Genomic DNA, 56131 nt, shown 5'->3' with positions numbered 1-56131 from the left:
AGAATACGGGGCAGGAGCCCAGGGACAAATTGCTCAATTTTCCGAGGAAACCTTAAAGACCATCCGGACAAAAGACCTGGGAGAGGTGGGCGACCTAATCTCCTCTGTAGTCCTGGAGCTAAAAAACTTTGACCAAGAGGAAAAAAAGGGCCTGGCAGGTCTATTCCAAAAGTCCAAAAACAAGGTAGATGGTTTAAAGACCAAGTATAACAAGGCCCAGGCCAATGTAGACCAGATTGCCAAGAGCCTGGAAGGCCACCAAATTCAACTTTTAAAAGATATCTCTACCCTGGACCAAATGTATGACCTCAACCTCTCCTACTACAAGGAATTGACCATGTATATCCAGGCTGGAGAAAAACGTCTGGAAAAGGCCAAGAGCCAAGAGCTTCCGGCCCTGGAAGCCAAGGCCCTGGAAAGTAAACTCCCTATTGATGCCCAAAAAGCCCAAGATTTTCGGTCTTCTATTGACCGTTTTGAAAAAAAGCTCCACGACCTGGACCTGACCCGGATGGTAAGCCTGCAAATGGCCCCCCAAATTCGCCTGGTCCAATCCGGAGATACTGTCATGGTGGAAAAGCTCCAATCCACTATTATCAATACCATCCCTCTTTGGAAGAGCCAAATGGTCCTGGCCCTGGGAGCCCTCCATACCGGCCGGGCAGCCCAAGCCCAAAAGGAAGTTACAGACCTGACCAATGACCTCCTAAAGAAAAATGCGGAGACCTTAAAAATGTCCTCTATTGAAACAGCCAAGGCCTCCCAAAGAGCTATTATTGATATAGACACCATTAAGTACACCAACGACCAACTCATTACAGCCATCCAGGAAATTCGTCAAATTAGTCGGGATGGAGCAGCCCAAAGAGCCCAAGCCAGTGTCCAATTGCAAGAATTGGAAAAAGAACTGAAACGGGGTCTTTTGGATGTAGCCCAAGATAAGTAAGAAAAGCCTCTCGGAGGCTTTTTTTCATGGGGTCAAGTATGATACAATCAAGAGGAGACAAGAAAGGAGGAAGCATGGATTTAGAACGCCAAGCAAAATATTTTGCTCATTTAATTGAAAGTAAGGACCTACAAACCTTAAAACAAGAAGTCGAATCGATGAATGGGGCTGATTTGGCAGAACTTTTGGAATCTTTTGACGAAAGAGATACCCTGCTCATATTCCGTATGATGCCCAAGGACCTGTCCATTGATGTCTTTGCCTATATGACCCCCTACCAACGTCGGCTCTTGATTACGTCCATGACTGATGAAGAATTGGAGTCCATTTTAAACGACCTCTACTTTGATGATATGATTGACCTTTTAGAGGAAATGCCTGCATCCTTTGTCAATAAAGTTCTGGCACAAACCCCCTTAAAAGAAAGAAAGATTATTAATGAATTTTTAATGTATCCGGAGGACTCTGCCGGGTCCATTATGACCACCGAATATGTAGACTTGAAGCCTGAATGGTCAGTAGGCCAAGCTCTGGAATACATCAAGCAAATCGGGATGACCAAGGAAACGGTCTATACCTGTTATGTAAAAAATAAGTATCAAAAACTACTGGGTTTTGTCTCCCTACGACAATTGGTAACGGAAAATCCCCAGGCCAAGATTGAAGATATCATGATCGATGATGTTATTTCTGTAGAGACCTTGGATGACCAGGAAGATGTTGCCGATAAATTTAATAAGTACGGTTACCTGGCCTTGCCAGTAGTAGACCAAGAGCACCGGCTCATAGGGATCATTACCGTAGACGACATCATGGACGTCATGACGGAAGAAACCACAGAAGACTTCCACAGGATGGCTGCTATTGAGCCTTCCAAGAAGGACTACATGGAAGAGACAGTGTGGTCTTTGGCCAAAAACCGCCTACCCTGGCTCTTGATCTTAATGATTTCAGCCACCCTGACTTCAGGAATTATCAACCGCTATAATTGGATTATTCAAGACTTTATTATCCTGACATCCTTTATCCCCATGTTGTCTGACACTGGGGGAAATACGGGGTCTCAGTCCTCGACAATGGTTATCCGGGCCCTGGCTACGGGGGACATTAAGATCAGTGATATATGGAAGGTTGTCTTTAAAGAAGGAAAAGTTGGCCTTATTGCAGGCCTGGCCCTAGGCTTTGTCAACTTTATCCGCCTTTTCTTCCTGGTGAAGGAAAGTTTTTTAATCAGCCTCCTAGTGAGCCTAACCATTCTCTGTGTGGTGGAACTGTCCAAGATCATGGGAGCTTTTTTACCCATTGTGGTGAAAAAACTCGGCTTCGACCCTGCCCTAATGGCCAGCTCTTTTATATCGACCGTTATTGACTCCTGTGCCTTAATTATCTATTTTGGCCTGGCAAACTTGATCTTATACTAGGAGAGAGAGCATGGAAGACAATAGACAATTAGAACACTTAAAACATATGATTGAAGAAAAAGACATGGTGGCCATCAAAGAAGAAATCAGCCGGATGAATGAAGCAGACTTGGCAGAGATTATTGAAGACCTGGATACCACAGATGCCATCCTTATCTACCGAATGTTGCCAAAAGACAAGGCCATTGATGTCTTTACCTACCTCAACCACTCCCAACAACTCCAACTCATTGATGCCATAACAGACCAAGAAATACTCGATATCATGGAAGAACTCTATTTTGACGACATGATTGACCTCTTGGAAGAAGTCCCTGCTGAAATCGTCACCAAGGTTTTGGCAGCAGCCAGTCCGGAAGAAAGACGGCAAATCAACGAGTTTTTAATGTATCCAGCAGGAACAGCTGGGGCAGAAATGACCATCGAGTACCTGGCCCTGAAACCCGAATGGACAGTGGAAGAGTCCATGAAGTTTATTCGGGAAAATGGCGAGGATTCAGAAATCGTCTATACCTGTTATGTGGTAGATGAAAAAAACACCCTCCTGGGCTTTGTGTCCTTAAGAGAATTGGTGGTGGCTGATGATGATACCTTGGTGGAAGATATGATGACAACAGACGTTATCTATGTCAAAACCTTGGACCCCATTGAGGAAGTGGCCGACCGCTTCCAAAAATACGACTACCTGGCCCTGCCTGTAGTGGACAAGGAGCACCGCTTAACTGGGATCATTACCTTTGATGATATCCTGGAAATCATTGAAGACTTGGATACGGAAAACTTCCATAGGATGGTAGGGATCGGGGGAGACTCCGACATGGACTACCTGGATGAAAGTGCCTGGTCCCTGGCAAAAAACCGGATTCCCTGGCTCTTAATCCTCATGATTTCCGGAACCATTTCTGCCGGGATTATCAAGCACTATAACCCCATTATTGCCAAATACATCATCCTGACTTCCTTTATCCCTATGATTACCGGGACAGGAGGAAATACAGGGTCCCAATCCACCACTGTGGTCATCCGGGGATTGGCAACTGGAGAAATTGAACTCAAAGACGTCTTTTACATCATGTGGAAGGAGGGACGAGTGGGTCTGGTGGTAGGAGTCATCCTATCCTTGGTCAACTTTGTCCGCCTGATGATCTTAGGAACAGACCTGGGAGTGAGTGTCCTGGTGACCTTGACTATGATTGTCACCATTATCCTATCCAAACTTCTAGGGGCAGGTCTACCCATTTTGATGAAAAAACTAGGATTTGACCCGGCCCTAATGAGTGCCGCCATTATTACCACCATTATAGATGCTCTGGTTCTAGTGGTCTACTTCAACCTAGCTGGCCTAATCCTATCCCAGATTGCCTGATGATTAAAGCTTCCTAATTGAGGGTAAAAATTCAATATAGGAGGTGCTAATGAAAGTAAATTTTGATAAAATTTATAAAAACCTAGCTCCAAAGGCCCTGTTTTTACTGGGAAAAAAGGGAAGACTCCTAAAACTTGCCAACAAGTCTTTAGAAACTTTGAGTCAAGAGGGATCTTTTAAAGTCTTGGGTCACCAATCAATCCTAATGGTAAAGCTCCTATTGGATTGGACCCAGGGACGCTACAAGGGGGTTAAAAAGAAAAATCTTGTTTTGATTGTGGTGGGGATTCTCTACCTCTTAAACCCCGTAGACCTCATTCCGGACTTTCTTCTGGGAGTGGGTTTTTTAGATGATGTGGCAGTATTTTTCAAAATTCTCCACAAAATTGAAGATGAATTGGACCGATATGAAGATTGGCTCAAGATAGAAAGAGGAACAGGAAAGTAACCTGTTCCTTTCTTTTTTCTCGAAGTTTAGGTCAAGAAAGAAAAATCTCTATAGAGAGTTGACATAATAAGTAGACTATGATAATGTAAAATGTTTATTTTATTTTCCAATTATGCTATACTATACATAGGTTATTGTTGTGAAAATGGAGGTGTAGCATGTTTTCAATTGGCGATAAGGTCGTTTATCCCATTCATGGTGCAGGAGTGATTGAGGATATCGAGAAAAAGGAAGTCTTGGGGGAAGTCCAGGAGTATTACATATTGAAGATGCCGGCAAATCATATGAATGTAATGGTCCCTGTCAAGCAAATGAAAAAACTGGGAGTTCGAGAAATCCTATCTAAGGAGGAAATGGATCAAGTTTTTAAAATTTTCACCCAAGAAGACGAAAGCAAGTTGCCCAAAAATTGGAACCGCCGCTACCGTTACAATATGGACCGGATTAAAAGTGGGGATATTGAAGAGATTGCCAAGGTCGTCCTATGTTTAGAAATCTTAGACCACGAAAAGAGCCTATCCACTGGGGAAAGGAAGATGCTAAACAATGCCAAGCAAATCATCATTTCTGAAATGATTTTGGTCTATGGCAAGGATGAAGAGGAATTGTCTGATTTAATTGACCACGCCATTTTTTCCAACCAATAACCATTTTTTATTTAAGGAGGGAGTATGAACCAAAGCAAAAAATGGTTAGCGCGAATTTTTCGATTTTTATTCACGCTACTGGGAGCTGGGATTGGTATTCTAATCGCTGTAGGCTTAAAGAATTTAAATTTCATCCTTGAAATTTCTTTGCCTCATTTCATCGAAATCATGACTGTGGGATTGATTCTTTTATTTGCACTTATATTTTATTTATTATACCCCAAGGCAGTCTGGCTGTTAGAACAATTCATGGCTTTCATCGAAAAACAATTGGCCGATATGCCCTTGTCTGACCTCTTGTTAGGTTTTACAGGGATTATCCTGGGCCTTGTAGTGGCCTTTTTGGTCTCCAGGCCCATTGACCAAATTCCCTATGTCGGGGGGATTTTAAGTATTTTTATCCATGTAATTTTTGCCTATGTGGGCTATCAACTTTTGGGCCACCGCAAGGCTGAATTGTCCAAGCGGATAACCGAGCTCAGCCTGCCAAAGATTGATGGCTTCATGACGAAAAAGGATAAGTTGGAAGATGCCAAGGTCTTAGACACCAGTGTCTTAATTGATGGACGAATCTTGGATATTTCCCAAACAGGCTTTATAGAAGGTCCCCTGGTGGTGCCGGTCTTTGTCTTGGAGGAACTCCAACACATTGCCGACTCCCAGGATGCCTCCAAAAGAGCCCGGGGGCGTCGGGGTCTGGACATCTTAAAACAGATGCAGGACCATCCCCTGCCTAAGATTGTCATTTCAGACCAGGACTTTAAGGAAATCCCAGAAGTAGATTCCAAGCTCTTAAAACTGGCCAAGGTTTTAAATGCTAAGATTATGACCAACGACTACAACCTCAACAAGGTAGCCAATGTCCAAGGTCTGGATGTCTTAAATATCAATGACCTGGCCAATGCCCTAAGACCTGTTGTCTTAAGTGGCGAGGACCTTCTTGTCACCATCCTCAAGGGGGGGACTGAAGCCCACCAAGGGGTGGCCTACCTGGATGATGGAACCATGGTTGTAGTAGAAAATGGCCGGGACCTTATTGGCCAAAGACTTTCTGTAACAGTGACCAGCATCTTACAAACTTCAGCTGGGAAGATGATTTTTGCCAAGCGAAAGGATGGATAGGAATGATTGAAAAATTTAAGGGGAAACAGGTTTCTTTAAGGCCTGTCTTTGACCAAGACATGGATGACTTTGTCCGCTTTATGAACGACTTTGAAGCCTCCCTCTTTACAGGGTCTATGCCGGGGCTTTATACAGCCGATGATGAAAGGGACTATTTCAAAAAATCCGAAGACAAGAGGCAGTTTGCCGTAGACTACCAGGGTAAGCTCATTGGCCTGGTGGAATTGTTTGATATTGACCTGGTAAACCGCCGGGCAGTTTTAGGAATTATGATTGGCCAGGAAGAGGCTCGGTCTAAGGGCTTAGGCTATGATATTATCAACCTGGTTCTGGACTATGGTTTTTACCTTTTAAATTTACATTCCATTTCCCTAACTTGTTTTACCTTTAACCACCGGGCCCAGGCCCTCTATAAGAAGTGTGGCTTCCAAGAAATTGGCCGCTGGAGGCAGTCTCGTTACCTGGCAGGGGACTATTATGATACCCTCTATATGGACATTTTAAAGGAAGACCATGAACCCTATTTGATCTACCAGGAAATCCAAAAGACCATTGGAAAATACAAAAAATAAAAAAGAGGTCCCTAGCCTGAGCTGGGGACCCTTTTACTTGCGAAATTTTCTCTATTCATGTAGACTATCTATATAATTTGTTGCGAGAAAGAATCATGATTGAATAAAGGAGGTCATATGAAACTAGGAATTTTTGGAGCAACAGGTTTGGTAGGCCAAACCATGTTGAAAATATTGGAAGACAGAGAATCCTTTAAGGATGTCCAAGTGGAGGTTTTTGCTTCTAGCCGGTCTAAAGGCCAAGAAATTGACTATCGGGGACAAAAGTTAGTTATTCAAGAGTTAAGTGAAGAGTCTATCAAGGCAGGGAACTTGGACTATGTCCTATCAGCCCTGGATGGGGACCTAGCGGCAAAATTTTTGCCCTTGGCAGCCCAAGAAGGGATTGTATGCATTGACAACTCCTCCTATTTCCGTATGGACCCAGACAAACCCCTGGTAGTACCGGAAATCAACCTGGATACCATCCGACCAGAGGACAAGATTATAGCCAGTCCCAACTGTTCCACCATCCAATCCGTCATTCCCCTAAAGCCCATCTACGATGCTTTTGGTATTAAACGGATTATCTACTCCACCTACCAATCCACCTCCGGTAGTGGAGTAGGGGGACTAAGGGACTTAGAAGAGGGCCTCAAGGGCAAGGAACCTACAACCTACCCCTATCCCATTGCCTTTAACCTCTTGCCCCATATCGACAAGTTTTTGGACAATGGCTATACCAAGGAAGAAATGAAGATGATCAACGAAACCCGCAAAATCTTAGGAGATGACAGTCTGGCCATTACAGCCACTGCCGTCCGGGTTCCTGTAAAATTTGCCCATGCCGTGTCCATTAATATCGAAACCAAAAAACCCTTTAGTCTGGACCAAGTCTACAAGGTTCTGGAAGACTTCCCAGGCCTGGTAGTCCAAGATGACCCAGCCAAGAAAATCTACCCCATGAACCTCTATACAGAGGGCAAGGATGAGGTCTTTGTGGGCCGGATCCGCCGGGACGAATCCATTGAAAACGGCTTGAACCTATGGTGTACAGCAGACAATATCCGCAAGGGTGCTGCCTTAAATACCATTCAAATTTTAGAAAAAGTAGCCAAGTTGGCCTAGGAGGACCTATGAAAATTGCTATTTTAGGTTTTGGAACTGTAGGCCGGGGGACCTATGACATTCTCCAGGCAAGAAAAGAGACCTTGGAGGACCTAGGGGGAATTCAAGTAGCCAAAGTTCTGGTCTTGCCCAAGGAAGTAGACCGGTGTGGTCTGGACAAGGACCTGGTCACTACAGACTACCAAGAAATCTTAGATAATGAAGAAATTTCCTGCATTGTGGAAGTGACAGGAGCCAAGGCCCAGGGCTTTGCCTTTATGAAGGAGGCCCTGGAGAGGAAAAAGCATGTTGTAACAGCCAACAAGGCGGTAGTGAGTCTCCACCTGGAAGAACTCACAAGCCTGGCCAAGAAAAATGGGGTCCACTTCCTCTATGAAGCAGCAGTAGGCGGAGGTATTCCCGTCATTACCCCCCTGAAGGCCCAGGCCAACCTCAATAAGATTGATTCCATTGAAGGGATCTTTAACGGGACCTGTAACTATATCCTGACCAATATGTTAACAAAGGGTTGGTCCTACCAAGAGACCCTGAAAAAGGCCCAAGACCTGGGTTTTGCTGAAGCAGACCCCACAGATGATGTAGAGGGCCTAGACACCATGCGCAAGCTGGTTATTGTTTCCTCCTTGGCCCTGGGCTTTCCTGTCTTGGAAGACCAGGTGGCCTTGGAGGGGATTTCCAAAATCCAAGTTCGAGACATCAACTATTTCAAGAAAAAGGGCTTAAAGGTCAAACTCCTGGCTAGCTTTAAAAGGCAAGAGGAAGCTTACAGCCTCTTGGTGGAACCTGCCCTAATGGACTTAAACCACCCCTTGTACGGAGTAGATAGAGAAATCAATGCCCTGGGTCTTCACGGAGACTTTGTGGGTCAATTGACCTTTATTGGGCCGGGAGCCGGTAAATACCCTACAGGCAATGCCATTGTCTGTGACCTGATGGAAATTGCCAATAGCAAGGAGAGAGCTTTTGCCTTTGGTCAGGCCCAAGGGACCAGCCAAAACAATATCCGGGCCAGCTACTATGTCTCCCTGGACAAAGGCTACAACCTGCCGGAGGACTGGGTCTTAGAAAGACTGGACCTGGAAGAAGGCCAAGGCATCCTGACCAAGGAAGTCTTCCGTCAAGACCTGGTGGAAAAAATTGGAGACCTGAGAGAGGCCGGAGCCGGAGTCTTTTTTGCCCGGATCCTGTAAGAAGATCAAAGTTTATGGAAAATAAATCAAAGACCGGAGAGAATTTAAGAATCTCTTCGGTCTTTTTATGGTTATTGCAGGGGGAATTTCAATAGACATGGTTAAAGAGAAAGGACACTTGGAGGCCGGGGTCTTGGTTTTCTATGACAAAGTCCCCGCCGTGTAATTGGGCTATTTGCTTGGAAATCAAGATGCCCAAACCATGTCTTGTCACATTGGTCAAATCTTCCCTATTAATTTTATCAATGACATCTTCCGATATTCCCTTACCTTGGTCTGATATCTTGATGATTAGTTTATTCTCAGGGTCTGAAATTGTAACCCTAATTTGCTCCTCTGTATAGCTAAGAGCGTTTTTTAAAATATTTTCCAGCATCCTATAAAATAAGTTGGGGTCCATTTTAATCCTTAGATTTGGATTGTTGATCTTATTTTCAAAAATAATTTCCCTGGTGGGTTTTTCATTAAGCTTGTCCACAATGAGTTTTCGAATGACTTTTAAGGGGTTTTCTTCTGTAAAACTTTCTTTATCCAGCTTAGAAAGAGACAGGGTGAGGTTTAAGCCCTCCAGGATAGTTGAAATTTTTAAAACTTGGTCTTGAATATTTTTTGTATCAAGGTCTTCCTTATTTTCCTTGCTGACTTCCCAGGAAATTTTTGCCAGAGGAGTTCTCACATCATGACTTAAGCCACGAATCCACTTATCTTGAGCTTCTTTTAAATTATGATATTTTTCATTGGCCTTATTTATGGAAATAGCCAGGTCCTTTAATTCTCCATCTTCATTTAACCTTTCATAGTCCTCTTCATAAAGCTTATCGATTGCTCTTTGAAGAGGAAGGATATTTTTAAAGATATTTTTAATATCAACCCTATAGATGATATAGACAAAGAGTAAAAATAAAAGTATAAAGACGATAACCATCTCTAAATTAAAAATAAGGTTTTTGTAACTATAATAATTAAAGGGAAACTTATCCAAAGAATTTTTGGGGTAGGCAAAGAGGATTAGCCCATCCCCTACAATGTAGGTAAATACAGGGTAGTCAGCCAAATAAAACCGGGTGAACCGTGCAACATCTGTAAGGTCGAACTGGTCTTTCACTTCTTGGGGCTTATGAAAACTTTCCACAACCCGGCCATCCCGGTCCAGCCTTATGGACCAAATGCCCCTTTCTTGTAAAAACTTTTTGTTTTTTTCATTGAGATAGTGGGTGCTTTTATTCTTTTCCACATAAGAAAAAACATCATCAGGATTTGTATAGTCATAAGTTAACCTGTAGTTTAAATAGAGGAAGATCACCAGTAGACAGACTAGGAAAAAGAGTAAAAGTAAAATCCTAAGAACAATTTTTTTAAACCTTTTTAAAATATAATTAAACATGACTAGTCCTCTTTAACAAGCTTATAACCGAGACCCTTTATGGTAATTAGGATTTTAGGGTCCCTGGGATTGTCCTCTAGCTTTTCCCGGAGCCGATAGATGTGTGTGATAAGGGTATTCTCGTAGCCATAAGAGTCCTCCCAAACATTGTCTAGAATCCGGTCAATTGAAACGATTTGATTGATATTTTGACAGAGGTAGTCCAGGATTTTAAACTGTTTGGCCGTTAGGGCAATTTCCTGGCCATTTTTTTCCAGGACCCCCCTGGACTTATCGAAAACCACAGGACCTAAGGATATTTTTTCTTGGGTCCTTATTTTTTTGCTCCTTCTTAAAACGGCATCAATCCTCCAGAGGAGTTCATCTGGGAAGAAGGGCTTGACTAGGTAGTCATCGGCCTTGTTTTCAAAGCCTTCTTTCCGGTCATCAATCCCATCTAAGGCAGACAGGATGATGACCGCTAGATCAGAAGTTTGCCGAACCTCCCTTAAGAGGTCAAAACCACTGCCATCTGGAAGCATTAGGTCTAAAACGATAAGGTCAATTTTAAAGTTTTCCAATTTAAACCTGGATTCCTCCAAATTTTTGGCCGTATAAACCTTTTTAAAGCCCTTAGCCTTTAAAAACTGGTATAAATTGTCCAACAAGCTTTTTTCATCATCTACAATTAGGATGGAAAAATTTTTTCTAAAGTCCATTTAAACCCCCCTATTAAGCTTATTATACACCAGTCTTTTCATTTATTTGTCTTTGTGATGTAAAAGTGACCTTGGATAAAGAGTATTTTTATCTAGGCCTGGTATCCTAGCTTTAGGAGGAATGATTATGGAAAAAATATTGGAAATAAAAAATTTGAAAAAATCCTACAAGAAGAAAAAAGTCTTAGATATCGACTCTTTAGACATTCAAGAAGGGGCTATTTATGGCCTCATAGGTAAAAATGGAGCCGGCAAGTCCACCCTCATGAAGCTGGTCCTGGGCCTTGTGAAAAAAGATGAGGGGGTCATTAAGGTTTTTGGCCAGGAAGTAGGCCCTAAAAATCAAAAAGACTTGAACAAGAACCTGGGGGCCTTAATTGAAAACCCATCCTTTTACGACCACCTCACAGGTTATGAAAACTTGGAAATCATCTGCCAACTCAAGGGGATTCCCAAGGAAGAAATTTCAAAGACCTTAGACCTTGTAGGCCTCAAAAACTTGGGCAAAAAGAAGGCCCGGGAATATTCCTTAGGCATGAAGCAAAGGCTGGGCATAGCCATGGCCTTAATTGGAAATCCCAAGCTCCTAATCTTGGATGAGCCCATTAATGGCCTAGACCCTCAAGGGATTGAAGAAATGAGAAACTTGTTTAAGGATATCGTCAAAAACACCTCAACCAGCATCCTGATTTCTTCTCATATCCTGGATGAAATCGAAAAAATTTCCAGCCACATAGGTATTCTGAAGGATGGAAAATTGACCTATAATGGGAGCTTGGAAGGTTATAGGCGGCTCCATCCCCCCTTTATCTCCCTAATGACATCGGACAACAAAAGAGCCCTGGACCTTTTAGACCTTCCTGAAGACAGGACCAGGGGGGAAAAGATTATTTTGGGTAAGATGTCCAACCAAGAGATTGCAGATATGGTGAATTTTTTACATGGCAAGCTGGACATCTATAGGATAGAGGAAGAAAAGGAAAGTCTGGAAAAGCTATTTATCCAAGAGAGCAGGTCTTAGTATGGGAAAGTTAGAAAGAAAAAAATGCAAGAGACTGGGAATCAACTTCTTAATTGTCCTGGTATTTTTCGCCCAAACCTTTATGGTGGCAGGGGTCAGTTTTTCCCAATCTTTTTTACAGGGCAAGTATCCCCTGGCTTATATCCTGGACAGCTATTTATTTATCTCCTTATTGGCCAATCCCATTTTAATCTCCTCTCTTGTAAAAAAAGTCATTGAGATTGAAGAAAAAAATAAGATGTGGCAGATGCAGATCATCCTTGGAGAAAGGGTCAACTCCATTCTCCTGGATAAATTTAAAAACCTGTCTTTCAGGTTGCTTTTATTGCAAATCATTGAGGCCCTGGTCTTCTTGGTCCTGGCCAGGAGGTCAGACTATTTCCATATGACCGGTGGGCTGGCCCTAAGATTTGGGCTGGTAAACCTATCGGCCCTAATGGTCAATTTATTTTTCTTGGGCTTTTTTATGATAGTGGAAATGAAGGCAAAAAAAGTCTACACCCTGTCCTTTCTTTCCATTATAGGAGGGTTGACCGGAATTATTTCCATGCTGACCTCTAAAATTTTAACCTATATCAACCCCTTTGCTTGGATGGCCAGCCTTATGAACCTTTCCTATGTCAAAGAGGGGGACCGATTTGTCCAAGTTTTAAACCCGTTAAACTTTTATACCCTGATCATAGCCCTGGTCCTTTTAACTACTAGCTTGGCTTATTTAAGGACAATGAAGTTCTACCGGCTATGGAAAGACTAGGAGGAAACATGTTAAAGTTAGAATTAAAAAAAATAAAATTTGTAAATATTTTACTGGCAAGTCTGATTATCCCTCTACTAGCCAATGTCTTTGGCCTGGTAAACTATATGGGCAATAGGGAAAGTCTGACCCACCAGTGGCAAAGTCTCTGGACCCAGGTTAGCCTATTTTACTTTTCCTTTTTCTTTATTCCCTTGGTGGCCATTGTCATCGCCAGCCTATGGTCAGTAGAGCACAGGGCCGGGTTGAAATTTATCCGTTTAAGCCCCAAGAAAAATATGGCCTTTGTCTTGGCCAAGTTTCTTTTAGCCCTGATCATCATAAGTCTTTGCCAAGTCTATTTTTTGGTCTTGTTTTATCTAGCTGGGCGGTATATAGGAAATTTTGCCAGTATAAACTTCAATATGTATATTTACTATATCTTCATGAGCATCTTTTTGTCCCTGCCCATTATAGGAATTTTTGGAGCCCTGGCCATAAGGATTCGGTCCTTTGGAATCATCGTTCTCTTATCCAGTGCCTTTACCATGCTGGGCTTTGCCACAGCCTATAGGTCTCTAAAAGTAATTGGCCTGAGCTTTTTGGCCATTGAATCCAACAACTTCAGGTATATAAATGCCCATGATTTAGCCCTTTTAATTCTTTTTGCTTTGGGAGAGGTTGTCCTCTTTTTATACCTTTCCAAGAAGTTTTTAAGTTATGAATAGAAATCATGAAAAATTGCCAACAAAAAAGCTTGTGGAGATATCTCCACAAGCTTTTTTATAGGAACTTGGACTTGAGGTTGGTCCAATAATTGTCCTTATTTAGGGTAATCCGTTGGATCTTTCTCTTACTCATCCGGATGTTGATTTTTCGCAACTGCCGGTAGGTATATTCCACTCCATCTACCACCAGTAGGGAGCTATTGGTGTAGCGGCGTTCCGGGACAATGGTTGTGATAATGTCTCCAGGAATGACAATGGAATTGGACAGGCTCCGGTAGGCGGAGGAGGTAAGGGGGTTTAGGGGGGTGATTTCCAGGACTTCCATGGTGGGGTAAATTAGGGACCCTCCAGCAGAAAAGTTGTAGCCTGTAGATCCGGAAGGGGTGGCCACCAACATCCCATCTCCGGAAAATTTTTCCACATGGTTGCGGTTTAAAAAGAGGTTGAGATGGATGACCTTGGAGTGCTGAGCCTTGACGACAATTTCGTTCAGGGCCGTCAGGTAGAAGCTTCGGTTTTTTGTAAAGACCTCGGCCCCAATAAGGCTGAGTTCTTCAATCATATAGTTGCCCTCTACATAGGCTTTTAGGAAGTCGTCCAATTGATCCGGGATGATTTCCTGGTAAAAGCCCAGGTGCCCCGTATTGATGCCCACAACGGGGATACTGGAAAAGGCGGTTTTGTTTACTGCCTTGATAAAGGCCCCGTCTCCTCCCACGACAATAGTTAAAACGGCATCTTGGTTAAAGTCCAGGCTGGGGACAAAATTTAAATTTTTTAATTTTTCCATGAGTCTTTTGGTGACCCGGCGGGACTCATAGTTTGAATTGGAAATAATATTTACAATAGACTCTTGTGTCAAAATAAGCTCCTTTATTCATAAAATAAATAGTAGATTCTTTTATAATCTTAAAGCAAAAGTGGTAAATTGACAAGCTGGAAGCAGAAAAAGAGCCCGAAGGCTCTTTTTTAGCTGAAGGATAGGATAAAGTTTAATAAAATCCAAATCAACTTTGAAATTAAATCCAGGGTGATAAAGCTAATGGCATACCAACCTAAAAATTGGACCTTAGCAAGGCCTTTGAGTCGGTGCCATAAGAGACCTTGGGCAAAAAGGCAGGTGATACAATAATAAATCAGGGTTGCCCAGATGGTCGGAGTCAAGGCTCCCAGCATGTTAAAGCCCAGGGTGGCTTGCCGGGGGTAGAGGAGAAAGAGGATGGCCAGGACTACTTGGCAAAGGGTCCAGTTGGCCAGGCAGCCTAGGTTTTGTAGGGGCTTAGAAACCTGGATTCGAACAGACCTAAAAGCAACCTTGTGGGCTGTATGGAAGATAAAAGCTGTAATTAGGACCTTTAAAATACCATAGATAATGGCTGAAAAGGACCGGCCCACCAGGGCTACAGGTAGTAGGCAAAAAACCAAACCGATAATGGCCAGGAAGAGGACTCCCTTTTGACCAGTGGCATGGAGTTTTTCCAGTCCATCATAAATCCGGTCATGGACCTTTTCCATATAATTATCAATTTTTTCGTTCTTAACAGGGGCCTTTTTGATAGAATTTTGAGGGCTAGAAGAAATCTCATCCTCTAAGGAATCTTCTTTCAAAAGGTCCTTGTCTGCTTTTTTGATTTTGAATTGGTCCAGGAAGGAAGTTTCCTTTTTCTTGGGCCGGTCTTTAGGAGACTTGGCCTTGCCGGCAAAAAGACCCTTGAGAGAGGCCTTGGCCTTGTCGGCAAAGGATTCTTCTTCCAAGCTTTCCGGAGTAAAGACGATTTTTTGAGACTTGGATAGGTCGTCTTCTTCTAATTTTTCCATATTATCAAAATCCATATGGTCAAAGGAATCTGGATAGAAGATGTAGTCATCGGACTCTTTGGGCTTTAATTGGAGGTTCCTTTGACGGATTTTTTTCAATCTTTCCTTATTTTCCAGTTCAGACTTCTTGAGGTCGGCGATTTTTTTCTGGTCAATTTTCTTGTTGACCACTATTTCCTCTAAGAGGTCAGCATCCTTGCTAAAGTCAATGGATTCTGGACTGGCTTTTTGTTCAATGGTTTCCATGGGAAGTTTTTCTGCATCGCTGATATTGCGTTGGATATCTTCTTGGGGAGTGGACTTATTCTTCAGGGCAGAAAAGATACTGTACTCATCATCTTCTTCATGGATGAATTTTTGCCAGCCGGCCTTGAGCTTATTGACAAAGCCTTGGGATGGGTCCTTGGCCTTTTCCTTAGCCGGAGGTTCTGAAGACTCTATTTTTTCTTCTTTAGGGTCTAGACTCTTGGCTTCTTCTAAATCTTGGTCAATTTTAGTCACAGGTTGGGTCTTACCGGTGGGTTGAGGGCTAAGATCTTTTGGCTTTTTGGGGCCAATAAAATTTGGATTTTCTTCACCTTGGTCCCGGGAATGCAGGGTAAGGTCTATATTTATTTTTTCGTCCACTTGTTGGATTAAATCAACTAAATCACTAGTGGAATGCATGGTTTCTTCAATAGATCTAGGCCCGTCTAGAGGTTTTTCTCTCTTAATATCTTCATCTCGAACGGGAGGGTAGGATCTTGTGGAAGAGTGAGGTATAAAAGGTTGCTTTGTTCCGCAGCGGTGGCAAAATTTTGCTCCATCAACGAGTTTTTCACCGCAATTGATACAATACATAAAGCCCCTCCTTGTTTATTTAGTCTATAGCTTATCAAGCTGCTATAACATTTTTATTATAACATAAAAATCCTGTAAATTGACGGATAAACAAAAGAAAAGCCCCGGGTTTCCGGAGCTTTTCTTTTTGATTTAAAAGTTAAATCAGCAGCTAAGATTAGTTAGCAGCGTTAGTTGCTTCAGCTTCAGCAGCGTTAGCAGCGTTTTGAGCGTTAGCAGCGTCTTCTTTAGCTTGGTTAGCTTCAGCAGCAGCTTTGTTAGCTTCAGTAGCTTCTTTGTTAGCTTCAGCAGCAGCGTTAGTAGCAGCTTGGTTAGCTTCTACAGCAGCGTTTTGAGCGTTGTTAGCAGCGTTAGCAGCGTTGTTAGCTGGTTTGTTACCACAAGCAACAGCACCGATCATTAAAGCTCCAACAGAAGCAACAGCTAATACTTTACGTAATGTTTTCATTTCTAAAATACCTCCTAATAGTTATACGTCATTTTCATTGACAGCTATAGTTTAACTTAAGAATGTGAAAATTAGGTGTAAATTTAGTTAAAAATTTTTGACGAAAGTAACTTTCTATCCAAGGTCAAGATTTGATATAATAATAAAAAAGGTGGGATAAAATGTATCAAGCGCTATATCGTAAGTATCGGTCCAAGACTTTTGATGAGCTTCTAGGCCAAAAGCAGGTGACCATACCCTTAAAAAATCAAATCATCCAGGGCCAAACCAGCCATGCCTATTTATTTTCGGGAAGTCGGGGAACCGGCAAGACTTCGGCGGCAAAGATTTTTTCTCGGGCCGTCAATTGCCTTCATCCTATAGATGGCAACCCCTGTAATGAGTGTGAAAACTGTAAACTCATCCTGGAAGACCGGATGATGGATGTGGTAGAAATGGATGCCGCTTCCAACAATGGAGTGGACGACATCCGGGAATTAAAGGAAAGAGTAGTCTATCCTCCGGGAATTGGTCGCTATAAGGTCTACATCATAGATGAAGTACATATGCTGAGTAAGGGGGCCTTTAATGCCCTCTTAAAGATTTTGGAAGAACCTCCCAAGCACTTGATTTTTATCCTGGCCACAACAGAGCTGGAAAAAATCCCGGCTACCATCCGGTCTCGCTGCCAGAGGTTTCAATTCCGCCGCTTGGACCAAGATACCCTTATCCAAGGTATGGAAGGAATCTTGGAAAAAGAAGGCAAGTCAGCAGACCAGGAGGCCCTGGCCTTGATTGCCCGGCATAGCCAGGGAGCCATGCGGGATGCCCTCTCTCTTTTAGAGCAGTGTCTCTACCTGGACAAGCATTTAACTCTAGCCCAAGTCCAAGACAGCCTGGGCTTGGTAGAAGATGACCTTATAGACCAGGTCTTAAGAGACCTGGTTAAAGACCGGACCTTTTCCTTCGTTTCTGTTCTCAACCAAGCCTACAAGGATGGGCGAGACTTGGAAAGACTCCTTATGGACCTCCTTTACCAGATGAAGGACCTGGTGGTCCAAGTCCAATCCGGCCTCAAGCCAGACAAGGACTACCTGGAAGACTTCCAGCTGGCCTCCTGGCTTCAAGCCATGCATGCCCTGGAAGAAACCGTCCAGACCCTGCGTTATTCCAAGGACCCCCTTCTGGCTGTAGAGATTGGCTTTATGGATGCCTACCTGGCCTTTGGGAGTCAGGCTAGACCCCAAGAAAAGACTCCTTCAGCCAAGGCCTTGGACCAAGACCTAGAGCCAAGGCCCAAGCCAGAGAAAATCCAGGAAGCTCCTCAAAAAACTCAAGACCCAACTGAAAAAACTCAGGCCCCTCAAGATAAGAAAAAAGAGGTCCCTGAAGAAGAAAAAGATCCTGGCCAAGAAAGGCCTCCAAAGGCCCCAAAAGAGGAAAAATCTCCCTCCTTTAAGGAAGACCAAGAACATGGTATAATAGGGAAACAGGACCAGAAGCCAGGTCAAGAAATCGATATGGATCTTTTTAATGAGGTCAAGGACTATTGTAAGGACTATGGAAAGATTACCATCTATGCCCTCTTAAAAGATGCCAAGGCCTATAAGGAAGGAAAGAAGGTCCAGCTGGTCTTTGAACCCAACTTCCAATTTCATGTGCGAAATTTATCCAGCCAGGAAAATCTCCACTTGATTACAGAGGCCTTCCAAAAAGTTTTGGAGGAAGAGGTTCAGGTATCCATTCATTTAAAAGAAGACCAAGAAAAAGATAAAAAGAACGAGGTCGTGGACTTTTTTGGCCAAGACCTTGTAGAGAAAAAATAAGGAGGAAAGAAATGGCACGTGGTGGATTTCCCGGCATGGGAAACAACAAAAATATGATGAAGCAGGTACAAAAGCTGCAAAAGCAAATGGAAGAAATGCAAAACGAACTCAAGGAATCTGTTGTGGAGGCATCTTCCGGTGGAGGAGTTGTTACAGCCAAAGTCAATGGGGAAAAGGAAGTTTTGGAAATCCATATTGACAAGGAAGTTGTAGACCCAGATGATGTAGAAACCTTGGAAGACTTGGTTCTAGCTGCTGTCAATGAAGCCCTGCGAAAAGTGGACGACAAGTCCCAAGAAGCCTACCAAAAGATGACAGGTGGTCTAAACATACCGGGGATGTTTTAATGAAGGGGCAACAACCCATCGAAAGTCTGGTCTATGAACTGTCCAGACTTCCTGGGATTGGCCGAAAGACAGCCCAAAGGTTGACCTACTACCTCCTGGACCAGGAGGAAAAAGATGTGGAAAATTTGGCCCAGGCCATTTTGACAGCCAAGAGGGAGACAAAAAAATGCTCTCTTTGTTCCAACTATTCAGACCAAGACCCTTGCGAAATTTGCGCCAACCCTAAAAGAGATGGGTCTATCCTCTGTGTGGTGGAACATCCAAAAGATGTAGTAACCATGGAAAAAACTGGTAAGTTCAACGGCTACTACCATGTTCTTCACGGAGTCATTGCCCCTCAAAAGGGACTGGGGCCCCATGAGCTCACCATTCCTGAACTCTTAACCCGGCTGGGAGACCATGATTTTCAAGAGGTAATCCTGGCTACCAATCCTACCCAGGATGGGCAGCTGACGGCCCTATATTTAGCCCAGCTCATCCAACCCATGGGGATTAAGTGTACCCGGATCTCCTACGGCCTGCCCGTTGGGGGAGATATGGAATATTATGATGCCGTAACGGTAGGAACGGCCCTGGAAAATCGAGTAGAAATAAAAAAAGAAGTAGACTGAAAGAGGTCTACTTCCTTTTTATTTCTAGTGGATTTGAAGGATTCGACTGGCTAAGACGGCTGCCCCAAAGCCATTGTCAATATTGACAACAGCCGAGCCGGTTGCACAGGAATTGAGCATGGATAAAAGAGCCGCCAAGCCTTGGAAGCTGGCCCCATAACCCACACTGGTAGGAACCCCAATGAGAGGGCACTTCACCAGACCACCTACCACGGAAAGTAGGGCTCCTTCCATACCAGCAATGACAATGACCACCTTGGACCGGGCCAGGTCATCCTGGTAGTTTAAAAGCCGGTGGATTCCTGCTACGCCTACATCCTTGATAAAGTTACAGGAAACGCCCATCGCCTTTAGGGTGACCAAGCACTCTTGGGCAATAGGGAGGTCTGAAGTTCCGGCGCAGAGGAGGGTGGCTTGGGCCTGGGCTGGAGGGTAGGACCCATAGTGGTAGATTTGGCCAGCAGAGTCATAGGAGCCAGCAAATTTTTCTACCAGGACCTGGCCCATTTGGGCTGAGGCCTTGGTAACCAAGATATTGTCCAGACCCCTTTGGGCCATAGCGCCTAAAATCTCCACCACCTGGGGGATGGTCTTGGACTTGCCGTAGATAACTTCTTGGAAACCACACCGGTCTTTCCGGTCCAGGTCCACCTGGGCATCTTTTAACTTCAGGACACCTAGGACCTGGCTACTGGCTTCATCTAGAGAAAGTTGCCCAGCCAGGCAATCACTGATGATCTTTTTGACTTGTGACTCGTTCATTACTATCCTCCTTGTAGAGCTTTGTTCCCAAAATAAAGACCAGGGTGTTTAGGAGTAAAAAGGCTAGGACATAAAAAGGACTAGACATCAAGGCTCCCCAAATCATTAAAAAGGCAGCCAGGGTGGCCATAATGGGAGCAAAAAAGTTCCGGAAAAAACTCTTGTATTGACCCTTGAGATAGCCTTGGATCAAACGAATATAGAGGAGAATATAGGATGCATAGGAAAAAACAATGGCGATTTCACTGGCATCCCGACCTCCCAGGAGGTTGAATTTCAAAATAAGATAATGGAGGCCCATCCAAAAGAGGGTTAGGAGGTAGAAGGCCAAGCTAGACCGTAAGTTGATTTGATAGCGGGGGTGGAGTTCTTCCATCCTCTTAGGAAGGATACCCCTTTGGGCCAGGGCTTGGGGCATCCGGATTCCTCCTAGGCAGATTCCATTTAAGACACCTAGAACGGAAATCAAGACAAAGATCATTAAGACCTTTCCTCCAATGGGCCCTAGAAGGTCCATGGAAATGGAATTGATGGTGGCATCTCCCATGGTGAGGATAAAACTTTCCCCTGCATAGTGGACAACCCCTGTAAAGTAGAGGATGTAGATGAATAAAATCAAAAGAGGAGATAGGATTAAGGCCAAGGGAACATTCTTCTTGGGATTTTTTACCTCAGGAACAATGGTGGTAGAAATGATCCAACCATCATAGGAAAAGGCCATGGGAGCCAGGGCAGCGAGAAAGCTCACCCCTTGCTTGGAGGGCTCTACAGGAGTCACACCAGCCGGCAAGGGCAGGCTTCCCTTGCCTAGGAAAATCCCAGCTAGGGCAATGAGGAAGAGGGGGACTAACTTGACAAAGGTGGATAGGTTTTGTAGGTAACCTCCCCAAATCCGTCGCAGGGCATTTAAAAGACAAAAGGCCGTGAGGTAGACCAAACCTAGGCCTACTTCCATCTCCAGACTAGAGGGGATGCCCAAGATCATAAAGGTATATAGAGCTCCAGCCCAGGCCACCACAGCAGGGACGCTGGGAAGGTACATAACAAGTTGAAAGAGGCCAAAGCCCGATGCAATGGATGGGTTCCAGGTGTCCTCAAAATAGGACATGGCTCCACCACTGTCTTGGTTATCCAAGGCCAACTGGGATAGACTAAGAGAGCCAAAGATAATCCCCATAGCTCCTAGGACCAGGATGACCAGGCCCAGCTTAAAACTGCCTCCAGTGGCAATGAGAATGTCATCGGCTTTAAAAAAGATTCCTGAACCTACAACAATTCCCACAATCATGGTAATCACTGTGGTCAGACCATAGGCTTGATAATTTGATGTTTCCTTCATAGTTCCTCCAATAGTAAAGTTTAATACTATCTATTATAGGCTTTCAGGCTTGGTTTTTCAACAGATTAGAACTTTAAATCTAGGATTCTTGCCAGGGATAGAGTATAATAAAGTAGAGGTGAATTATGGAAAAGGACCTATTTTCAAAATTTAGTCAAGTGAGCTACCAGGAGCCCATGAAAAATCACACCAGCTTCCGCCTGGGCGGACCGGTGGATGTTTTTATTGAGCCCCAAAGCCCTGATGAAATTCAAGAAATCATTCGTCTTTGTAAAGAAGAATCCCTGCCCTGGATGGTTCTGGGCAAGGGGACCAATTTAATTATTAGTGACCAGGGTCTGGATGGAGTCATCATCCACATGGGCCAGGCCTTTGAAAAAATAGAAAAGATTGACCAAAAGACCATCCGGGCCTACTCCGGGGCCAGCCTAAAGGACCTGGCAGAATTTGCCCTGGACCTTTCCCTGGAAGGTTTGGAATTTGCCCATGGCATTCCCGGATCTGTGGGGGGAGCCATTACCATGAATGCAGGGGCCTATGATGGGGAATGCGTTCAAGCAGTTAAGGAAGTCTGCCTTATGACCCGTCAAGGCCAGGTCAAGGTTCTTTCTAATGAGGAGATGGACTTTGCCTACCGGCATAGTCGGGTCCAAGAGGAAAAAGACATTGTCCTTTGGGCCAGCTTTGCCCTGGAAAAGGGAGATCCTGTAAAGATTCAAGACAAGATGGAGGACCTTTGGCAAAGGCGCCTAAACAAGCAACCCCTGGAATACCCCTCAGCTGGGTCCACATTTAAAAGACCCCCGGGCCACTATGCCGGTCAACTTATTGACCAGGCGGGCTGTCGAGGTCTCTACCACCGGGGAGCCCAGGTGAGCCAAAAACACTGTGGCTTTGTCATCAACAAGGATGGGGCCACAACCCAGGCTGTGGTGGAACTTATTGAAACAGTACAAAAGTTGGTAAAAGACCAGTTCGGAGTAGACCTGGAGACAGAAGTCAAGGTCTTAGGAAGATAGGAGGAGCTATGGAAATTTTAGTCATTACCGGTTATAGTGGGGCAGGAAAAAGCGTGGCCTTGGACGTAGTGGAGGACCTGGGCTATTTTTCCATGGACAACCTCCCTCCCTCTCTTTTAGAAAAATTTATCGACCTGGCCATTGAATCTCCAAAAATCCACAAGGTGGCCGTGGTTATGGATACCCGGGGTGGGGTCTTTTTCTCCAACCTGCCCCAGGCCATTGAAAAAGCCAAGGACAAGAAGATCAAGGTGTCCATCCTCTTCTTGTCGGCCAGCGAGGATGTCATTGTGGCCCGCTATAAGGAAAGGAGACGCCCCCATCCCCTGGGAGATTCCATTGTGGAAGGCTACCGCAAGGAAAGGCAAGAGCTGGAAAATATTAAAAACCAAGCCGATATTGTCATTGACACCTCCAACTTGTCTACCAACCAATTCAAGCAACGCTTGACCCAGGAACTGGCCAGCAAGGACCAGGCTAAGCTCCGGGTGACCATTAATAGCTTTGGCTTTAAGTATGGGATTTTGCAAGATGCAGACATTATTTTTGATGTCCGCTTCTTACCCAACCCCTACTATATCCCAGAATTGAAAAAGCTAAATGGTCTAAACAAGGAAACTCAAGACTTTGTCCTATCCAAGGCCCAAAGTCAAGAATTTTTAGACAGGCTCTATGACTTGTTTGTCTTTTTGATTCCCCACTACATAGAAGAGGGCAAGAGGCAGCTGGTGATTGGCCTGGGTTGTACCGGAGGTTTCCACCGGTCTGTGGCCATGACAGAGGCTCTAGCCAAGAGGTTGGAAAAATTGGACCTCTTGATTCAAACCCGCCACCGGGACATGGAATCAGGTGATTGACATGAAGAAAAAAGTCTGCTTTATAGGGGGAGGGTCTGGCATCAGCCACATCCTTCGAGGTCTCAAGCACCGGGACTATGACCTTTCAGCCATTGTCACCATGACGGATGATGGGGGAGGGTCTGGGATGATCCGGTCCCAGTGGGGACTTTTGCCCCCAGGAGACTTGCGAAATTGCTTGATTGCCCTGGCCAACACAGAGCCCACCATGAGCAAACTCATTAACTACCGTTACAAACAAGGTCCCCTGAAGGGGCAAAACTTCGGCAACCTCTTAATTGCCACCATGTCCGATATGTATGGGAGTTTTGAACAGGCAGTGGAAGAGCTGAGCCAGGTCCTGAAGGTTTCCGGCCAGGTCCTGCCTGTGACCCTGGATAAAAACCACCTGGTGGCCCGTTTTGCCAATGGGGAAAGGTGTATTGGAGAATCTGCCATTCCCAAGGTTGCCCTGAAGCAAAAAACCCATATTGACCGGATGGAGCTTTTTCCCGGTGGGGCCAAGATGTTTTACCACTGCGAAAAAATCCTCTTGGATGCTGATGCCATTGTCTTGGGACCGGGCTCTCTTTATACTTCGGTCATTCCCAACCTCCTGGTAGATGGAGTGGCCAAGTCCTTAAAAAAGTCCAAGGCCAAGAAGATCCTCTTGATGAACATCATGACCCAGCCAGGAGAAACGGACGGCTACAGCCTGACAGACCACATTCGAGCTCTGGAAGCCCATAGTTATCCGGGCCTTTTAGATGCCTGCCTGGTCAATAAGACCCCCCTATCTGAAACCCTTAAGGCCAGTTACCAGGGTAAGAACAGGGCAGAGCAAATCTTCCTGGAAAGAGAGGAAAGACAGACCCTGGAAAAAGAGGGGCTGGTCCTAGTGACGGGAGATTTTTTAGACCAAAGCCAAGGTTTTGCCCGTCATAAGATTTCCACTGTAGACCAGGCCCTAAAAGAATTCTTAGCCCCCTAAACAGATTTGTGATTTTCTAGGAAGAAGGTCCCTTTTTAAGGGGAATTTAGGAAATTTCCATTGAAAGAATCAAGGCCTTATAGTATAATATCAATAGCAATTCTTAAATCCAAAGGTGGTGATAAGATGAGCTTTTCAACAGATATTAAAGATGAAATTGCCCGGGTCAAGGTTGAGGACATGCAAGAGATGATAAGTGAGTTGGCTGGCTTTATGCCCATGTGTGGCCGGATTCACTTTTTAGGCAACCAAAAGTATTGCCTGTCTTTTACAACGGAAAATGCGGCAACTTCAAGACGGATTTTTTCATTTTTAAAAGCTCTATATCATGACCATATTACAGTTGAAGTTCGAAAGAGCCAGCAATTAAAGAAAAAGAATGTCTACCACATTCAATTGGAAGACTACGACCTATCCAGGGTCTTTTTAGATGACATAAAATTCCTAAAAAATGAAAACGTATTTATGCCCAATTATGAGATTGACCCCTACTTGGTAAGAACAGACTCTTTAAAGAGAGCCTTTCTAAGGGGTGCCTTTTTAGGATCCGGGACCCTGTCCAACCCATCTAAGACCTATCATATGGAATTTATTACAAGTCAAAGCCTTTTCGCTCAGTCCATCCAGTCTTTACTGTCAACTGTTCATTTAAAAGCAAGCATAGCTAAAAGAAAAGAAGAGTATATAGTCTACTTAAAAGAAGCTGAAATGATTTCAGACTTACTTAGCTTAATGGGGTCCAACCAAGGGGTTCTAGCTTTTGAAGATGTACGTGTCATGAAGGATATGCGGAACCAAGTTAACCGACTTGTCAATTGCGAAACGGCCAACCTGTCCAAGACCATAAATGCCGCTTTAGGGCAAATCAAAGACATCAAGCTTATTGAAGAAAGAATAGGCTTGGATAAACTCCCGGATTCTCTGGAAGAAGTTGCCAGAATCCGCCTTTCAAACCCGAGTTCGAGTTTAAAGGAATTGGGGGAAAAGATGCATCCCACAGTGGGAAAGAGTGGTGTGAGTCATCGTTTAAAGAAGATTCAATCAATTGCGAACAAACTAAGAGGTGAGAATAAGTGAAAGAAAAAGAAATGACATTACAAAATAAAGAAGGACTTCATGCAAGAGCGGCAGCGATTTTTGTTCGATGCGCCAATGGATTTTCTTCCGATATTAACTTAAAGGCTCACGGAGATACTGTCAATGGGAAAAGTATCATAGGAATCATGTCCTTAGGAGCCTATAGTGGTGAAAAAATAACCATCCAAGCAGATGGACCAGATGAAGTCGAGGCTGTCGAGAGTCTGGCAAAATTAATTGAAGATAATTTTGAAATGTAATTCGGAGAGTTTTAATGGGGGACTGTTAAAACTCTTTTATTTTAGAAAGGTTTAATTATGAAGACGTCTTTTGTCCACCTACATGTCCATAGTGAATACAGTCTTTTAGACGGGTCTGCCCGGATTAGCCAATTGGCCAAAAGGGCCAAGGAACTTGGCATGGATGCCCTGGCCTTGACAGACCATGGCAATATGTACGGGGCTGTGGCCTTTTACAAGGCCTGTATGGAAGAGGGGATTAAACCCATCCTGGGCTGCGAGGTCTACCTGGTCAATGGGTCCTTGAAGGACCGAGACCCCAGGCAAAGGCGCTACCACCTCATCCTCTTGGCAGAAAACCAAGTGGGCTATCAAAATCTGATGAAGCTGGTGTCCTTTGGCTTTGTAGACGGCTTTTACTACAAGCCTCGTATTGATAAGGAGGTCTTGGCCCAACATGCAGAGGGCCTCATTGCCACTTCTGCCTGCCTGGGTGGGGAGGTCCAACAATACCTCCTCCAGGACCAATACCAAAAGGCTAAGGAAGTAGCAGAAGAATACAAGGAGATTTTTGGACCGGATTCTTTTTTCTTGGAGCTCCAGGACCATGGCATGCCCCAGCAAAAAAAGGTCAACCAATATTTGAGAAAACTCTCCATGGAAACGGGCTTGGGGCTTATTGCCAGCAATGACTCCCACTATCTTTACAAGGAAGACGCCAAGGCCCATGATGCCCTCTTGTGTATCCAAACGGGAACCACCCTGGCAGATGAAGATAGGATGAAGTTTCCCAGTGACGAATTTTACCTAAAAAGCCCGGAAGAAATGGCTGACCTCTTTCCTGATGATGGCCAGGCCCTGGAAAATACAGTAAAAATTGCCCAGCGCTGTAATGTGACCCTGACCTTCCACCAGCTCCACCTACCCAGCTTTACCCTGCCAGAGGGTAAGACCAATGTGGACTATTTAAGAGAACTGACCTTCCAAGGTTTGGAGGAAAGATACCAGGTCTTAAGCCAAGAAATCCTGGACCGGGTGGAATACGAGTTGGATACCATCAACTCCATGGGCTATACCGATTATTTTTTAATTGTCTGGGACTTTATCCGCTTTGCCAAGGAAAATAAGATTATGGTAGGGCCGGGCCGGGGATCGGCAGCTGGGTCCATTGTTTCTTACGCCTTAAAAATTATCGACGTAGACCCCTTGAAGTTTGACCTGCTCTTTGAACGCTTTTTAAACCCTGAACGGGTGTCCATGCCAGATATTGATATCGACTTTTGCTATGAACGCCGGGAAGAAGTCATAGACTATGTAACGGAAAAGTATGGTAAGGACCATGTAGCCCAAATTGTTACCTTTGGTACCATGGGGGCCCGGGGAGCCATCCGGGACGTGGGCCGGGTGATGGACCTACCCTATGGCCGGGTGGACTATATTGCCAAACTCATCCCCAACCAATTAAACATGACCATTGAAAGGGCCCTGGACCTGTCTGAGGACTTGAAAAGAGAAATGGACCAAGATAGCCAGGTTAAAGAACTGATTGACCTTTCCAGACTGGTGGAAGGCCTACCCCGACATACCTCCACCCATGCAGCCGGAGTTGTGATTTCCAAGGAGCCCCTAAATGACGTGGTGCCCCTGACTCGGAATGGAGACATTATCGCCACCCAGTTTAACATGATTGAGCTAGAAGAGCTGGGCCTCTTAAAGATGGACTTTTTGGGTCTCAGAACCCTGACGGTAATCCGGGATGCCCTAAACCTCATTAAGGAAAATCATGGGGTGGACATTGACCTTTCTAAGTTGGACTACAATGACCCCAAGGTCTTGGACATGTTTGCCAAGGGCAACACCCTGGGAGTCTTTCAATTTGAAAAGCCCGGTATGCGGAGTTTTTTAAAGGAACTTAGGCCCAACCAATTTGAAGACTTGGTGGCAGCCAACTCCCTCTACCGGCCGGGACCCATGGACCAAATTCCAAAATTCTGCCGGTCTAAACACGACCCAGACCAAATTTCCTACCTCCATGACAAGTTAGAACCCATCTTAAATGTTACCTATGGTTGTATCGTCTACCAAGAACAGGTCATGGAAATTGTCCAAAAAATCGGAGGCTACTCCCTGGGAAGGGCAGACCTGGTCCGTCGGGCCATGAGTAAGAAAAAGATGAAGGTCATGGAAGAAGAACGGCAAAACTTTATCTATGGTCAAAGCCAAGGAGACCAAGTCTTGGTGGATGGAGCCATCCGTCGGGGAGTGGACGAAAAAAGTGCCAACCAAATCTACGACCTTATGATTGACTTTGCCAACTACGCCTTTAACAAGTCTCATTCTGTGGCCTATGCCGTTGTAGCCTATCGGACGGCCTATTTAAAATATTATTATCCTGTGGAATTTATGGCGGCGCAAATTTCTTCTTTTATGAATAATTCCACCCAGATGGCCCTCTATATTGAAGAATGTAACCGGCTGGGCATAGAAATTCTCCCTCCCGATGTCAATGAAAGTTTTGAAAAATTTACCGTGAGCCAGGGCAAGATCCGCTATGGCTTAAGGGGGATTAAAAATGTAGGGACCAATGTGATTGAATCCATTGTACATGGACGGGAAAAAGGCCCCTACACCAGCCTAACCGACCTTCTGGAAAGAACCGAGGAAGAAGAGAGTGGGGGGATCAACCGCAAGGCCTTGGAAAACCTCATTCGGGGTGGAGCCCTGGCCAGCCTAGGAGGCAACCGGGCCCAGTACATGGCCTGCTATGAATCCATGCTGTCGGCGGTCCATGACCAAAGCAAACGAAACATCAAGGGCCAAACTTCCCTCTTCGATATGGAAGATGAGACCAAGGAGGACCTTCCCAAGATCAAGGAATTTCCCAGCAAGGATCTCTTGAACATGGAAAGGGAGGTCCTGGGAATTTATGTTTCTGGCCACCCCCTGGATGCCTATAAGCAATCTTTAAAGACCTGGACCAGCCATAGCATTGCCGAACTCTTGGAAATGGCCCAGGGAGAAGACAACCTGGATGGACTTCCGGTCCGGCTGGGTGGTCTTTTGAGCCAGGTAAAGACCCTGATTACTAAAAAGAACAAACTCATGGCCTTTGGTCAATTGGAAGACCTGGCTGGAAGCCTGGAATGTGTCTTTTTCCCCTCTACCTATGAGGGCTACCAAAAACTTATCCAAGACGATGCTGTAGTCCTGGTCCGAGGACGGCTCCAAATGGATGAAAAAAACGAACTGAAGCTCTTGGTCCGAGACCTGAGTCCCCTTATGCAAATGTCTGACCAAAAAGTCTATTTGCGCCTTCCTGACCTAGAAGAGGGAACCATCCGGCAAGTCCAGACCCTTTGTAAAAAATATCCTGGCCAGTCCAATGTGGTCCTTTACGGGCAAAAAGAAGGAAGAGCCCTGGGACTAGACCAAGGATCCAACATTAACTTGGAAAAATTAGAAGACTTCACTCAGGAATTGGGTAAATATTATAAAGTTGAAGATAATGTTGTTGTGAAATAGGAGGAAAGATGAGTCGGATTGGGATATTGACAAGTGGTGGAGATTCTCCCGGTATGAATGCGGCCATACGGTCTGTGGTAAGAACAGCCATCTATCGTGGTCATGAGCCCCTGGGAATTTATTCGGGCTACCAGGGCCTGGTAGATGATGAAATTAAGCTCCTGGGTCTATCCTCTGTGGCAGATATTATCCACCGGGGAGGCACCATTTTAGGAACCAGTCGTTGTCCTGCCTTTGAGAAGGAAGAAGGAAGAAAAAAAGCCTTAAAAGTCTTGGACCAACATGGCATTGACAAGGTCATTGTCCTGGGAGGAGACGGAAGTTTCAAGGGTGCCCTGGCCCTGGCAGAGGAAGGGGTGGATGTCTTAGGCATCCCCTGCACCATTGACAATGACCTGGGCTATACAGACTACACCATCGGTTTTTTTACCGCAGTTGAGACCATCACAGAAGCCATTGGACGGATCCGAGACACCTCCTCCTCCCATGACCGGGGACATATTATTGAAGTCATGGGGAGGACCTGTGGAGACCTAGCCCTTTATGCCGGTATTAGTGGTGGGGCAGAAAGCATCATTGTCCCTGAAGAAGAAGCCTCCTTAGACCAGATTATCCAAAAAATCTTAAGAGGAAAAAAACGGGGCAAGAGGCACCACATTATCCTCCAAACCGAAGGCATTAAGGACCCCTATAAACTAGCCAAGGAAATTCAAAACCAAACCGATGTGGAAACCAAGGTGACTATTTTAGGCTATGTCCAAAGGGGAGGAAGCCCCAACATCTCTGACCGGATTATGGCGACCAATCTTGGGGCCCAAGGTGTCTTGGCCCTGGAAGAAGCCAAGGGAGCCCTGGCTATGGGATTTAAAAATAACCGGGCCCAGGTTTTTGACCTGGAAGAGGCTTTGGAGGTTAAGAAGGCTTTTTCTCAAACCCTCTACCAAGAATTACAAATGGTGTCCATCTAGGAGGTTATATATATAATGAAGAAAACAAAAATTGTGGCCACTTTGGGACCGGCATCTTCCAGCCCTGAAGTCTTAAAAGAGCTCTTTTTAAACGGAGTCAATGTCTGCCGTTTAAACTTTTCCCATGGAGACCATGACCAACACCGGGAAATGATCCGGAAGGTCAAGGTCCTAAGAGAAGAATTAAATAAGCCCATTGCCATCCTCTTGGATACCAAGGGACCAGAAATCCGTCTTGGTAACTTCCAAGGAGGATCTTGCCAGCTGGAAGTAGGGGACCGTTTTAACCTCTACATGGATGACCGCCTGGGAGACCAAAAAGGGGTTAGCATCAGCTATAAAAATCTTTCCCAGGACATCCAGGTGGGAGACCATATCCTCATTGATGATGGCCTGGTGGACTTAAGGGTCATTGAAAAAAGCAAGGACCTCATTAAAACCATTGTATTAAATGAAGGAAAACTAGAAGACCATAAGGGAGTCAACCTTCCTGGGGTCAAATTAAAGCTGGAATCTCTGACAGCCAAGGACAAGGAAGACATTCAATTTGGCATCCAAGAGGAGGTGGACTTTATAGCCCCTTCCTTTATTCGAAAGGCAGAAGATGTTTATGCCATTCGCCAGGTCCTGGAGGACCATGGGGGAGCCCACATCCGTTTGATTTCAAAAATTGAATCCAAGGAGGGTGTGGAAAACATGGATGCCATTATCCAGGCTTCCGATGGAATTATGATTGCCCGGGGAGACATGGGGGTAGAAATTGATCCGGAAGAAGTTCCCCTGGTACAAAAAACCCTCATCCAAAAGTGCATTGATGCCAGTAAGCCTGTTATTACGGCAACCCAGATGCTGGACTCCATGATTCGTAACCCCAGACCCACCCGGGCTGAGGTGACAGACGTAGCCAATGCCATCCTGGATGGGACTTCAGCTATTATGCTTTCGGGAGAAACGGCTTCAGGCAAATATCCCATCCTGGCTGTAACCACTATGAACCGGATTGCCATCCGGACAGAAGAATACATGGACTATGACAAGAGCCTCAAGGCCAAGCCCAAGGGTCGGACCAACACCACCCATGCCATTAGTCAATCCACCTGTATCATAGCCCGGGACCTGGGAGCCAAGGCCATTATTACAGCCACATCCAGTGGCTATACCAGCCGGGCCATTTCTAAATTCCACCCCCGGGTACCCATTATTGCTGTTACCACTAGCCCCCAAGTCCAAAGGCAGTGCGCCCTAGACTTTGGTGTCTTTGCCCTGGAGGCCCCCTATGGATCCTCAACAGACGAGGTTTTATCGACAGCCGTAAGAAGGGCCCTGGAAGAATCCTTCATTAAAGAAGGGGACTTGGTAGTTCTGACAGCCGGTCTACCAGTAGGGGTCAGTGGCACCACCAACATGATCCAGGTCCTGTCTGTAGCCCATACCTTGACCAAGGGCCAAGGCATTGGAGGAGGCAAGGCTGTTGGAAAAGTGATTTTCACCCAAGACCTAGAATATTTTGAAGCCAACTTCCAAGATGGAGATATTATAGCTATAAAAGCTTGCCATAAAGACCTGGCAGCCTATATCCAAAGGGCAGGAGGACTTTTATCTCAAGAAGAGGGTCTCACCAGTCCTTCTGCAGTCCTGGGTCTTGACTTGGGAATCCCCACCATCGTGGCCCTAAAAGACCTGGATGAAAAACTAGAAAACGGGCAAATTGTCACTGTGAATGCCACAACAGGACAAGTCTTTGCCGGCAAGGTAGACCTATAATCAAACTTGGGGTCAAGAAAACTTGGCCCCAAAATAAAATACATTGTTCAAAAATAAAAAACTTTTATCTTTTTTTGAAAATACCCTTGAAATAACTTGTATATTCAACTATACTACTAGGGTATGATTAATTGACATTGCGAAGAAGCAATAGGTTGCTTGAGGGCCAAGGTCACTTAAGGGAATTATTGTGGAGAAGTAGAAGACATGATCTTCTGCGAAGGATCCCTTTTTTATTTCGGAAGAGATGATACACCCGGCTGGGTGTATGGGACCCCTTCTCGCAAAGCAAATACTTTAGGAGGAGAATTATGTCAAAGAAACAAAAAATTCGTATCCGTCTTAAAGCCTATGATCATGAGGTTTTAGACAATTCAGCTAAACGTATAGTAGAGGCTTCCAAGGCCACAGGAGCACAAGTATCCGGCCCAATCCCTCTTCCAACAGACAAAGAGGTTATCACTATTTTACGTTCAGTTCACAAACATAAGGATAGTCGGGAACAGTTTGAACAAAGAACCCACAAACGCTTAATCGACATTACAAATCCAAATCAAAAAACGGTAGATTCTTTAATGAAATTAAATCTACCTGCAGGCGTAGATATTGAAATAAAATTATAAATTTCATAAATATCTTTGGTTATGATTGCCTAGGCAATCCGCTATCACTCAGGAGGTGCAGGAAATGAAGTACATGATTGGCAAAAAGCTAGGAATGACCCAGCTTTTTGATGAAAACGGCACAGTAGTACCTGTAACAGTCATTGAAATGGAACCACAAATTGTAGTTCAAAAGAAAACTGTTGAAACAGATGGTTACAATGCAATCCAAGTTGCATCTGGTGCTGTAAAAGAAAAAAAGGTCAACAAGCCAATGAAGGGCCACTTTGACAAGGCCGGTGTTGACTACCGCAAACACTTAAGAGAATTCAGAACAGACGATGTAGACAGCTACAATGTTGGCGATGAAATTAAAGTAGACATCTTTGCAGCCGGAGACAAGGTTGATGTTACCGGAACAAGCAAGGGTAAGGGAACAGCTGGTGTTATTAAACGCCACCACTTTGGTCGGGGTCGTGAAACACACGGTTCTAAATTCCACCGTATGCCAGGTGGTATGGGGGCAGCTTCATATCCAGGCAAGGTTTGGAAAGGCCATCGCATGGCAGGAAAGATGGGCAACGAAAGAGTAACTGTTCAAAACTTAGAAGTTATTCGCGTTGATGTAGAAACTGGCGTCCTTCTTGTTAAAGGTGCAATCCCAGGCCCTAAAAAAGGTCTTGTAGCAGTTAAAGAAACTGTTAAAAACGTAGAATAAAGCTTGGAAGGAGGAACCGAATATGCCTAAAATTCAAATGCTCAATATGGAAGGCAAGTCCATCCAAGAAGTTGAGTTAAAAAAGGACATTTTTGACGTTGAAGTGAATGAACATGCAGTATATTTAGTAGTTAAAAATATATTGGCAAACCGTCGTCAAGGAACCCAATCAGCTAAAACACGTGCTGAAGTTCGTGGCGGTGGACGCAAACCTTGGAGACAAAAAGGAACTGGACGTGCTCGTCAAGGATCCATCCGCTCTCCACAATGGAAGGGTGGCGGTGTTGTTTTTGCACCAAAGCCAAGAGATTATTCCTATACAACACCTAAGAAGGTTAAAAGACTTGCTTTAAGAAGTGTTTTAACTTCTAAAGTTCAAGAAAATGAACTAATTCTTGTAGATGCTTTAAAACTTGAAGAAGCAAAGACTAAAGCAATGGCTCAAGCCCTTAAGGCTTTAAATGCTGCTAAAAAATCCTTAATCCTAGTAGGAGAAGGCAACGAAAGCGTTGCTCGTGCAGCGAAAAACATTGCTGGAGTTAAGGTTTTAAATATCCAAAGCATCAATGTATATGATTTATTGAAATATGATTCTTTGATTCTTGATCAAGAAGCATTAAATAAAATTCAGGAGGTGTACTAATCATGAACGTGCATGATATTATTATTCGTCCCTTGGTTACTGAAAAAAGTATGGACGATATGGAACAAGGAAAATACACCTTTGTTGTTGCTCGTGGAGCAAACAAGTCTGAAATCAAAAAGGCAATTGAGCAAATTTTCGATGTGACAGTTGAACGTGTCAATACCATGAACATGCGTGGCAAAATGAAGCGTCAAGGAGCTAACCAAGGCCGTAGACCAGCTTGGAAAAAAGCCATTGTGAAGTTGACGGAAGACTCCAACTCCATCGAGTTTTTCGAAGGTATGCAATAAGATAAGGAGGAATTCAAATGGCGATTAGAGGGTTTAAACCCACCACTCCTGCTCGTAGAGAAATGACTGTTTCAACATTTGAAGAGATTACTACCAATAAACCTGAAAAATCTCTTGTTGTTTCATTAAATAAACATTCTGGCCGTAACGCACATGGTCGTATCACTAGCAGACACCGCGGTGGTGGAGCAAGAAAAAAATACCGTATCATTGACTTTAAGAGAAACAAGGATGGCATCCCAGGACGTGTTGCTACCATTGAATACGATCCAAACAGAACAGCCTACATTGCTCTTATTAACTATGCAGACGGAGAAAAAAGATACATCCTACAACCTGTTGGTTTAAAGGTAGGAGATGAAATTGAATCCGGAGAAGAAGCAGATATCAAGGTGGGAAATGCTCTTAAATTAAAGGACATCCCAGTAGGTACTGTTGTTCACAACATTGAATTAATCCCAGGCAAGGGTGGTCAATTAGCACGTTCTGCAGGAACAAGTGCTCAATTAACAGCAAAGGAAGGCAAGTATGCCAACCTTCGTCTTCCCTCTGGTGAATACCGTCGTGTCAGCATTGAATGCCGGGCGACTGTTGGACAAGTTGGAAATGTATCCAACGAATTAATCACCCTTGGTAAGGCCGGTCGTAAACGTCACATGGGCGTTCGTCCACATGTACGTGGATCCGCTATGAACCCGGTAGACCATCCACATGGTGGTGGGGAAGGTAGAACACCAATTGGTCGTCCATCTCCAATGACACCATGGGGTAAAAAAGCTCTAGGCTTAAAAACACGTAAGAAGAATAAAAAATCCGACATGTATATTGTACGTCGTCGTAAGAAATAGTTGAGAGGAGGATATCCATGAGTCGTTCATTAAAAAAAGGACCTTTTGCAGATGAACATCTATTAAAAAAGGTTGACGCTTTAAACGAAAAAAACGAAAAGAAAGTTATTAAGACATGGTCACGTCGTTCCACCATCTTCCCAGAAATGGTATCTCACACTATTGCTGTACACGATGGTCGTAAACATGTGCCTGTATATATCACAGAAGATATGGTTGGTCATAAATTAGGTGAATTCGTACTAACTAGAACTTTCCGTGGCCACACTGCTGATAAGTCTACTACGGTAAAATAAGGAGGGAAAAATGGAAGCAAAAGCTATTGCAAAATATGTTCGTATTTCCCCACTAAAAGTTCAATTCATCTGTAATGAAATTCGTGGGCTTCAAGTTGATGAAGCACTGGCAAAATTAGAATTTACTACAAAACGTGGGGCAAAAGAATTATATAAGGTATTAAAATCTGCTGTTGCAAACGCAGAAAACAACTTAAGCTTAGATCGTGCAGATCTTTATGTAAAAGAAGCTTATGCCAATGATGGCCCTACAATGAAGCGTTTTCGCCCAAAGGCTAAAGGGATGGCATATCCTATCTTAAAGAGAAGTAGCCACATCGGCGTAGTTGTAGCAGAGCGAGAATAAAGGGGGTTTAGACATGGGTCAAAAAGTAAATCCGAAGGGACTTAGAGTTGGCGTCATCAAAGATTGGGACTCCAAATGGTATGCAAAAAGCAAAGACTTCGGGGAACTTTTATTAGAAGATAATAAAATTCGCAAATACGTGAAAGAATCTCTTTTCCAAGCTGGAATCTCCAATATTCAAATTGAACGTGCTGCGAATAAAGTAAAAGTAACAGTTTACACTGCAAAACCTGGTATGGTCATTGGCCGCGGGGGAGCAGGTGTTGAAGAATTAAGAGCAGAATTAGAAAAAAGAACCAAGAGAAGTGTGGTTGTCAATGTTGAAGAAGTTAAGACTCCAGATATGGATGCTCAACTTGTTGCAGAAAACATTGCTTTTTCCCTAGAACGCAGAGTTTCATTCCGTCGTGCTATGAAACAAGCCATCCAACGCACCATGCGTTTAGGAGCTAAGGGAATCAAAACTTCTGTTTCCGGTCGTTTAGGTGGAGCAGACATGGCTCGTACTGAAGGTTACAGTGAAGGAACGATTCCTCTACAAACCCTTCGTGCAGATATTGACTATGGATTTGCTGAAGCAGATACTACCTATGGTAAGATCGGGGTAAAAGTTTGGCTCTATAAGGGAGAAGTTCTTCCTGAATTTAAAGGAAATAGACCAAACAATCGTCGTGATAACAAACGCGGTTTTGACCGTGATAAGAGAGATAATAAGGATCGCAGAAACCGTCGTAGGCCTTCAAACAACAGAAGACCTCAAGATAGGGATCATGCATAATCCAAGGAAGGAGAGACGCTTATGTTAATGCCAAAAAGAGTGAAATATCGTCGTGTTCATCGAGGCAGAATGAAGGGCAATGCCAGTCGCGGTAATACCTTAACATACGGTGATTACGGCATCCAAGCCTTGGAACCTTCTTGGATCACCTCGAACCAAATAGAAGCTGCCCGTCGTGCAATGACTCGGTACATCCGTCGTGGTGGGAACATTTGGATTAAAATTTTCCCAGACAAACCAGTTACTGAAAAGCCAGCTGAAACTCGGATGGGTTCAGGTAAAGGGGCTCCATCTTACTGGGTCAGTGTAGTAAAGCCAGGTCGTGTTTTATTTGAAATGAGTGGAGTTAGTGAAGAAACTGCTCGTGAAGCAATGCGTTTAGCATCCAACAAGCTTCCAATCAAAACACGTTTCGTGGCTCGTTATGAAGAAAAGGATGGTGAATCAAGTGAAAGTTAAGGAAATTCGCCAATTGTCAACAGAAGAATTAACCAACAAGGTAGCAGAACTTAAGAATGAACTGTTCAACCTACGCTTTCAATTAGCAACAGGTCAATTGGATAATTCATCTTCGATTCGCCTAGTAAAAAAAGATATCGCTCGTGTTAAAACCATTCTTAGAGAACGTGAGCTTGATTTAGGGAAGGAGGCATAATCAATGGAAAGAAACGCAAGAAAAGTTATTTCAGGAATTGTTGTCTCCGATAAAATGGATAAAACAATTGTTGTATCAACCACAACCTTTAAGACACATCCTATTTATGGTAAACGCTTCAAAAAGACGTCTAAATTCAAGGCTCATGATGAAGAAAATACAGCTAAAATAGGTGATCGCGTTCGTTTGATGGAAACAAGACCCCTGTCCAAGGACAAACGGTGGAGACTTGTTGAAATCCTTGAACGAGCTAAGTAAGTTTTTTTGATAAGGAGGTTTGTATGTTACAACAAGAATCTAGAATGCGCGTTGCTGATAACTCCGGTGCAAGAGAACTCTTAGTTATTAAAGTCCTTGGTGGAACAAACCGCCGCATTGCCAACATTGGTGATGTTGTTGTATGCAGTGTAAAGCATGCAATTCCAGGTGGAGTTGTGAAAAAAGGACAAGTAGTTAAGGCAGTTATTGTCCGTTCAACAAAGGGTATCCGTCGTCCAGATGGAAGCTATATCCGCTTTGATGACAACGCAGCTGTTATTATAAAAGAAGATAAAAGTCCTGTAGGAACTCGTATCTTTGGGCCAGTTACTCGTGAACTTCGTGGAGATAACTTTATGAAGATCATTTCCTTGGCTCCAGAAGTACTCTAGGAGGTGTCGCATTGAAAATTAAAACAGACGATACAGTTATTGTAATCTCCGGAAAAGATCGTGGTAAAACCGGAAAAGTTAAAAGAGTGCTTCCTAAAGAAGATAGGGTTATTGTTGAAGGCGTGAACATGGTAACTCGCCATATTAAACCACGCGGACCACAAGAACCTGGTGGAATTAAAAAATCAGAAGCACCCATCCACGTATCCAATGTTATGTACTATGATGCAAAATCCAAAAAAGGTGTACGGGTTGGATATCAAATCGAAGATGGTAAAAAAGTTCGTATTATGCGTCCCGCTGGTACGAAGATAGACAAGTAAGGAGGCTGAAATGGAATCCAGATTAAAAGATAAATATGATGGAGAAGTAAAAGGCTTCCTAATGGACACATTTGAATACAAGAATGTTATGCAAGTTCCAAAACTTGAAAAGATTATTGTAAACATTGGTGTTGGTGAAGCAAAAGAAAATCCAAAAGCTTTAGAATCAGCTGTAAAAGACCTAAGAACCATTACAGGCCAAGCTCCTCTAGTTACTCAAGCAAAAAAATCAATTGCGAACTTTAAATTAAGAGAAGGCCAAAAAATTGGTTGTAAGGTAACCCTTCGTGGTCAAAAAATGTATGATTTCCTAGACAAGCTAATGAATGTTGCTCTTCCTCGGGTCCGTGACTTCCGTGGAATTAGCAAGACAGCTTTTGACGGTCGTGGAAACTACTCTTTAGGGATCAAAGAACAATTAATCTTCCCTGAAATTGAATACGACGAAGTAGATGCCTTACGCGGCATGAATGTTGTAATTGTTACAACAGCTGAAACAGACGAAGAAGCCAAGGTGTTCCTAGAAAAAATGGGAATGCCATTTACGAAGGAATAAGGAGGTATCTTGTGGCAAAAAAATCTATGATTGCAAAGCAAAAAAGAAAACCGAAATATTCAACAAGAGCCTATACACGTTGTAGCATTTGTGGAAGACCTCATGCGGTACTTCGTAAGTATGGCATTTGTCGCATATGCTTCAGAAAGTTGGCCTATCGTGGGGAAATCCCTGGCGTTCGTAAGGCCAGCTGGTAACCGAAAGGAGGAAGTGCTATGATGACAGATCCTATAGCAGATATGCTTACAAGAATTCGCAATGGAGCTCATGCAAAACACGCAACAGTGGATGTGCCAAGCTCAAATGTGAAAAAAGGAATTTCGGATATTTTATTAAGAGAAGGTTATATTAAAAACGTTGAACTTATCGAAGATAACAAGCAAAATGTTTTAAGAATAACTTTAAAATACAGTGATGAAGGAGAAAAAGTAATCTCTGGAATCAAAAGAATCTCTAAACCAGGCTTGCGTGTTTACGCAAAAGCTGGCGATGTACCCAAGGTACTAGGTGGTTTAGGAACAGCAATTATTTCAACATCAAAGGGTCTTTTAACAGACAAAGAATGCCGCAAAGAAGGCATTGGTGGCGAAGTAGTATGTTACGTATGGTAGTCTAGGAGGTGTAGATATGTCTAGAATTGGAAAAAAACCAATTGATATTCCAAGCGGTGTAACCGTCACTATTTCTCCAGACAACGTGGTTGAAGTCAAAGGTCCAAAGGGTACTTTAACACAAGCCATCGATCCACACATGGAGATCAGCCAAGAAGATAACCAAATTATCATTCAAAGAAGTGACGATAAAAAGAACACCAGAGCAAGTCACGGCCTAAGTCGCTCCCTAGTAGCGAACATGGTTGAGGGCGTAGCCAATGGATATCAAAAAGAACTTGAAATCGTTGGAACTGGATACCGTGCTGCTAAAAATGGCAACAAGTTATCCTTAACATTAGGATTTTCACATCCTTTAGAATTAGACGCACCAGAAGGAATTACTGTAGAAGTTCCATCTGCAAACAAAATTACCATTTCAGGTGCAGACAAGCAAAAAGTCGGCGCATATGCAGCCTACATTCGTAGCTTCCGTAGCCCAGAACCATACAAGGGTAAGGGAATCAAATATGTAGACGAACACATCCGTCGTAAAGTTGGTAAGACAGGTAAATAGAAAGGAGAGATTTTATGATTAAAAAGATAGATCGGAATGCGAACCGTAAAAAACGCCATGCCCGAGTTAGAAATAAAGTCTCAGGAACAAGCGAAAAGCCAAGACTTTCTGTTTATCGTTCCGATGCACACATCTATGCGCAATTAATTGATGATGTAGCTGGTCACACACTTGCTCAAGCATCTACTTTAGATAAAACCCTAGAACTAGACAGCACAAAGAATATGGACGCTGCAAAAGCAGTAGGAACCTTAATTGCAGAACGTGCTAAGGAAAAGGGAATCGAAGAAGCAGTTTTCGACCGGTCAGGTTACATCTATCACGGACGTATAGCAGCCCTTGCTGAAGCAGCAAGAGAAGCCGGACTTAAATTCTAATAAAGGAGGGAAATTCTTGAGACGTACTAAAATAGACGCAGGTGAATTAGATTTAGAAGAACGCGTTGTGTCCATTAGCCGTGTAGCTAAGGTTGTAAAAGGTGGACGGAACTTCCGTTTCAGCGCCTTAGTAGCAGTAGGTGACCACAATGGTCACGTGGGCATTGGTACAGGAAAAGCCTTAGAAGTTCCTGAAGCAATCCGCAAGGCAGCACAAGACGCTCGTAAAAATCTTGTTTCAGTAAGCTTACTAGACTCATCAATTCCTCACGAAATTTATGGAGTGTCTGGAGCTGGAAAAGTATTTTTAAAACCAGCAGCGCCTGGTACCGGAGTTATCGCCGGTGGAGCAGTGCGGGCTGTGTGTGAATTAGCTGGAATTTCTGATATTCGTACCAAAAACATTGGCTCAAACAATCCTAGAAATACCGTTAATGCAACAATGGATGCTCTTACACGCTTAAAAACTGCAGAAGATGTAGCAAAACTTCGTGGTAAGAGTGTAGAAGAAATTTTAGGATAAGGGGGTTCATCAATGGAAACAATTAAAATCAAATTGATTAAAAGCCCTATTGGACGCACAAGCAAGCATAAAAAAACAGTAAAAGCTCTTGGCTTTTCAAAAGTAGGCCAAGTCTTAGAAAAACAAGACACACCTCAAGTTAGAGGTATGATCAATGCCATTGACTATATGGTAGAAATCGTGGATTAAGGAGGTGCATGATGAAATTACATGACTTACACCCAGCAGAAGGTGGCGGTGTTAAGGCAAAAAAACGTGTAGGCCGAGGACCTGGATCTGGTACAGGAAAAACATCAGGACGTGGTCACAAGGGTCAAAATGCACGCTCCGGTGGTGGCGTACGCCCAGGATTTGAAGGGGGCCAAATGCCATTGTTCCGTCGTTTGCCGAAACGCGGTTTTACAAACAACCTTAGTAAACAATTTGCACAAATTAATGTTTCTACATTAAATTGCTTTAAAGATGGAGATACAGTTAACTTGGATAGCCTAGCTGAAAGAGGACTTGTTAACAAGAACAAGGCCAAAGACGGCTTAAGAGTCCTAGGTAACGGAGACTTAACTGTAAAAGTAACTGTTCAAGCAGCTCACTTTACAAAATCTGCAAGTGAAAAGATTGAAGCGGCTGGAGGAAAGGCTGAGGTGATCTAATGTTGCAGACTGTCAGAGATGCGTGGAAAGTACCGGAAATTCGAAAAAAGATGATTTTTACTCTTTTAATGCTGGTAGTCTATCGCATTGGCGCAAACATTCCGGTGCCCTTTGTAGATAGAGCATATATTGCGAACCTATTATCTCATGGACAAAGTAGTTTGTTCGGATTTTTAGATTTAATGGCAGGGGGAGCAGTCAGTCGGTTTACGATTTTCGCTGCAAACATCTATCCCTACATTACCGCATCAATCGTTCTGCAACTGTTGACCATTGCAATTCCAAGCCTAGAAGCACTTTCCAAGGAAGGTGAAACGGGCCGTAAAAAAATTGCAAAATACACAAGATATCTATCTGTAGTTCTAGCTTTAGTTACAGCATTGGGCTATGTTTATGGTGCTTTTTCTCAAGCTGTCTTAGCAAATGGATTCTTAGAAAACCTAGTCGTTGTATTATCTATCGTGGCTGGTTCTTGTTTCTTAATTTGGATTGGCGAATTAATTACAGAACACGGCATAGGAAACGGAATTTCATTAATTATCTTTGCCGGTATCGTATCTCGATTCCCAGCAGATATTTACAGGTCTGTCGTAGCTGTTATGGCAGGTAAAGCATCCGTTATCTTTTTGATTCTATTTATAATTATTGCCCTGGCCATCGTATTCTTCGTTGTAACCTTAAACGAAGGAGAACGTCGGATTCCAGTTCAATATGCAAAACGCGTTGTAGGTCGGAAAATGTACGGTGGACAATCCACCCATATTCCCATCAAGGTTCTTATGAGTGGGGTTATGCCGATTATCTTTGCAAACTCCATCATGGCCATGCCACAAACCATTGCGCTCTTTAGACCGAATTCTGGTTTCGCAGCCTTTGTAGACAAGTGGTTCTCACCAGGAGGAAATTGGTTGGGCTTAAGTATCTATTCAATTTTGACCATCGTCTTAATTGTCTTCTTTACTTTCTTCTATACCACCATCCAATTCAACACAGTGGAATATTCCAAGAACTTACAACAAAACGGTGGATTTATTCCAGGTATCCGTCCTGGCCGGTCTACCAGTGATTATTTAAGTCGGACAGTAAACCGCTTAGTTTTCCCAGGTGGGATTGCCCTATCCATCCTAGCCGTTCTTCCCTACTTTTTAACAAAAGCCAGTGGAATGAGCTTTAACTTTGGTGGAACGAGCATGATCATCGTAGTGGGAGTTATTCTTGAAACAGGTCGAGTTATTGAACAACAAATGCTAATGAGACACTACCGAGGATTTTTAAAATAGGAGGAACTCATGCGACTTATTATTGTAGGCCCACCAGGAGCTGGAAAGGGCACCCAAGCAGAATCAATTATTAAAAAGTATCAAATTCCACATATCTCAACAGGAGATATTTTAAGAGAAAATATTAAAGAAGAAACGGATTTAGGACTGGAAGCAAAAAAATATATGGACCAAGGAGATTTGGTACCAGACCATTTAGTTGTAGCCCTAGTTCAAGATCGTTTAACTCGTAAAGACTGTGAAAATGGATTTTTGTTAGACGGATTTCCAAGAACAGTAGCCCAAGCTGTGGCCTTAGACGCTCAACTGAAAAAAATGGGCATTCAATTAGATCGAGTTGTGAACATGGAAGTAGACGAAAATCTCTTAGTTGAACGGGCAGTCGGCCGTAGAATTTGCAAATCCTGCGGAGCAACCTACCATGTTAAAAACAACCCTCCCAAAGAAGAAGACATCTGTGATGTAGATGGAGGACAATTGATCCAAAGAGCGGATGACACAAAAGAAACAGTGGAAAACCGCATCAAGGTTTACAAAGAACAAACATCCCCTCTCATTGACTACTACAGAGCCCAAGGCTTACTTTTAAACATCGATGGGTCCCAAGACATTGACCAAGTATTTGATCAAATAGTAAAGGGATTGGCTTAAGCCAATGCAAACCACAAGCGAGATTCAGCAAGGACAAGTGGTACGATCTTTAGCTGGAAGAGATAAAGATCGATACTTTCTTGTTCTGGAAGTTGTGGACAAGACCTATGTACTTCTAGTGGACGGCAAGCTAAGAAAACTAGCCAAGCCGAAAAAAAAGAAGATCCAACATGTGCAAATCTTAAAGCAATGGGTGGACCTTGACCAAGAAGGACTAAACGATAGTAAGATTCGTAAAGCATTAAAAGCATTCAATGAACCAAGGAGGGTTTAAATTTGGCAAAAGATGATGTCATAGAAGTAGAAGGTATCGTAACCGATGCCCTACCCAACACCAACTTTAAAGTAGAGTTGGAAAATGGATATGAAATTCTAGCACATATCTCCGGGAAACTACGTATGAACTATATCCGTATCTTACCAGGAGATCGTGTAACCGTAGAGTTATCTCCTTATGATTTAAGCAGAGGTAGAATTACTTGGCGTAACAAGTAACAAGGAGGGATACAATGAAGGTAAGACCATCTGTAAAAAAGATGTGTGAAAAATGTAAGATTATTAAGAGAAAGGGTCGCATCATGGTTATCTGTGAGAACCCAAAACATAAACAAAGACAAGGTTAAGGAGGTGTAACACTCATGGCAAGAATTGCAGGTATTGACTTACCCAGAGAAAAAAGAGTGGAAATTGGCCTGACCTATATCTTCGGGATTGGACGCTCCACAGCACAAGAAATTCTAGATAAAACTGGAATTGACTACAATACACGTGTAAAAGACTTAACAGAAGCTGAAGAAGCAGCTTTACGTGATGAAATCGATCATTACACAGTAGAAGGGGACTTACGTAGAGACGTGGCAATGAACATCAAGCGTCTACGTGAAATCAACTGCTACCGTGGTATTCGTCACCGTCGTGGACTTCCAGTACGTGGACAAAAGACCAAGACCAATGCTAGAACTCGCAAGGGTCCTAAGAAACTAGTAGCAAAGAAAAAATAGGAAGGAGAAGTAAGATTGGCTAAACAAAAAACCACAAGAACACGTCGTCGTGCTCGTAAAAATATCGAAAAAGGTCAAGCTCATATTGCTTCGACTTTCAACAATACAATGGTTACCCTAACCGATGTTAGTGGCAATGTTATTTCCTGGGCATCTGCAGGACAACTAGGCTTCCGTGGATCACGTAAGTCCACTCCATTCGCAGCCCAAGAAGCAGCTCAAGAAGCAGCTGAAAAAGCAAAAGAACACGGATTAAAATCCGTAGAAGTCTTCGTAAAAGGACCTGGATCTGGGCGTGAAGCAGCAATCCGTTCACTTCAAGCATCAGGACTTGAAGTAACCATGATTAAAGATGTCACACCGATTCCACACAATGGTTGTAGACCACCAAAACGTCGTCGCGTTTAATTGTGTTGTAGAATACCCGTAAAGGAGGGCGAGCAATAGTGTTAGAGATTGAAAAACCGGACATTGAAATAAAAAGCTTAAGTGAAGATGGAAAAATGGGTCGGTTCGTCGTAGAACCCTTAGAAAGCGGATACGGAATCACCATTGGAAATTCCTTAAGAAGGGTCCTCTTGTCCTCATTGCCAGGAGCCGCAGTTTCTTTTATTAACATCCGAGGAGTAGAACATGAATTTGCTACGATTCCAGGAGTATTAGAAGACGTACCGGAATTAATTCTAAACATTAAAGAAATTGTCTTAAAATCTCATATCGACGAACCTGTCCATATTACCATTGAAAAGACAGGAGAAGGCGAACTACTGGCAGGAGATATTCAAACGGGTATTGATGTTGAAATTATCAATCCAGACCACCACATTGCAACCTTAAACGAAGATGCCAACGTCTTTATGGACCTAACCGTTGAAAGAGGTCGTGGCTACGAACCCAGCGAATTGAAAAAAGATGAAGTCACACAAATCGGGGTCATCCCCATTGACTCCAACTACACCCCAATTCGCAGAGTCAACTGGAAGGTAGAAAATACAAGAGTTGGTCAAAGGACAGACTACGACCGTTTAATTTTAGATGTAGAAACCGATGGATCCATGCCGGCTGACGAGGCAGTTTCCTTGGCAGCCAAGGTCCTAACAGAACATCTAAACCTATTTATAGGCCTAACGGACCATGTCAATGACGTCAACATTATGGTGGAAAAAGAAGAAGACCAAAAAGAAAAAGTTCTTGAAATGACTGTAGAAGAACTAGACCTTTCTGTGCGTAGTTTCAATTGCTTGAAAAGAGCAAACATCAATACTGTAGAAGAACTTACACAAAGAACAGAAGAAGATATGATGAAGGTCAGAAACCTGGGGAAAAAATCCCTAGAAGAAGTCCAAAATAAACTAGAAGATTTAGGACTATCCTTAAAAGAATCGGAAGAGTAAGGGGGAAATCATGGCAACACTTAGAAAACTAGGTCGTCCAACAGCCCATCGTAAAGCTATGCTTCGGAACCTAACAACAGACGTACTTGCAGAAGGACGAGTTACAACAACCGTAACCCGAGCCAAAGAAACACGTCGTCTTGTTGATAAAATGATTACCTTAGGTAAACGTGGCGACTTACATGCAAGACGCCAAGCCTTAGCATATATTTATGATGAAGATGTTGTGACAAAACTTTTTGAAGAAATTGCGCCAAAATACGCAGACCGCAATGGTGGATACACTCGGGTCTTAAAAATGGGACCACGTCGTGGAGACTCTGCTGAAATGGCAATTATTGAATTAGTTTAAAATTCAATCATAGAAAAGATAAGGGACCTGCCTGGCAGGTTCTTTTTTTCAATCCCGACAAAGTATTGTAATCCAGAGGAAAAACCACTACAATAAAAGGAGCAAAAAAGAGAAAGGAAAGGGATATGGACGATAAAATAAATCGATCTGGCCCGGGCTTGCTGGCCCTAGCCTGGAAAAATACTGATTCCTTACATAAAGCAAGAAAGCTAGTAGAGCTCCTTAGAAAAGGAGGCAAGGGACGATGACGCTGAAACAAAAAAACATCATCTACATCCTTTTTACCTCCCTCTTGTGGGGGTTAAATGGCAATATGGGAGCCTACCTCTTTCACAATAGCAATGTCAGTCCAGCAGGCCTTACTACCATGCGGCTGCTTTTTGGTGGAGCCCTGCTCTTAGGTCTGACCCAGGCCTTTGACCAGGATGTTTTTGACATCCTCAAGACCAAGTCCAACCTGGTTTGGCTGGCCATCTATGGGATCTTTGGACTTTTTGTCATGCAATTTGCCCTCTATGCCTGTATCTTTTATTCCAACCCTCCCACAGCCTGCCTCTTGCAATACTGTGGGATCTTCCTGGTGATTTTTTATGCAGCCGTCTTTATGAAGGTGCCGCCCCAAAAAATGACCTGGATTGCCCTGGTCCTAACAGTGATTGGAGTCGTCCTCCTCTTAACCAAAGGGGACTTTGGCCAACTCCAAATTTCGGGCATCACCCTCCTAACAGGACTTATCTCCATGTTGGGCTATACCGTCAGTAACATCGCCCCCCTGAAATTGACCCTGCGCTATCCCACAAAAATTGTCGCTGGCTGGGCCATGGTCATCGGGGGACTCTTTATGGTCCTGGTCTGTATTTTAAGACAAGAACCCCTGCCGGACCTGGGAGGATTTACCCTCCTGGCCAGCCTCTATTGCATTATATTTGGGACAGTGGTTCCCTTTAGCCTTTACCTGGCCAGCCAAAAAATCGTAGGCCCCACCATTGCTTCCTTGCTGGGTCTAAGCGAGTGCGTTTTTTCCACCATCTTTAGTATCTTTTGGCTAAAAGAAGTCTTTTCTATGACAGACCTCTTGGGCATGGTCTTAATTTTTACCGGGGTGGTCTTGATGAGTTTGCCCGATGAATTTTGGAAAAAACCCCGGCTTTTTGCCAGGGCCTTCCAGGGGGAAAAGAATCCAAGAAAATCCAAAAGCTAGGCCAGCTTTTTGTTGAATTAGCCGTATAAATATGATAGAATCAATATATTATGAAGTAGTAGAGGAGGTCACTATGCGTACAGTATTATCTGTTATTGTTGCAATTTCATGTTTGGTTGTCATCGTAGCTGTTATGTTACAAGAATCTAAGCAAGCAGGCTTAGGTACCTTGGACGGATCTGGCGATTCATCCTGGGGATCCCATACAGGGACAAGCCGCAAGCAAATGCTTGAAAAAACAACCTTGATTGCATCCATTATTATGATGGTTTCAATAATTGCAGTTGCAGCATTGTAAGTAAATATTTCAGAGGGGAGTAAACTATGAACATTTTAATTATTGCAGCCATAGTGGGTGTAATTGCTCTCGTCTTTGCCCTATACAAGGCATCCTTTGTAGGCAAGCAAGACGAAGGCAGCGACCGGATGAAAGAAATCTCCGGTCACATCCACGATGGAGCAATGGCATTCTTAAAAAGAGAATACCGATCTCTTATTATTTTCGTTATCGCTTTATTTATTATCCTAGGTATTGGTATTTCCTTTAAAACAGCTATTTGCTTTTTAATTGGAGCCCTATTTAGTGTTTGTGCAGGTTATATCGGCATGAACGTAGCCACAAAGGCAAACGTTCGTACAGCCAATGCAGCCCACCAACACGGAATGGGAAAAGCCCTAGACATCGCCTTTTCAGGTGGTGCAGTTATGGGACTTTGCGTTGTTGGACTTGGAATTATCGGAATTAGTATCTTATATTATATCTTCCAAGATGCAAACATCATTACCGGATTTTCCCTAGGAGCTTCATCCATCGCCCTATTTGCCCGGGTAGGTGGAGGAATCTACACCAAGGCAGCCGACGTTGGAGCCGACCTTGTAGGAAAGGTTGAAGCAGGAATCCCAGAAGACGACCCAAGAAACCCAGCCGTTATTGCCGATAACGTTGGAGACAACGTAGGGGACGTTGCCGGAATGGGAGCCGACCTATTCGAATCCTATGTAGGAGCCCTTTTGTCCGTTATCACCCTAGGTGTTGTGTCCCACGCTGAAGCCGGTGTATCCTACGGGATTGCCATTGCAGCAGTAGGGATCCTAGCTTCCGTAGTATCCATGTTCTTCGTCCGTGGAGACAAAAACCCACAAAAAGCCCTGAACATGGGAACCTACATTGCCAGTATCATCACCATTATCGCATCAGCTATCTTAGCCAACCACTTCTTCGGAAACTTGAAATTCTTCATTCCAGTTATCGTAGGAGTTTGCGTAGGCTTGATTATTTCTAAAATTACAGAATACTACACATCAGACCAATACAAACCTGTTCGCCACATTGCTGAAGAATCCGTTACTGGAGACTCCACCAACATCATCGCCGGCCTATCCGTTGGGATGATGTCCACAGTAGGCCCCATCATTGTTCTAGCCATAGGAATCATCCTGGCCTACAACCTATCCGGTGGGTCAATAGAAGCCATTGACGGCCTTTATGGAATCGCCCTAGCCGCAGTAGGAATGCTGGCCACCACTGCATCCACCATTGCTGTAGATGCCTACGGCCCCATTGCCGACAATGCCGGTGGAATTGCCGAAATGTGCGAACTACCAGAAGAAGTACGTGAAATTACCGACTCCCTAGACTCAGTTGGAAACACCACAGCAGCCATTGGTAAGGGATTTGCCATTGGGTCCGCAGCCCTAACAGCCCTATCCCTATTCGTATCCTACATCCAAACCACCGGTTTGACAGGAATCGATATTTCCAAACCAGCTGTTATTGCCGGAACCTTCATCGGAGGGATGCTACCCTTCGCCTTCTCAGCCCTAACCATGTCTGCAGTAGGAAACGCTGCCGGAGCCATGATTGACGAAGTTCGTCGTCAATTCAAAGAAATCCCCGGCATCATGGAAGGAAAAGCAGAACCCGAATACGCAAAATGCGTAGACATTTCCACCGGGGCAGCCCTAAAGGAAATGATCGTTCCCGGAATGATTGCCGTAATCGTTCCAATCCTAGTAGGTGTCTTAATCGGTACAGAAGCCCTGGGTGGCCTCCAAGCCGGAGCCCTAGTTACAGGGGTTCTTATGGCCATCTTTATGTCCAACGCCGGTGGAGCTTGGGATAATGCAAAGAAATACATCGAAGGTGGAGCCCATGGAGGAAAAGGAACTGTAGCCCATAAGGCAGCCGTAACAGGCGATACAGTAGGTGACCCCTTTAAAGATACCTCTGGTCCATCCCTAAACATCCTAATTAAATTAATCACCGTTGTATCTCTAGTCTTTGCACCCCTATTCATTAGCTTTGGAGGAATCCTCTTATAAGAAAGACCCAGAGACTATAAAGTAAATTGAAATCGACATGGAGCCTAGGCTCCATGTCGATTCTTCTATCCATAAGCCCTATCCCAAGAAAAGACCAAGGATAGGGCAGATTCCAAGGAGAAAAATATGCTATCTGAAAGCCTCATCAACCTTATCTTCCTCTTTTTTGTCTTTTCAGTCCTGGGTTGGATGATAGAAGTCAGCTTAAAATTCATAGACTTTGGTCGCTTCGTCAACCGGGGCTTCCTAATAGGACCCTATTGCCCCATCTACGGCCTGGGGTCTGTCCTCATTATCCTGGTGACCCAAAACTTCCAAGAACAAGAACATTCCCTGGCCTTTGTCTTCCTAGTCTCCCTCCTAGTCTGTGGCCTGGTGGAATACCTGGTTTCCTACTTTTTAGAAGCCCACTACCACGCTAGATGGTGGGACTATAGCAACCGACCCATGAACCTCAACGGGAGAATTTGGATTGGCAACCTGGTTCTTTTTGGCCTGGGAGGCCTGGCCATAGACCGGGTCTTTAAACCCTGGATCATGGACGGCTTGGCCTTGATGCCCCTGGTTTGGAAACAAGGCCTGGCCCTTTGCATTGTCCTGGTCATGCTGGTGGACCTCTTGATGTCCTACTTCGTCATGAAACTGGTTAGGGTCAATGTAGAAGGATCCAAGGCCGACAACACCCAGGAAATTCGCCAAGAAATGAAAGTCCTGGTAACCAATAAAAACATCCTCTACCATCGTTTCATCAATGCCTACCCTGATGTAAAATACCGGACCGACCGGATTAAGGCCAAACTCAGAGAATTTGACCTGGAAAGCAAGCGGATCAAAGAAGCCATTGAAGAAAACATCGACCTAGAAAAAGCCCAACTCAAGGCCGACCTGGAACCGACCAACCTCTTAAAAACCCAAATCATCCAAAGACAAGGAGACCTCATTGGCCTCTTGGAAAGCGGCCAAGACCCAGAAGCTGTCCAGGCCTTGAAGAAAGAAATCCAGGACAAAAAAGAAATCCTCAACCGCCGACGCCGGCGCTTGAATTTAGAAGAAATCCATTAAAAGCAAGAAAGGGAATTCCCTTCCTTGCTTTTTTTGTGGCTTAAATCTATGGAAAATGGACCTTATCTTAAAATTCTTTCAAAAAAACCAAAGAAAAGTCTATAAGAGTTGAAAAAAGCTTATGGAAAGTATAGAATATTACTATGGGATGAGTCTATCCAGACCATTCCAAATATAAAAAAGAAAGGAGGGGAAAAAGATGAATCGAAAAATAAGGATACTCGTTTTATTCTTGATGCTGGCCCTATTTACAGGAAGCCAAGTCTATGCTCAAGACCAAGATGGTTCACTTCCAGCTCCTAAGGAAGAAGGAATCCTTGCAGAGTCATCTTTCCAAGAAGAATCCCCCAAAGCGCAAGCTAGAGAAGAGGTTAAAAACTCGGAGGGAGGACAAGGAAAGGAAGAAGCAAATCTTCCCCCAGACCAAGCTGAGGAAGCGAAGGAAGAAGAGTCTGTAGCCAAAACTAAAGAGGAAACTGGCCAGGAAGATCTACAAAAGGAAAATCTAGACCAAACTCCTCCGGCTCAAGCTCCTTCAGCTCAAGCTCCAAAAGAAGAAGCCTTGGAAGGTCCGGTAAAACCGGCCCAAGCAAGTCCAGCCTCGACAGAGCCAGCTGTTGGCGAAAATGAGACCAAAAAATCGGAAGATCCGAAAGAAGGTACCGGTACAAAACCGGAAGACAAAAAAGAAACGCCACAAGTTGACCCTAAAAAGGATGAAGACTTAAGCGACTTGCAAGGAAAAATCAAGGCTGAGAAAGATCCTAAGAAAAAAGCGGCACTTCAAAAGGAATACAATGAAAAGCTCTTTAAGAAGATTGAAGAAACTGGAGCAGATAAGCTTAACAAGGAAGTCTTGGACCGCTTTACTGATGCAGGTAGAACAAAAGAGTTCTATCAAATTCAAGCAGAATATGAAGCACTTAAAAAGAAAGCCAAGGAAGGGAAGTTAACCCAGAAAGAAGTGGATGACTTCAACCAAAAAGTTGGAAGTTTTACACCACCTCGCAAGTTGGATGAGGATGAGAAAGGTGCATTAGACAAACTTCAAGAAACACCTTATGTACCTGGAATTGCAGACAATTCTACTGATGAGGCAAAGAAGCTATATAAAGCTTATGAAGATGCAAAAAAAGCTTTAGAAGATGCACTAAATCCTGAAAATCCTCGGACAACAGATGCTAAAACATTGCAAGATTTGGTTGATGCTTTCAAGAAGGCAGAAACTAATCTTACAGAAGCAATTAAAAATGGCAAAGTGGATCCAAAGTACACTGAAGGAAGTCCAGAAATATCAATATTTCCTTTAGATAATAATGGAAAAGCTGGAAAAGAACTTACAGATGATACCTACTACATTCCTGATGCTACAGACTTTAAACTTTTATTCCAAGTAAATAAAGATAAAGAAGAGCAAGGAAAGAAATTTAAGTTTACAATTAAAAACTTAAAAAATGTAGGCGATGTATCAGTACCAGACCCAAGCTTAAGTAATTTAGTATTTTTGAATGGCAAGGCAGTTGAACTTCAAAAAGATGAGACTACTGGTGAATATTATTTTGAAACAACAGCAGACCAAAACTTTGGTATAGCTCAATTGAAGTTCAATATGAAGGGCTTTAAAGCAGCCTTCCACGAAGGCTTTGAACTAACGCTTGAAGGAACAGATGCCAAAACAGTTACAAAGAAATTCTTAATCACTAAGAAGGGCTACGAAAACGAAACAGACCTTAGTGGTATCGGTAGTCATGATAAAGATAATCCACAAGAAGATGTTGATGCGGGAAAGACTCAAGATGGTATCGTTGATGGCAATACTGATAAGGTGTTTGATTTCTTTACAATTCTTAAGAAGTCAGATGCTTACATTGATAAAGTTATTGTGAACTCACCTAATGGAGATTCACTTCCACTTTCATCAGTAGACATCACCATCACTGCACCAAAGAACTTCGATGGTAACTTTGCAGACTTTATCCACAAGTCAGGACTTAACTACCATGACAATGGTGACGGAACGTATACCTTAAAATTAGACTTGCAAAAGTTTAATAAGGATGAAAAGTTTAAAGTTGATCAAGATGGAACATTAAAATATGATGGAAAAGCTATCGATAAAGAAACACTTACAAATGTAATCTTAGAATCGAAAGATGGCAAAAGTTATATTGATGGAGATGGAAACGCACATGATGTAGCAACAAAAACTGTTCTTGAAGGTACACTTGGCACAGGAGCTGATGCAGTAACTTATCAAGTAAGACTTAGTGATGATAAGCATCAAGCGCAAAGCCTTTGGAAAAAGAATGCTGATGGTTCTTACGAAAAGGTCGGAGACTTTAAAGATGGAAAAGTTATCACTAAAGAAAAAACTTACGAACTTCGTGGTAATGAGCTTATTTCATATACATCTGAAAAAGATGTTTATGAAGGTAATGTTTCTAATAAAACTGAAGATGGAAAAACAGAAGCCGATCCTACAGTTACACCAACCTTTGAAGGTAAACAAGTTACAGTCACAGAAGAAGGCAAGGATGGCATTTCCTATGGTGGAACCATCGTAGAAGATAAAATCTTCCAAAAAATTGGTGACAAAGATCTTAAATACCTGATTAATCAAGATGGATTAAAAGGTGAAAAAGAAGCTTGGATTGACGGAACTGGAAAAAAAGTAGATAAGCCAACAGAAGATCAAAAGAAAAACTTGAAGAGAGTCGAAAATGCAGTCTTTAAAGACGGACATATTGTTGATGGTTTAGTCTACAAAGAAGGCTTAATGCTCATTGACAAGTTTGGTCGTCCAATGAAGGACATTACCGTAACAAAAGAATCTGATGGCAAAAATTATAAGTTTATCCACGCCAAGAAAAAAGACAAGAATGGCAATGATGCTGTAGTTAAAACCCAAACAACAGATCCTACAACTGGATGTACAGGTTCTTATGATGGTAGAATCATCCATGTAGATACAAATGAAACATCAATCTTTGTTAACAACAAAAACTACGTTGAAAAAAATGATCCAAAAAAATTCGAATCAATTATTAGTAAGTACTACTACGATGGTACAAAATTTGTTGAAGCTAAAGATGATGTTATTGGCGATAAATTCTATGAAGGATTAACAAGAGGTTCTCTAGTAAGAAAACTTGTAGAAATCTATACAAAAGATAAGAAAGACTACGTTGTAGATGAAAAAACTCAAAGATACTACGGAAGCACAAACAAAGCCGATTACTATGAACTTAATGGCCGTGTTTACGTTAAAAAAGGTAACGACAAAGACACTTATCTTATGAGCGCTGATGGCAAAGAAGCAAAAGTTATTGCGCCATTCGATATTCAAAAAGTGATCCAAACTTTAGGCAAGGATGACAAAGCAAAAAAAGTCATCACTGATGAAAAGAATATCTTTGACGCAGTGCAAAATGCAAAATTTGCTTTTAGATTCCCAGGCTTCTTAGCTGGCAAGGATGTTGTTTACAATATCCATGCTGATGTACAAGCCAAGTATCTGGCTCCAAATCATTTGTATGATCCAAAAGATCCAAACAGTAAAGAGTTTGAAGAAAAATCAATCTTTAAAAATGAAGATGGAATTGAACTTGAAACGAAAACTGTTGACAAGTACTTTACTTTAAAGATAAAGGAAAGCGGAAAGACATTATTCTTCAAGGACGCTCCAAAGGAATTTAAAGACATTCCAGACTATAACTTCTTTAACATCTTCTACAGAGATTCTGATCATATACAAAGAGATCAACTTCTTAAACCTTTATTAGAAGCAAAAGCTGCTTATGATAAGAAATCTGAAGAAGAAAAGAAAAATGTTGATGAAGCTACTAAAAAACAACTAGCGATACTTGATAAGATTCAAAAAGAACTTGCAAAACGCTTTGATGGAGCACAATTTGTTTTAAATGGAAAAACAGTTGAAATCCAAAAAGAAGGCAAGAAAGTTGAATTAGACCGTACACTTCTTTGGGAAATCGGCTTTAATAATAGCGATGGAGTTTTATTCCCAGAGGACAGAGACACATCTATTGTCGTAGAAGACTACAACATGGACAACCGTCTAGTTTATGATGAAATCATCATCAACGATACAGTTGAAAAATGGAATGAAGCGAAGAAAAAAGCTGAAGATGAACAAAAAGAATTCAAAGGCACTGACCAATATTTCTTCTTAGACCAACTTGCTAACATCCGCCTTGGCGTAAGCAGGGGCTATGTAGATGGTGAATTTATAGCTGTTGGAAAAGAGTGGAAAATCACTAAAGAACAAATTGAAGAAGCTCTAAAAACTAGCAATGAAGGAACAATTGAAATTGACAACGATGGAAATAAGGTTACTGTAAAAGTGACTCGTGACAGTGACAAGGGTCAAATTCGGATTAAGGTTATCAATGCTTTCTATAAGAAGAACGATTCTTATGATAGCAATGATAAGAATTCTAATAAATTCTCAAGCCCTGTCCAAGAAGCTTACAAGGACCAACTTGAAAAGTTCAAGAAAGATGCAGAAAGTTTTACAGTTGAAGAAAAAGAAGATGCTCAAGCAACAAAAGATGCCTTTAAAGAATCTTTTAAAGATTTTATCAAGAAAACCTATGATGAAACAACAGACTGTTACGGCACTCTAACTCATATGTTTAATGAATTACTTGAAAATGTTAAAACTGAAGGAAAAACAGTTCAAGAAGTAAAGCAAGAATTAGAGAAAATTAAAAACAAGATGTCTGAAGAAATGGGTAAGATGGCTCTAGCTTATCTTGACGAAAGCAAAGGCACTTACAAGTTTGACGATATGCGCTTTAATGCCATTCGTGTAGAATTAAAACCAAACATCACAATTGGCGGTGCAATCACACCACAAAAGACTAAGAAGTTTGGCATTACAGCAGTTATCGTTCCTGATGTTGAAATTCCACATACCGATGAATTTGGCAAGCCTTTGACAAACAAAGATATGTATGTCAACAAGGAAGTCAGAGATATCTTGGCAAATGGAATTACAAAAGATGGTAAGAAAACTGAGTACAAAGTTTCAGATTTAAAAAATGAAGAAAAGTTCATTGAAATCATGACTGAAGCTTACAAGAGAGTTAACGAAGCCATTGAAAAAGGCACAATTAAAATTGTTGACCTTGTTGAATTCAAAGATGGTAAATACACTGCTAAAAAAGGCGGAGACTTAGGAGACAAAGATCTAGCCATTGACGGTAAGCCACTTGAAAGCAAAAAGGGTGGCACAATCAATCCTTGGTATATCTTAACAGAAAAAGATGGTATTAAATCTTTAGAAGAACTTGCAGGATCTGCAGATGAAGATACAAAGAATGCTATAGCCAAATTTAAGGAAAAAGAAATTGACCTTATGGGCTACTATATGCTTGAACAAGGTTATAACAGAGCATTCTTTAAAAACTTTGCTCAATACAAGTTACCAAAGAAAGAACAAGGTCCTGGCATCTTTGGAGAAGATAATAACTGGAAGCATAAATTATGTCATCCTGGAATTATCGGTCAATGTATCGAAAGTGCTGGCGGAGACAATAAGCCAGGTGCTGACGGGGATAAGGATAAGGATGAAGCTGGATTTAAAAACGATGCCGAAATCACAATTGATTATCCAAGTACAGATGACACACTTGACGAAGAACATCCAAAAGTA

66 protein-coding genes (2 of these 66 only partly in view) are annotated in these 56131 nt (G+C 43.1%); 59 read left to right on the top strand and 7 right to left on the bottom strand.

Translation table 11 applies throughout. The features are described from left to right. From CS898_RS03990 to CS898_RS03950, 9 genes are all read left to right on the top strand, one after another. A protein-coding gene (locus tag CS898_RS03990) for a toxic anion resistance protein (RefSeq protein ID WP_099208159.1) crosses the window boundary here: on the top strand, nt 1–946 show its 3' portion. 173 nt of this gene lie to the left of the window's left edge; only the last 946 of its 1119 coding nucleotides appear in the window; its start codon lies off the left edge, out of view; its stop codon occupies nt 944–946. Between the two features lie 74 nt (nt 947–1020). Then, a complete protein-coding gene (gene mgtE, locus CS898_RS03985) occupies nt 1021–2367 on the top strand; it encodes a magnesium transporter (RefSeq protein ID WP_009430750.1) in 1347 nt (448 codons plus the stop codon). Nucleotides 2368–2377: 10 nt separating this feature from the next. Beyond that, complete coding sequence (mgtE, locus tag CS898_RS03980) at nt 2378–3733, top strand: magnesium transporter (protein WP_099208158.1); 1356 nt, start codon at nt 2378–2380, stop codon at nt 3731–3733. A gap of 49 nt (nt 3734–3782) precedes the next feature. Next, nucleotides 3783–4181, top strand: coding sequence for a YkvA family protein (locus tag CS898_RS03975; RefSeq protein WP_009430369.1), 399 nt, complete (start codon nt 3783–3785; stop codon nt 4179–4181). Nucleotides 4182–4339: 158 nt separating this feature from the next. Then, nucleotides 4340–4828 (top strand): CarD family transcriptional regulator, encoded by a 489-nt coding sequence (locus CS898_RS03970; protein ID WP_009430722.1) that lies wholly within the window; start codon nt 4340–4342, stop codon nt 4826–4828. A gap of 24 nt (nt 4829–4852) precedes the next feature. After that, nucleotides 4853–5950, top strand: a complete 1098-nt coding sequence (locus CS898_RS03965) for a PIN/TRAM domain-containing protein (RefSeq protein ID WP_009431337.1) — start codon at nt 4853–4855, stop codon at nt 5948–5950. Nucleotides 5951–5952: 2 nt separating this feature from the next. Continuing rightward, complete coding sequence (locus CS898_RS03960; RefSeq protein WP_099208157.1) at nt 5953–6522, top strand: GNAT family N-acetyltransferase; 570 nt, start codon at nt 5953–5955, stop codon at nt 6520–6522. Between the two features lie 117 nt (nt 6523–6639). Continuing rightward, nucleotides 6640–7629 (top strand): aspartate-semialdehyde dehydrogenase, encoded by a 990-nt coding sequence (locus tag CS898_RS03955; RefSeq protein ID WP_009431021.1) that lies wholly within the window; start codon nt 6640–6642, stop codon nt 7627–7629. An 8-nt stretch (nt 7630–7637) separates the two neighbouring features. Continuing rightward, on the top strand, nt 7638–8819 hold the full coding sequence (locus tag CS898_RS03950; protein WP_009431610.1) for a homoserine dehydrogenase: 1182 nt from the start codon (nt 7638–7640) through the stop codon (nt 8817–8819). Nucleotides 8820–8907: 88 nt separating this feature from the next. Here CS898_RS03950 and CS898_RS03945 read toward each other — a convergent pair whose 3' ends face one another. Next, complete coding sequence (locus CS898_RS03945) at nt 8908–10203, bottom strand: HAMP domain-containing sensor histidine kinase (protein WP_099208156.1); 1296 nt, start codon at nt 10201–10203, stop codon at nt 8908–8910. Between the two features lie 2 nt (nt 10204–10205). Then, nucleotides 10206–10901: a response regulator transcription factor gene (locus CS898_RS03940; protein WP_099208155.1), complete on the bottom strand. Its 696-nt coding sequence runs from the start codon at nt 10899–10901 to the stop codon at nt 10206–10208. A 127-nt stretch (nt 10902–11028) separates the two neighbouring features. Here CS898_RS03940 and CS898_RS03935 point away from each other — a divergent pair, with 127 nt between their 5' ends. From CS898_RS03935 to CS898_RS03925, 3 genes are read left to right on the top strand one after another with little or no spacing between them, the layout of a single operon-like run. Next, nucleotides 11029–11922 (top strand): ATP-binding cassette domain-containing protein, encoded by an 894-nt coding sequence (locus CS898_RS03935; RefSeq protein ID WP_009430812.1) that lies wholly within the window; start codon nt 11029–11031, stop codon nt 11920–11922. A gap of 1 nt (nt 11923) precedes the next feature. Beyond that, a complete protein-coding gene (locus tag CS898_RS03930; RefSeq protein WP_099208154.1) occupies nt 11924–12676 on the top strand; it encodes an ABC-2 transporter permease family protein in 753 nt (250 codons plus the stop codon). An 8-nt stretch (nt 12677–12684) separates the two neighbouring features. Further along, a complete protein-coding gene (locus tag CS898_RS03925; protein ID WP_099208153.1) occupies nt 12685–13383 on the top strand; it encodes an ABC transporter permease in 699 nt (232 codons plus the stop codon). Nucleotides 13384–13438: 55 nt separating this feature from the next. Here CS898_RS03925 and CS898_RS03920 read toward each other — a convergent pair whose 3' ends face one another. The 3 genes from CS898_RS03920 to CS898_RS03910 all read right to left on the bottom strand — a co-directional run bounded on the left by CS898_RS03920 (nt 13439) and on the right by CS898_RS03910 (nt 16489). Further along, nucleotides 13439–14245, bottom strand: a complete 807-nt coding sequence (locus tag CS898_RS03920; protein WP_234976014.1) for an NAD(+)/NADH kinase — start codon at nt 14243–14245, stop codon at nt 13439–13441. A gap of 107 nt (nt 14246–14352) precedes the next feature. Then, nucleotides 14353–16041, bottom strand: a complete 1689-nt coding sequence (locus CS898_RS03915; protein ID WP_099208152.1) for a zinc-ribbon domain-containing protein — start codon at nt 16039–16041, stop codon at nt 14353–14355. Between the two features lie 157 nt (nt 16042–16198). Then, nucleotides 16199–16489 carry a hypothetical protein gene (locus CS898_RS03910; RefSeq protein WP_039880584.1) on the bottom strand — a complete coding sequence of 97 codons (291 nt, stop codon included), beginning with the start codon at nt 16487–16489 and terminating at the stop codon, nt 16199–16201. A 161-nt stretch (nt 16490–16650) separates the two neighbouring features. Here CS898_RS03910 and dnaX point away from each other — a divergent pair, with 161 nt between their 5' ends. From dnaX to recR, 3 genes are read left to right on the top strand one after another with little or no spacing between them, the layout of a single operon-like run. After that, nucleotides 16651–18294, top strand: a complete 1644-nt coding sequence (gene dnaX / locus CS898_RS03905; RefSeq protein WP_009430680.1) for a DNA polymerase III subunit gamma/tau — start codon at nt 16651–16653, stop codon at nt 18292–18294. Between the two features lie 11 nt (nt 18295–18305). Continuing rightward, nucleotides 18306–18641 carry a YbaB/EbfC family nucleoid-associated protein gene (locus tag CS898_RS03900; RefSeq protein WP_009430087.1) on the top strand — a complete coding sequence of 112 codons (336 nt, stop codon included), beginning with the start codon at nt 18306–18308 and terminating at the stop codon, nt 18639–18641. Beyond that, nucleotides 18641–19252: a recombination mediator RecR gene (gene recR / locus CS898_RS03895; RefSeq protein ID WP_009431624.1), complete on the top strand. Its 612-nt coding sequence runs from the start codon at nt 18641–18643 to the stop codon at nt 19250–19252. The genes CS898_RS03900 and recR overlap by 1 nt, the downstream gene beginning before the upstream one ends. A 24-nt stretch (nt 19253–19276) precedes the next feature. On the opposite strand, the gene larB is transcribed toward recR, so the two are convergent. Further along, the gene (larB, locus tag CS898_RS03890) at nt 19277–20014 is read right to left on the bottom strand and encodes a nickel pincer cofactor biosynthesis protein LarB (RefSeq protein WP_009431038.1); all 738 of its coding nucleotides are present in this window, start codon (nt 20012–20014) and stop codon (nt 19277–19279) included. Further along, entirely contained in the window at nt 19980–21353 is a 1374-nt protein-coding gene (locus CS898_RS03885) for an APC family permease (protein ID WP_009430429.1), read from the bottom strand. The genes larB and CS898_RS03885 overlap by 35 nt, the downstream gene beginning before the upstream one ends. A 125-nt stretch (nt 21354–21478) precedes the next feature. On the opposite strand from CS898_RS03885, the gene murB reads away from it, so the two are divergent. From murB to CS898_RS09820, 44 genes are all read left to right on the top strand, one after another. After that, nucleotides 21479–22372, top strand: coding sequence for a UDP-N-acetylmuramate dehydrogenase (gene murB / locus CS898_RS03880; protein ID WP_009430982.1), 894 nt, complete (start codon nt 21479–21481; stop codon nt 22370–22372). Nucleotides 22373–22380: 8 nt separating this feature from the next. Then, nucleotides 22381–23229 (top strand): RNase adapter RapZ, encoded by an 849-nt coding sequence (gene rapZ / locus CS898_RS03875; protein ID WP_009430477.1) that lies wholly within the window; start codon nt 22381–22383, stop codon nt 23227–23229. Nucleotide 23230: 1 nt separating this feature from the next. Beyond that, a complete protein-coding gene (locus tag CS898_RS03870) occupies nt 23231–24199 on the top strand; it encodes a gluconeogenesis factor YvcK family protein (protein ID WP_009431867.1) in 969 nt (322 codons plus the stop codon). A 126-nt stretch (nt 24200–24325) separates the two neighbouring features. After that, nucleotides 24326–25276 carry a DNA-binding protein WhiA gene (gene whiA / locus CS898_RS03865; protein ID WP_009431429.1) on the top strand — a complete coding sequence of 317 codons (951 nt, stop codon included), beginning with the start codon at nt 24326–24328 and terminating at the stop codon, nt 25274–25276. Continuing rightward, nucleotides 25273–25536: an HPr family phosphocarrier protein gene (locus CS898_RS03860; protein ID WP_009431593.1), complete on the top strand. Its 264-nt coding sequence runs from the start codon at nt 25273–25275 to the stop codon at nt 25534–25536. The genes whiA and CS898_RS03860 overlap by 4 nt, the downstream gene beginning before the upstream one ends. 57 nt (nt 25537–25593) lie before the next feature. Further along, nucleotides 25594–29037 carry a DNA polymerase III subunit alpha gene (locus CS898_RS03855; protein WP_099208151.1) on the top strand — a complete coding sequence of 1148 codons (3444 nt, stop codon included), beginning with the start codon at nt 25594–25596 and terminating at the stop codon, nt 29035–29037. Nucleotides 29038–29045: 8 nt separating this feature from the next. Continuing rightward, nucleotides 29046–30005 carry a 6-phosphofructokinase gene (gene pfkA, locus CS898_RS03850; RefSeq protein ID WP_099208150.1) on the top strand — a complete coding sequence of 320 codons (960 nt, stop codon included), beginning with the start codon at nt 29046–29048 and terminating at the stop codon, nt 30003–30005. Between the two features lie 15 nt (nt 30006–30020). Then, nucleotides 30021–31769 (top strand): pyruvate kinase, encoded by a 1749-nt coding sequence (gene pyk / locus CS898_RS03845; protein WP_099208149.1) that lies wholly within the window; start codon nt 30021–30023, stop codon nt 31767–31769. Between the two features lie 311 nt (nt 31770–32080). Beyond that, nucleotides 32081–32392 carry a 30S ribosomal protein S10 gene (gene rpsJ, locus CS898_RS03840; protein ID WP_009431403.1) on the top strand — a complete coding sequence of 104 codons (312 nt, stop codon included), beginning with the start codon at nt 32081–32083 and terminating at the stop codon, nt 32390–32392. Between the two features lie 64 nt (nt 32393–32456). Beyond that, nucleotides 32457–33089, top strand: coding sequence for a 50S ribosomal protein L3 (gene rplC / locus CS898_RS03835; protein WP_099208148.1), 633 nt, complete (start codon nt 32457–32459; stop codon nt 33087–33089). Nucleotides 33090–33111: 22 nt separating this feature from the next. Beyond that, nucleotides 33112–33732, top strand: coding sequence for a 50S ribosomal protein L4 (gene rplD, locus CS898_RS03830; RefSeq protein ID WP_009430486.1), 621 nt, complete (start codon nt 33112–33114; stop codon nt 33730–33732). Nucleotides 33733–33734: 2 nt separating this feature from the next. Beyond that, entirely contained in the window at nt 33735–34025 is a 291-nt protein-coding gene (gene rplW / locus CS898_RS03825) for a 50S ribosomal protein L23 (protein ID WP_009430728.1), read from the top strand. A 17-nt stretch (nt 34026–34042) separates the two neighbouring features. Then, nucleotides 34043–34873, top strand: coding sequence for a 50S ribosomal protein L2 (rplB, locus tag CS898_RS03820; protein WP_099208147.1), 831 nt, complete (start codon nt 34043–34045; stop codon nt 34871–34873). A 17-nt stretch (nt 34874–34890) separates the two neighbouring features. Then, nucleotides 34891–35169: a 30S ribosomal protein S19 gene (gene rpsS / locus CS898_RS03815; RefSeq protein WP_034437538.1), complete on the top strand. Its 279-nt coding sequence runs from the start codon at nt 34891–34893 to the stop codon at nt 35167–35169. A 10-nt stretch (nt 35170–35179) separates the two neighbouring features. Next, nucleotides 35180–35515: a 50S ribosomal protein L22 gene (rplV, locus tag CS898_RS03810; RefSeq protein WP_009430009.1), complete on the top strand. Its 336-nt coding sequence runs from the start codon at nt 35180–35182 to the stop codon at nt 35513–35515. Nucleotides 35516–35528: 13 nt separating this feature from the next. Further along, complete coding sequence (gene rpsC / locus CS898_RS03805; protein ID WP_009430732.1) at nt 35529–36293, top strand: 30S ribosomal protein S3; 765 nt, start codon at nt 35529–35531, stop codon at nt 36291–36293. 21 nt (nt 36294–36314) lie between these two features. Further along, entirely contained in the window at nt 36315–36752 is a 438-nt protein-coding gene (rplP, locus tag CS898_RS03800; protein ID WP_009431572.1) for a 50S ribosomal protein L16, read from the top strand. Beyond that, nucleotides 36742–36948, top strand: coding sequence for a 50S ribosomal protein L29 (rpmC, locus tag CS898_RS03795; protein ID WP_009431684.1), 207 nt, complete (start codon nt 36742–36744; stop codon nt 36946–36948). Before rplP ends, rpmC begins: the two co-directional genes overlap by 11 nt. Nucleotides 36949–36951: 3 nt before the next feature. Next, nucleotides 36952–37206, top strand: coding sequence for a 30S ribosomal protein S17 (rpsQ, locus tag CS898_RS03790; protein ID WP_009430854.1), 255 nt, complete (start codon nt 36952–36954; stop codon nt 37204–37206). A gap of 23 nt (nt 37207–37229) precedes the next feature. Next, entirely contained in the window at nt 37230–37598 is a 369-nt protein-coding gene (rplN, locus tag CS898_RS03785; protein WP_009431592.1) for a 50S ribosomal protein L14, read from the top strand. Nucleotides 37599–37609: 11 nt separating this feature from the next. After that, a complete protein-coding gene (gene rplX, locus CS898_RS03780; protein ID WP_009431305.1) occupies nt 37610–37921 on the top strand; it encodes a 50S ribosomal protein L24 in 312 nt (103 codons plus the stop codon). A gap of 10 nt (nt 37922–37931) precedes the next feature. After that, nucleotides 37932–38477, top strand: coding sequence for a 50S ribosomal protein L5 (gene rplE / locus CS898_RS03775; RefSeq protein ID WP_099208146.1), 546 nt, complete (start codon nt 37932–37934; stop codon nt 38475–38477). A gap of 11 nt (nt 38478–38488) precedes the next feature. Further along, nucleotides 38489–38674 (top strand): type Z 30S ribosomal protein S14, encoded by a 186-nt coding sequence (locus CS898_RS03770; protein ID WP_083815399.1) that lies wholly within the window; start codon nt 38489–38491, stop codon nt 38672–38674. Between the two features lie 18 nt (nt 38675–38692). Further along, nucleotides 38693–39088, top strand: a complete 396-nt coding sequence (gene rpsH, locus CS898_RS03765) for a 30S ribosomal protein S8 (RefSeq protein WP_009431023.1) — start codon at nt 38693–38695, stop codon at nt 39086–39088. A 16-nt stretch (nt 39089–39104) separates the two neighbouring features. Then, complete coding sequence (gene rplF / locus CS898_RS03760) at nt 39105–39644, top strand: 50S ribosomal protein L6 (RefSeq protein WP_009430400.1); 540 nt, start codon at nt 39105–39107, stop codon at nt 39642–39644. Nucleotides 39645–39658: 14 nt separating this feature from the next. Next, complete coding sequence (gene rplR, locus CS898_RS03755) at nt 39659–40021, top strand: 50S ribosomal protein L18 (protein ID WP_009431922.1); 363 nt, start codon at nt 39659–39661, stop codon at nt 40019–40021. A gap of 16 nt (nt 40022–40037) precedes the next feature. Beyond that, on the top strand, nt 40038–40544 hold the full coding sequence (gene rpsE, locus CS898_RS03750) for a 30S ribosomal protein S5 (RefSeq protein WP_009431208.1): 507 nt from the start codon (nt 40038–40040) through the stop codon (nt 40542–40544). Between the two features lie 12 nt (nt 40545–40556). Beyond that, nucleotides 40557–40733: a 50S ribosomal protein L30 gene (rpmD, locus tag CS898_RS03745; protein WP_009430761.1), complete on the top strand. Its 177-nt coding sequence runs from the start codon at nt 40557–40559 to the stop codon at nt 40731–40733. A gap of 11 nt (nt 40734–40744) precedes the next feature. Further along, the gene (gene rplO / locus CS898_RS03740) at nt 40745–41194 is read left to right on the top strand and encodes a 50S ribosomal protein L15 (protein ID WP_099208145.1); all 450 of its coding nucleotides are present in this window, start codon (nt 40745–40747) and stop codon (nt 41192–41194) included. Beyond that, a complete protein-coding gene (gene secY, locus CS898_RS03735) occupies nt 41194–42474 on the top strand; it encodes a preprotein translocase subunit SecY (RefSeq protein ID WP_099208144.1) in 1281 nt (426 codons plus the stop codon). Before rplO ends, secY begins: the two co-directional genes overlap by 1 nt. Nucleotides 42475–42483: 9 nt before the next feature. Beyond that, nucleotides 42484–43125, top strand: coding sequence for an adenylate kinase (locus CS898_RS03730; protein ID WP_099208143.1), 642 nt, complete (start codon nt 42484–42486; stop codon nt 43123–43125). A 4-nt stretch (nt 43126–43129) separates the two neighbouring features. Beyond that, the gene (locus CS898_RS03725) at nt 43130–43399 is read left to right on the top strand and encodes a KOW domain-containing RNA-binding protein (protein WP_099208142.1); all 270 of its coding nucleotides are present in this window, start codon (nt 43130–43132) and stop codon (nt 43397–43399) included. A 2-nt stretch (nt 43400–43401) separates the two neighbouring features. Continuing rightward, a complete protein-coding gene (gene infA, locus CS898_RS03720) occupies nt 43402–43620 on the top strand; it encodes a translation initiation factor IF-1 (RefSeq protein WP_099208141.1) in 219 nt (72 codons plus the stop codon). A 14-nt stretch (nt 43621–43634) separates the two neighbouring features. Beyond that, on the top strand, nt 43635–43748 hold the full coding sequence (rpmJ, locus tag CS898_RS03715; RefSeq protein WP_008900988.1) for a 50S ribosomal protein L36: 114 nt from the start codon (nt 43635–43637) through the stop codon (nt 43746–43748). 15 nt (nt 43749–43763) lie between these two features. Beyond that, nucleotides 43764–44126, top strand: a complete 363-nt coding sequence (gene rpsM / locus CS898_RS03710) for a 30S ribosomal protein S13 (RefSeq protein ID WP_009431913.1) — start codon at nt 43764–43766, stop codon at nt 44124–44126. A gap of 15 nt (nt 44127–44141) precedes the next feature. Then, complete coding sequence (gene rpsK / locus CS898_RS03705) at nt 44142–44534, top strand: 30S ribosomal protein S11 (protein WP_009431471.1); 393 nt, start codon at nt 44142–44144, stop codon at nt 44532–44534. Nucleotides 44535–44572: 38 nt separating this feature from the next. Beyond that, nucleotides 44573–45520, top strand: coding sequence for a DNA-directed RNA polymerase subunit alpha (locus CS898_RS03700; RefSeq protein ID WP_009430155.1), 948 nt, complete (start codon nt 44573–44575; stop codon nt 45518–45520). Nucleotides 45521–45530: 10 nt separating this feature from the next. Further along, nucleotides 45531–45872, top strand: coding sequence for a 50S ribosomal protein L17 (gene rplQ, locus CS898_RS03695; protein WP_099208140.1), 342 nt, complete (start codon nt 45531–45533; stop codon nt 45870–45872). Nucleotides 45873–45997: 125 nt separating this feature from the next. Then, nucleotides 45998–46120, top strand: coding sequence for a hypothetical protein (locus CS898_RS10095; protein WP_268811195.1), 123 nt, complete (start codon nt 45998–46000; stop codon nt 46118–46120). Further along, on the top strand, nt 46117–47073 hold the full coding sequence (locus CS898_RS03690) for a DMT family transporter (RefSeq protein WP_099208139.1): 957 nt from the start codon (nt 46117–46119) through the stop codon (nt 47071–47073). Before CS898_RS10095 ends, CS898_RS03690 begins: the two co-directional genes overlap by 4 nt. Before the next feature lie 73 nt (nt 47074–47146). Next, a complete protein-coding gene (gene secG / locus CS898_RS03685) occupies nt 47147–47371 on the top strand; it encodes a preprotein translocase subunit SecG (protein ID WP_009431929.1) in 225 nt (74 codons plus the stop codon). Between the two features lie 26 nt (nt 47372–47397). Further along, the gene (locus CS898_RS03680; protein WP_099208138.1) at nt 47398–49395 is read left to right on the top strand and encodes a sodium-translocating pyrophosphatase; all 1998 of its coding nucleotides are present in this window, start codon (nt 47398–47400) and stop codon (nt 49393–49395) included. A 126-nt stretch (nt 49396–49521) separates the two neighbouring features. Next, nucleotides 49522–50457, top strand: a complete 936-nt coding sequence (locus CS898_RS03675; protein WP_099208137.1) for a putative ABC transporter permease — start codon at nt 49522–49524, stop codon at nt 50455–50457. 199 nt (nt 50458–50656) lie between these two features. Further along, nucleotides 50657–56131: the 5' portion of a hypothetical protein gene (locus CS898_RS09820; RefSeq protein ID WP_099208136.1), read on the top strand. Its footprint extends 2007 nt past the window's final position; only the first 5475 of its 7482 coding nucleotides appear in the window; the start codon lies at nt 50657–50659; its stop codon lies off the right edge, out of view.

The organism is Urinicoccus timonensis, assembly GCF_900232945.1.
GTDB lineage: Bacteria > Bacillota > Clostridia > Tissierellales > Peptoniphilaceae > Urinicoccus > Urinicoccus timonensis.
Note: the sequence above shows the minus strand (reverse complement) of the source record. Positions and strands in the feature narration are given on the sequence as shown.

What these genes read in the sequence shown, in the direction of transcription:
- mgtE (WP_009430750.1), top strand. Translation starts at nt 1,021, where the DNA reads ATGGATTTAGAACGCCAAGCAAAATATTTTGCTCATTTAATTGAAAGT.
- mgtE (WP_099208158.1), top strand. Translation starts at nt 2,378, where the DNA reads ATGGAAGACAATAGACAATTAGAACACTTAAAACATATGATTGAAGAA.
- CS898_RS03975 (WP_009430369.1), top strand. Translation starts at nt 3,783, where the DNA reads ATGAAAGTAAATTTTGATAAAATTTATAAAAACCTAGCTCCAAAGGCC.
- CS898_RS03970 (WP_009430722.1), top strand. Translation starts at nt 4,340, where the DNA reads ATGTTTTCAATTGGCGATAAGGTCGTTTATCCCATTCATGGTGCAGGA.
- CS898_RS03965 (WP_009431337.1), top strand. Translation starts at nt 4,853, where the DNA reads ATGAACCAAAGCAAAAAATGGTTAGCGCGAATTTTTCGATTTTTATTC.
- CS898_RS03960 (WP_099208157.1), top strand. Translation starts at nt 5,953, where the DNA reads ATGATTGAAAAATTTAAGGGGAAACAGGTTTCTTTAAGGCCTGTCTTT.
- CS898_RS03955 (WP_009431021.1), top strand. Translation starts at nt 6,640, where the DNA reads ATGAAACTAGGAATTTTTGGAGCAACAGGTTTGGTAGGCCAAACCATG.
- CS898_RS03950 (WP_009431610.1), top strand. Translation starts at nt 7,638, where the DNA reads ATGAAAATTGCTATTTTAGGTTTTGGAACTGTAGGCCGGGGGACCTAT.
- CS898_RS03945 (WP_099208156.1), bottom strand. Translation starts at nt 10,203, where the DNA reads ATGTTTAATTATATTTTAAAAAGGTTTAAAAAAATTGTTCTTAGGATT.
- CS898_RS03940 (WP_099208155.1), bottom strand. Translation starts at nt 10,901, where the DNA reads ATGGACTTTAGAAAAAATTTTTCCATCCTAATTGTAGATGATGAAAAA.
- CS898_RS03935 (WP_009430812.1), top strand. Translation starts at nt 11,029, where the DNA reads ATGGAAAAAATATTGGAAATAAAAAATTTGAAAAAATCCTACAAGAAG.
- CS898_RS03930 (WP_099208154.1), top strand. Translation starts at nt 11,924, where the DNA reads ATGGGAAAGTTAGAAAGAAAAAAATGCAAGAGACTGGGAATCAACTTC.
- CS898_RS03925 (WP_099208153.1), top strand. Translation starts at nt 12,685, where the DNA reads ATGTTAAAGTTAGAATTAAAAAAAATAAAATTTGTAAATATTTTACTG.
- CS898_RS03915 (WP_099208152.1), bottom strand. Translation starts at nt 16,041, where the DNA reads ATGTATTGTATCAATTGCGGTGAAAAACTCGTTGATGGAGCAAAATTT.
- CS898_RS03910 (WP_039880584.1), bottom strand. Translation starts at nt 16,489, where the DNA reads ATGAAAACATTACGTAAAGTATTAGCTGTTGCTTCTGTTGGAGCTTTA.
- dnaX (WP_009430680.1), top strand. Translation starts at nt 16,651, where the DNA reads ATGTATCAAGCGCTATATCGTAAGTATCGGTCCAAGACTTTTGATGAG.
- CS898_RS03900 (WP_009430087.1), top strand. Translation starts at nt 18,306, where the DNA reads ATGGCACGTGGTGGATTTCCCGGCATGGGAAACAACAAAAATATGATG.
- recR (WP_009431624.1), top strand. Translation starts at nt 18,641, where the DNA reads ATGAAGGGGCAACAACCCATCGAAAGTCTGGTCTATGAACTGTCCAGA.
- larB (WP_009431038.1), bottom strand. Translation starts at nt 20,014, where the DNA reads ATGAACGAGTCACAAGTCAAAAAGATCATCAGTGATTGCCTGGCTGGG.
- CS898_RS03885 (WP_009430429.1), bottom strand. Translation starts at nt 21,353, where the DNA reads ATGAAGGAAACATCAAATTATCAAGCCTATGGTCTGACCACAGTGATT.
- murB (WP_009430982.1), top strand. Translation starts at nt 21,479, where the DNA reads ATGGAAAAGGACCTATTTTCAAAATTTAGTCAAGTGAGCTACCAGGAG.
- rapZ (WP_009430477.1), top strand. Translation starts at nt 22,381, where the DNA reads ATGGAAATTTTAGTCATTACCGGTTATAGTGGGGCAGGAAAAAGCGTG.
- CS898_RS03870 (WP_009431867.1), top strand. Translation starts at nt 23,231, where the DNA reads ATGAAGAAAAAAGTCTGCTTTATAGGGGGAGGGTCTGGCATCAGCCAC.
- whiA (WP_009431429.1), top strand. Translation starts at nt 24,326, where the DNA reads ATGAGCTTTTCAACAGATATTAAAGATGAAATTGCCCGGGTCAAGGTT.
- CS898_RS03855 (WP_099208151.1), top strand. Translation starts at nt 25,594, where the DNA reads ATGAAGACGTCTTTTGTCCACCTACATGTCCATAGTGAATACAGTCTT.
- pfkA (WP_099208150.1), top strand. Translation starts at nt 29,046, where the DNA reads ATGAGTCGGATTGGGATATTGACAAGTGGTGGAGATTCTCCCGGTATG.
- pyk (WP_099208149.1), top strand. Translation starts at nt 30,021, where the DNA reads ATGAAGAAAACAAAAATTGTGGCCACTTTGGGACCGGCATCTTCCAGC.
- rpsJ (WP_009431403.1), top strand. Translation starts at nt 32,081, where the DNA reads ATGTCAAAGAAACAAAAAATTCGTATCCGTCTTAAAGCCTATGATCAT.
- rplC (WP_099208148.1), top strand. Translation starts at nt 32,457, where the DNA reads ATGAAGTACATGATTGGCAAAAAGCTAGGAATGACCCAGCTTTTTGAT.
- rplD (WP_009430486.1), top strand. Translation starts at nt 33,112, where the DNA reads ATGCCTAAAATTCAAATGCTCAATATGGAAGGCAAGTCCATCCAAGAA.
- rplW (WP_009430728.1), top strand. Translation starts at nt 33,735, where the DNA reads ATGAACGTGCATGATATTATTATTCGTCCCTTGGTTACTGAAAAAAGT.
- rplB (WP_099208147.1), top strand. Translation starts at nt 34,043, where the DNA reads ATGGCGATTAGAGGGTTTAAACCCACCACTCCTGCTCGTAGAGAAATG.
- rpsS (WP_034437538.1), top strand. Translation starts at nt 34,891, where the DNA reads ATGAGTCGTTCATTAAAAAAAGGACCTTTTGCAGATGAACATCTATTA.
- rplV (WP_009430009.1), top strand. Translation starts at nt 35,180, where the DNA reads ATGGAAGCAAAAGCTATTGCAAAATATGTTCGTATTTCCCCACTAAAA.
- rpsC (WP_009430732.1), top strand. Translation starts at nt 35,529, where the DNA reads ATGGGTCAAAAAGTAAATCCGAAGGGACTTAGAGTTGGCGTCATCAAA.
- rplP (WP_009431572.1), top strand. Translation starts at nt 36,315, where the DNA reads ATGTTAATGCCAAAAAGAGTGAAATATCGTCGTGTTCATCGAGGCAGA.
- rpsQ (WP_009430854.1), top strand. Translation starts at nt 36,952, where the DNA reads ATGGAAAGAAACGCAAGAAAAGTTATTTCAGGAATTGTTGTCTCCGAT.
- rplN (WP_009431592.1), top strand. Translation starts at nt 37,230, where the DNA reads ATGTTACAACAAGAATCTAGAATGCGCGTTGCTGATAACTCCGGTGCA.
- rplE (WP_099208146.1), top strand. Translation starts at nt 37,932, where the DNA reads ATGGAATCCAGATTAAAAGATAAATATGATGGAGAAGTAAAAGGCTTC.
- rpsH (WP_009431023.1), top strand. Translation starts at nt 38,693, where the DNA reads ATGATGACAGATCCTATAGCAGATATGCTTACAAGAATTCGCAATGGA.
- rplF (WP_009430400.1), top strand. Translation starts at nt 39,105, where the DNA reads ATGTCTAGAATTGGAAAAAAACCAATTGATATTCCAAGCGGTGTAACC.
- rplR (WP_009431922.1), top strand. Translation starts at nt 39,659, where the DNA reads ATGATTAAAAAGATAGATCGGAATGCGAACCGTAAAAAACGCCATGCC.
- rpmD (WP_009430761.1), top strand. Translation starts at nt 40,557, where the DNA reads ATGGAAACAATTAAAATCAAATTGATTAAAAGCCCTATTGGACGCACA.
- rplO (WP_099208145.1), top strand. Translation starts at nt 40,745, where the DNA reads ATGAAATTACATGACTTACACCCAGCAGAAGGTGGCGGTGTTAAGGCA.
- secY (WP_099208144.1), top strand. Translation starts at nt 41,194, where the DNA reads ATGTTGCAGACTGTCAGAGATGCGTGGAAAGTACCGGAAATTCGAAAA.
- CS898_RS03730 (WP_099208143.1), top strand. Translation starts at nt 42,484, where the DNA reads ATGCGACTTATTATTGTAGGCCCACCAGGAGCTGGAAAGGGCACCCAA.
- CS898_RS03725 (WP_099208142.1), top strand. Translation starts at nt 43,130, where the DNA reads ATGCAAACCACAAGCGAGATTCAGCAAGGACAAGTGGTACGATCTTTA.
- rpmJ (WP_008900988.1), top strand. Translation starts at nt 43,635, where the DNA reads ATGAAGGTAAGACCATCTGTAAAAAAGATGTGTGAAAAATGTAAGATT.
- rpsM (WP_009431913.1), top strand. Translation starts at nt 43,764, where the DNA reads ATGGCAAGAATTGCAGGTATTGACTTACCCAGAGAAAAAAGAGTGGAA.
- rplQ (WP_099208140.1), top strand. Translation starts at nt 45,531, where the DNA reads ATGGCAACACTTAGAAAACTAGGTCGTCCAACAGCCCATCGTAAAGCT.
- CS898_RS10095 (WP_268811195.1), top strand. Translation starts at nt 45,998, where the DNA reads ATGGACGATAAAATAAATCGATCTGGCCCGGGCTTGCTGGCCCTAGCC.
- CS898_RS03690 (WP_099208139.1), top strand. Translation starts at nt 46,117, where the DNA reads ATGACGCTGAAACAAAAAAACATCATCTACATCCTTTTTACCTCCCTC.
- secG (WP_009431929.1), top strand. Translation starts at nt 47,147, where the DNA reads ATGCGTACAGTATTATCTGTTATTGTTGCAATTTCATGTTTGGTTGTC.
- CS898_RS03680 (WP_099208138.1), top strand. Translation starts at nt 47,398, where the DNA reads ATGAACATTTTAATTATTGCAGCCATAGTGGGTGTAATTGCTCTCGTC.
- CS898_RS03675 (WP_099208137.1), top strand. Translation starts at nt 49,522, where the DNA reads ATGCTATCTGAAAGCCTCATCAACCTTATCTTCCTCTTTTTTGTCTTT.